Genomic DNA, 56,845 nt, shown 5'->3' on the forward strand with positions numbered 1-56,845 from the left:
CCCGTATGCCGCCGGCGAACAGGCGCTGCCGCGGGTGGACGACGACGGCAACACGCGGCTGGACGCGGTGTTCGCCGCGCTCGCCGATGCCCGCACGCGCCACGGCGCCGATGCGCTGGGCAGCTACATCATCTCGATGGCGCACAACCGCGCCGACGTGCTCACCGTGCTGGCGCTGGCGCGCCGCGGCGGGCTGGTCGACGACGCCGGTGCGGTGCCGCTGGACATCGTGCCGCTGTTCGAAACCGTGGACGATCTGCGTGGCGGTACCGGCACCGTGCAGGACCTGCTGGCCGACCCGGTGTATCGCCAGCATCTGGCCGCGCGCGGCGATACGCAGATGGTGATGCTGGGCTATTCGGACAGCGGCAAGGATGGTGGCATTGCCGCCTCGCGCTGGGGCCTGCAACGCGCCCAGGTGGAATTGCTGGAAGCCGCTGCCGATCTGGGCGTGCGGCTGACGTTTTTCCACGGCCGCGGCGGCTCGATCGCCCGCGGCGGCGGCAAGACCAGCCGCGCGCTGGATGCCGCCCCGCGCGGCAGCGTGGATGGCCGCCTGCGCGTCACCGAGCAGGGCGAGGTGATCCACCGCAAGTACGGCATCCGTGCGTTGGCGCTGCGCTCGCTGGAGCAGATGACCGGTGCGGTGCTGTTGTCCAGCCTGCGCCCGCGTGCGCCGGAACCGCGCGAGGATCGCTGGCGGCCGGTGATGGATCTGGTCGCCGAGCGCAGCACGGTGGCCTACCGCGCCTTTGTCGGCGCGCCGGATTTCATGCAGTACTTCCGCCTGGCCACGCCGATCGATGTGATCGAACGCATGACGCTGGGCTCGCGGCCCTCGCGCCGGCTGGGCCAGGATGCGGCGCTGTCGAACCTGCGTGCGATCCCGTGGGTGTTCGCGTGGAGCCAGGCGCGTGCGGTGATTCCGGGCTGGTATGGCGTGGGCAGCGGGCTGCAGGCCGCGGTGGATGCCGGGCACGAAGACAGCTTGCGCGAGATGGCGCAGGACTGGCCGTTCTTCCGCACGTTTCTGGACGACATCGCCATGGTGTTGTCCAAGGGCGATCTGAATATCGCCGAGTTGTTCTCGCGCTTGTCCGGCGACCTGCACACGCGGTTTTTCCCGCAGATCCGCGACGAACTGGCGCTGACCAAGGGCTGGGTCAAGGCGCTGCTGCAGCAACAGTCGCTGTTGCAGCACGACCCACGGCTGGCCTTGTCGATCCGCCTGCGCAACCCGTATATCGACCCGATCAGCGTGCTGCAGGTGGACCTGCTGCAGCGCTGGCGGGCCACCGATGGCGAAGACGAGGAACTGCTGCGCGCGCTGGTCGCCTGCGTCAACGGCGTCTCGCAAGGGGTGCAGAACACCGGCTGATCCGACCGTTGGTCGGCGCCGACGCAGAATCGGCAAGCGGGCTCTGGCATGAGCGGACAAATCTGTCCGATAATGCCGGCATGATGACCTCCCGCCCTGATGCCGCGCTGCGCCGCCGGCAGATTCTCGATGCTGCCGACGAAGTGTTCAGCGAACACGGCGTCAATGCCCCATTGGAACTGGTGGTGGAGCGTGCCGGCCTGGGCCGCGCCACCTTGTACCGGAACTTCCCGGACCGGGTGGCGTTGATGACCGCGCTGATGGCGCGCGGGCTGGACGGCCTGGAGCGGCTGGCGGCCGACCTGGCCGACCGCCCGGACGGGCTGGCCGTGCTGCTGCACGACGTGGCCGAGCACATCGCCCAGTCGGCGCCGCTGGTTGACTTCTGGCGCTCGATCGAACGCGCGCACCCGGCGGTGGAAGCCGCCGACCGGCGCGTGGTGGCGATCTTCCTGCCGTTCGTGCACCGCGCCCGCGACGCCGGCCTGTGCCGGGCCGACGTCGACGACGAACAACTGCTGCTGGTGATCGACATGCTCGGCAGTTGCCTGCGCGGCAGCGATGAGTCCGAACGCAAGCGTCTTGCCCATCGCTCGGCCGATCTGCTGATGCATGCGCTGGGCATGCAGGTGCCCGAAGGCGGCACGCGATGACACCGGCCACCCGCGCGGTCATCGGCCGCTGGGCATTGCGCGTGGCGCTGCTGCTGGCCGCGACCTGGGGCGCATTGGCGATCTATTTCGCGCTCACCGGCAATGCGCTGGTGCGCATCGGCTGGGTGGCCTCGTGGTGCGCGATGGCGCTGGCCGCCGTGTGGGGCCTGCGCCGTGGCCGCGAGAACTGGGCCCTGGTGGGTATCTTCGGTGCGGCATTCGTGGCGTTGGCGGTGTCGTGGGGGCTGATGCAGCCCAGCCAGGACCGCGACTGGGCCGACGATGTCGCCCAGCGTCTGCGCCCGGAGGTGCACGGCAACAGCGTGACCCTGCACAACGTGCGCAACTTCGACTGGCAGAGCGAAACCAGGTACGTCCCGCGCTGGGAAACCCGCCAGTACGATCTGGATCGGCTGGTCAGCGCCGACCTGGCCTTGTCGTACTGGATGGGCCCGGCGATCGCGCACACGCTGGTGTCGTTCGGTTTCGACGACGGCTCGCACGTGGTGTTTTCGCTGGAAATCCGCAAGGAGCGCGGCGAGTCGTTCTCGGCGCTGGGCGGCTTCTTTCGCAGTTTCGAAGAAACCCTGGTGGCCGCCGACGAGCGCGACATCCTGCGCGTGCGCACCAACGTGCGCGGCGAGGACATGTACCTGTATCGCCTGGCGATTCCCAAGGCCGGGTTGCGCCGGATGTTCATGGGTTATATCGAGCTGGCCAACGATCTGGATCGCAAGCCGGCCTTCTACAACACGCTGACCAGCAACTGCACCACGATCGTGTTCGCCCTGGTCCGCCAGCTGCGGCCCACCCTGCCGCTGGATCACCGCCTGCTGCTGTCCGGCTATGCCGACGCATACGCCTACGATCACCAGGGCCTGATGCCCGGCTATGATTTCGCCACGCTGAAGCAGCGCGGCCATTTCACTGCGCGTGCGATCGCCGCCGATGACGCCGCGGATTTCTCCGAGCGCATCCGCGCCGGCATGCCCCAGGCACCCGCACCCGGCGCCGCGGCGAGCGCGGCCCAGTGATTGCGTACGCACGCCGGCGCGGCAGCGCTGTGCTGCTGGCGGCCGCGCTGCTGGGAGCGTGGCTGAGCGGCTGTGCCATGGTCACGGTGCAATCGCGCAACAGCGGCGACTACATCGCGCAGACGCGTGGCGATGTGCTCAGCACCGGTGCACTCAGTCAATCCGGCAGCGAGACCCTGCAGGTGGCCGGCCTGCAACCCAAGGCCTGCCGCAAGCAGCCGCTGCCCTGCGTGCAGCAATTGGCCACGGTGGCGGGCATCGGCGACGAGCGCCGCCTGGCTACGCAAGCCGAGCTGTGGACAGCGCATGCGATCGACCTGGGCGGCCGCAACCCGGCACAGATGCGCGACACGGCGGTGCAAGCCTGGCTGGAAGCCGCGCGGCATGCCTATGCCTACCTGTTTTTCACTGCGCGTGCGCCCGGTGCACGCGCCTTCGAAAACCGCCAGACCCAGGTGCGCGACTACTACAACTACGCCGTGCAGCAGGTGGTCGAACGCCTGTTCGCGCGCGCGCAACAGGCCGGCCAGATCACCCCGACACCCACCGCCGTCGGCGGCTGGCAGGTCGCCATCGACACGTCTGCGTATCGGTTGCCGGGCGGCGGCAACACACCGCGCGCGATCTTTGCGGCGTCGGCATTACGCTTTGACGGATTGCGCAGCACGTATCGACGCGACGGCTTCGGCGCCGAGCTGGTGGCCGAAGTGGACCCGCAGGTGGTCGGCGACCCGGCCGGCCTGGCCGTGCAGCAGGCTGCGGCCGCCAGCACCGCGCCCGGGCGTCCGCTGCCGACCTTCAGCGAAATGCCATATGCACCGGCAACGCTGCTGTTGCGCTTCAAGGGCGACAGCCTGGATGCGGTGCTGCGCACCGATCTGGTGACGGTGGTGCCGTACGACCCGTACCGCCAGAACGAGGTGGTGCTGCACGGCCAGCGTGTGCCGCTGGCGGCCAACTTCACTGCGGCCTACGGGCTGTGGCTGGCCAAGTCGGGCTTTGCCGCGCAGTCGTTGCGGTCCATGCTGGGCAGCGCACGCGGCATCGATCGCCCGCATCTGTATCTGATGCAGCCCTACGACCCCAACCGGCGTGTGCTGCTGATGCTGCACGGGCTGGCCAGCAGCCCGGAGGCCTGGGTCAATGTGGCCAACGAGGTGATGGGCGATGAAACCCTGCGCCAGCACTATCAGATCTGGCAGGTGTATTACCCGACCAACGCGCCGATTGCGGTCAATCGTGCGCAGATCCAGGCGCTGGTGGAACGCAGCCTGCAGCACTTCGACCCGGCCGGCGCCGCCCCCGCCTCGCACGGCATGGTGTTGATCGGCCACAGCATGGGCGGGGTGATCGGACGCCTGCTGGTGTCCGCGTCCGGTGAGCACCTCTGGAATGCGCTGCTGCAGGACTATCGGCTGGAAGGCGAACGCGGTGCGCGCGTGCGCGCCAAGCTGGCGCCCTTGCTGCACTTTTCGCCGATGCCGCAGATCGACCGCGCCATCTTCATCGCTGCGCCGCATCGCGGTACGCCGCTTGCCGAGGGCGGGTTGGGGCGCTTCGTCGGCCGCATGGTCCGCCTGCCGATCGCCTTGCTGGACCGGTTCAGCGATGTGCTGCAGGACCTCGCCAACAGCGAACGCGAAGGGCAGGGCGGGCCGCCGCGTCGCAAGGGCCGCCTGTTGCCGCCGACCAGCATCGACAACCTGCGCGATACCGACCCGTTCGTGCGCGCCACGATGGGCCTGCCGATCTCTTTGCAGGTGCGCTACCACACCATCGTGGGCCGCGAAAAACCGCAGGTACCGCTGGCCGACTCCGACGATGGCCTGGTGCCGTACCGCAGCGCACATCTGGACGGCGCCGCGTCCGAACTGGTGGTCACCTCCTGGCACAGCGTGCAGGAAACGCCACAGGCCATCCTGGAGATCCGTCGCATCCTGCATGCGCAGTTGCAGGCCGGAGCTGGTGAATTACCTGCACCGCTACCACCGCCGGAGCCCGCGTCCGCCAACTTGTGAGGTGGGCCGCTGGCCGACCTGCGGCAGGCTGCGGCGCTTGGCACCGACACCATGGGCAGCTACAGCTCGCCGGCCGGCGCTGAGCGATCAACCGGGCGCAGAGCGTGTGCCGGTCCCTTGCATCTTGTCCGCCGCCGATCGAGCACGGCGTGCGCAGTGGTCCTGCCGACTGTCATGGAGGCAGCGCGACCGCGACGGCGCTACATGTCGCCAGGCGCGCGATCGAGCAGCGGTCCGCACGCAGGTGTTCACCAGCAGCCACCTGCGCAGCACGGCCGGTATTTCGGCTGCGTCCTCCAGCGAGTGTGCCGACTTGCGCGTCTGGCGCGTGCCGATGTCGGTGGTCGTCCTGATGTCACCGGATTGCAACAAGCGCTCACCACCATGCGCGGCGCCTGCTTGCAGGTGTGATGCGGTGTCGCTGCATCGCTTTCTCGTTGCTCGCAGTGGTGCTGTCGCAGCCTGCGTGGGCAGCGCGCCGCATTTTGGATGACGCATGATCGATCGTTGTTGGCTGCTGCATCGCTTCCAGAGCTTTCCCGCACACCTGCAAGCGGGCTGTGATGCCGTCTTGCGTGTGTATCGCCTGGGCCGCGTAGGGGGGCGCAAGCGCGGTGATGTGGGGCAGGGCGCAGGGCGACAGGCGGCTTTTGCTGGCGAAGGGGAATCGCCGCGGACCGCGACTGCCCGACGCAGCGGGCGCGATGCGATGGGGGTCGCGTTGCGCCCGCTGCCCCGCAGGGACCGCAACGCGCAGCCCGCGAACAGGGTAGCGGCGCCGCAGTTCCGCGCGCCTGCGACGTTCGCCACCAGCGCGCTGTGCATGCTGATGTTGGCGGTCGCGTTGTTGGGTGGTTGCGCAGCACCGGCACGGAGTGCATCGCGCACGCCGTTGGAGGCGCATACGCATGCCGGCGCTGGTGCCGCACCGTTGCCCGCTGCACGGGCAGCGCAGCTGGAGCGGGTAGTGGTGGTCTTCCGGCATGGCGTGCGCGCACCGCTGCAAGGGGAGGCCGCCGCCGCGCACTATGCCGACCAAGCCTGGCCGCAATGGTCCACGCCCGCCAGCCTGCTCACCCCGCGCGGTCGCAAGGGCGTGCGCTTGAGCGGGCAGTACCTGCGCCAGTGGTTGGTGCAGCAGGCCTTGCTGCCGAACAGCGGTTGCCCGGCGACCGGCAGCGTGTCGGTGTGGGCCAATACCGACCAACGCACCATCGATAGCGGCGCGCTGTTGGCCGATGCGCTGGCGCCAGGCTGCGGCATCGTTGCCGGACACCGTGAGCCAGACAGTAACGATCCGCTGTTCCGGCCGATCGAAGCCGGCGCTGTGCCGTTCGATGCGGCCACAGCGGTCGCATCGATCCAGCAGCAGACCGGTGGCCCCGACGCGCTATTGCAAGGCCATGCCGCCGAGCTGCATGCCATGCAGCAGATCCTGGGTTGCACCCGGACGCCGTGCGACTTTGCGCGAATGAGGTCCACGCTGGCGTCGTCGGCCAACGGGCGTGGCCTGGCCTTGAGCGGGCCGATCGATCTGACCTCCGGCACCGGCGAAGTGTTGCTATTGCAGTACGCCGATGGCTTGCCGCTGTCGCAGGTCGGCTGGGGTCGCGCCACACCGGAGCGCCTGGCGCAGGTCTCGCGCCTGCACGCGCTGCTGTTCGATATCTACGCACGGCCGCACTACATGGCGCAGCGCTCGGGCGCACCGCTGGCGCGCCAGGTCATGCAGCGCTTCGGCGATGCGCAGGCGCCGAAGGTCTCGTTGTTTGTCGGCAGCGATACGCACATCGCTGCATTGAGCGGGCTGCTGGGCGTGCATTTCCACCTGCCCGGCTACGGTGCCGATGACCCGCCACCGGGTGGTGCATTGGTGCTCGGCCTGTGGCGGGAGAGCGACGGCCGCCAGGTCGTGCGTGCCCGCTACCTGGCGCAATCGCTGGATCAACTGCGGATGTTGTCACCGCTGGATCTGGCTCATCCGCCGCTGCAGCAGGAACTGTCGCTGGGGTTGTGTGCGCAGGAGCAACGCATGGCCTGCCCATTGGTGGATTTTGCTACGGCGCTCGAACGGCAGTTGCAGCTCGAGCGGTAGCATCGCGATCGCGACAGCTGTCCTGCTGTGGTCTGCATGGCAGGTGGCTTCGCCCGTACCCTCACCCCAACCCCTCTCCCGCAGGAGAGGGGCTTGAGCAGCGGTTGGCGTCGTTGTCCCTTCTCCCGCACAGCGGGAGAAGGTGCCCCGCAGGGGCGGATGAGGGGACGCGCGCAGCCAGGTGCGATTCGGCAGGTGCGTGGCTTGGTCCGTACCCTCACCCCAACCCCTCGCCCGCAGGAGAGGGGCTTGAGCAGTCGATTGGCGTCGTTGTCCCTTCTCCCGCACGGCGGGAGAAGGTGCCCCGCAGGGGCGGATGAGGGGACGCGCGCAGCCAGGAGCGATTCGGCAGGTGAGTGGCTTGGCCCGTACCCTCACCGCAACCCCTCGCCCGCAGGAGAGGGGCTTGAGCAGCGGTTGGCGTCGTTGTCCCTTCTCCCGCAGGGCGGGAGAAGGTGCCCCGTAGGGGCGGATGAGGGTAGGTGCGCAGCCAGGAGCGATTCGGCAGGTGCGTGGCTTGGCCCGTACCCTCACCGCAACCCCTCTCCCGCAGGAGGGCTTGAGCAGCGGTTGGCGTCGTTGTCCCTTCTCCCGCACGGCGGGAGAAGGTGCCCCGCAGGGGCGGATGAGGGGACGCGCGCAGCCAGGAGCGATTCGGCAGGTGCGTGGCTTGGTCCGTACCCTCACCGCAACCCCTCTCCCGCGGCGAGAGGGGCTCTATGTCGTCACGCCCATCCGTGTGCGGGTCCGCCGTCAGCCGGAGCCTTCGCAACCTGTCACTTCCTGGTGTTGGGCAACCCACCGACAGACCCCGAAACGAAACCGGGCCGCATCAGCGGCCCGGTCGGTGTGCATCGCGCTCGCTCCTGCAGGAGCGGCGTGCTTACTTCAGCTTTGCATCGGCGCGCAGGGCGTCGGCGCGGTCGGTCTTTTCCCACGAGAACGAGGTGGCGGAATGCTGCGCGCCGGCACCGTCGGTGTAGGTGAAGTCCTTCGGCTTGCGGCCGAAGTGACCGTAGGACGCGGTCTGCTGGTACATCGGGTGGATCAGGTCGAGCATCTGGATGATGCCGAACGGACGCAGGTCGAAGTGCTTGCGGATCAGCTTCTCGATCTGCTCGTCGGCGATCTTGCCGGTGCCGAAGGTGGTGACCGAAATCGAGGTCGGCTCGGCCACGCCGATGGCGTAGGAGACCTGCACTTCGCAACGGTCGGCCAGACCCGCAGCCACCACGTTCTTGGCAACGTAACGTGCAGCATAGGCTGCCGAACGGTCGACCTTGGACGGATCCTTGCCCGAGAACGCGCCGCCGCCATGACGGGCCCAGCCGCCGTAGGTGTCGACGATGATCTTGCGACCGGTCAGGCCGCAATCGCCCACCGGGCCGCCGATCACGAACTTGCCGGTCGGGTTGATGTGGAACTTGGTGCCCTTGTGCAGCCACTTGGCCGGCAGCACCGGCTTGAGGATTTCCTCGCGCACCGCTTCGATCAGGTCCTTCTGCTTGACGCCCGGATCGTGCTGGGTCGACAGCACCACTGCGTCGATCGCAGTCGCCACGCCGTCTTCATAGCGCAGGGTGACCTGCGACTTGGCATCCGGGCGCAGCCAGGACAGTGCCGAGTTCTTCTTCTTGCGGATCTTGGCCTGCTGCTCGACCAGGCGGTGCGACAGGTGGATCGCCGCCGGCATGTAGCTGTCGGTCTCGTTGGTGGCATAGCCGAACATCAGGCCCTGGTCGCCAGCGCCCTGTTCTTCGGGCTTCTTGCGGTCCACGCCCTGGTTGATGTCCGGCGACTGCTTGCCGATCAGGTTGAGCACGCCGCAGGTCTCGCCGTCGAAGCCGACGTCGGAGCTGTTGTAGCCGATGTCCAGGATCACCTTGCGGGTCAGCGCTTCCAGGTCGATCCAGGCGCTGGTGGTCACTTCGCCGGCCACGATCGCCACGCCGGTCTTGACCATCGTCTCGCACGCCACACGGGCGCGCTTGTCCTGGGCCAGGATGGCATCCAGGACGGCGTCGGAAATCTGGTCGGCAATCTTGTCCGGATGGCCTTCGGAGACCGATTCGGAGGTGAACAGGTAGCTGGACATCAGGCTTATATCCCTTGATTCGGATGAAAAGATGGGTGCGGATGATACACGCCCACGGTGACCGTTGCATTGTGCGCCTGAACGCGGCGGCGTGGGGGTCAAGACGCCATGGATGCAGGCAGCGCATACCGCCCTGGCATGCTGTGGGCCGGAGCCGGTGCATGGAGGGCTCCACACTGGCAGGTGGAACGACCGCGGCCGTCGCGCTGCGCTGTCGGCCGGCCGCTGCCTAGGGTCGCGCTGACGCCATCGCGCAGTCGCGCGCCTTTGCCGGTGTCCCTGGCAGCGCGCAGCTCGCAAGGACTCGGCATCCCTTGTACCCCGTCCATGCAGCACGCATGCATGCGCAGCTGTGTGCCAACTTGAAAGCGCACCACCTTGGTCCGATGGATGTGTGTCCAGCCTGCTAGCATCGGGCGATGGATTCCCTGACCCAGATCGTTCTTGGCGGCGCCATCGCTGCCGCCATCGCGCCGCCCGGACAGCGGCGTGCCGCCTTGCTCGCCGGCGCGGCACTGGGCACCTTGCCCGACCTCGATTCACTGGCCTTGCTGCCATTGACCGACGACCCGGTCACCCTGATGACGGTGCACCGCAGCGTCAGCCATTCGCTGTTCGTGTTGCCACTGCTGGGCTGGCTGATCTGGTGGCTGTTCCGCCGTTACGGCAATGGACGCGTGGCCAGCGCGCCCACGCGCTGGTTCTGGGCGATCCAGCTGGCGCTGATCACCCACCCGCTGCTGGACGCGTTCACCGTCTACGGCACCCAGCTGTGGTGGCCGCTGCAACCGCACCCGACCATGTGGTCCAGCGTCTTCATCATCGACCCGGCCTATACGCTGTGGCTGCTGCTGGCCTGCGCCATCGCCTGGTTCGCGCGCGCGCGCCCGCTGGCGCAGCGCGTGCTGGTGATCGGCCTGGTGGCCAGCTCCGCGTATCTGGGCTGGTCGCTGATCGCCAAGCATCTGGTCGATCGGCAGGCCGATCGCGCCCTGGCCGCCATGGGGCTGGCCCACGCGCCGCGTTTCTCGGTGCCGATGCCCTTCAATACGCTGCTCTGGCGCGTGGTGGCGATGACGCCCAGCGGCTATGTCATCGGCGAGCGCTCGCTGGTGGCCGATAGCGGCCCGATGCAGTTCCGCGGGTTTTCCAGCAACACCCAGGCGCTGGGCGAGGTGGCCGGGTTCGACTCGGTGCGCCGGCTGACCTGGTTCAATCGCGGCTTCATGCGCGCGCGGCTGGTGGACGACGACCTGATGCTCAGCGACCTGCGCATGGGCCTGGAGCCGGACTACAACTTCAACTTCGTGGTCGCCCACCGCGACGGCGGTGACTGGCAGCCGATCGTGCCGCGGCAGGTCCAGGCGGCCTACCGCGCCCCGGTGGCCCGCGACCAGATCTGGGCGGTGCTGGCGCAGATGTGGCACCGCATCTGGAACGCGCCCAGCGGCAAGGCGCTGACCGGCGATCTGGAACACGACAGCGCACCGGCAAGCGCACCAGCGTCGGCCTCGGCGCCTCGGTAGACGGTGGCGCGCGGCTGTACGAAGGAATGAGGAGACCACCGCATCCGGGTCGTGTCGTAGCTGCGCCAGTTCGCCGCGCATGCCGTCCCCCGGTGTCGGCGTTGACCGCCTGCGGCAACTGGCCGACGCGAAAAACTCAGGCGACGTTCGGCAGAGCTGGCGGCACGCCGGCGATCAAGGCGTCGAAGTAATCGCGGGTCAGTGCCAGCTGTGCCTCTGGCGTGTCGGCGCGGTTGACCACCGCGCGGAAGTCAGCGCTTTGCGGATGATCCTTGGCGTACCAGCCCAGGTGCTTGCGTGCGATGCGCACGCCCTGTGGCTGTCCGTAGAACGCATGCAGCGCTTCCAGGTGGCCGAGCAAGGTGTCGCGCACGAAGGCCAGCGACGGCGGCGGCAACGCCTCGCCGGTGGCCAGGTAATGCGCCACCTCGCCGAAGATCCATGGCCGCCCCTGCGCGGCACGGCCGATCATCACCGCATCCACGCCGGTGGCGCGCAGCACCTGCGCGGCCTTGTGCGGCGAATCGATATCGCCGTTGGCGATCACCGGAATCTGCAGCGCGGCCTTGATCTGCGCAATCGTCGTGTATTCGGCGGTGCCGGTGTAATGCTGGTCGCGGGTGCGCCCATGCACCGCCAGCGCGGCGATGCCGCAGTCCTGCGCAATGCGTGCAATCACCGGGCCATTGCGGTGGTCGCAATCCCAGCCGGTGCGGATCTTCAAGGTCACCGGGACTTCCACCGCCTGCACCACCGCACGCAGGATGCGCGCCACCAGCGCTTCATCACGCATCAGCGCCGAGCCGGCCCAGGCATTGCACACCTTCTTGGCCGGGCAGCCCATGTTGATGTCGATCAGTTGCGCGCCGTGGTCGACGTTGTAGCGTGCCGCCTCGGCCAGCTGCTGCGGCTCGGTGCCGGCGATCTGCACGCTGATCGGGTCCGGCTCGCCGGCGTGGTCCATGCGGTGCAGCGACTTGCGCGTGCCCCAGAAGCGCGGATCGGAAATGGTCATCTCCGACACCGCCAGCCCGGCGCCCAGCCGCTTGCACAGCAGCCGGAACGGCTTGTCGGTGACGCCCGCCATCGGGGCGAGGATCACCTTGGGGGCGATGCTGTAAGGGCCGATCTGCATGCGGGCATTGTAGCTGGGGTCGGGAATCGGGAATCGGGAATCGGGAATCGGGAGTCGGGAGTCGGGAATCGGGAATCGGGAATCGGGAATCGGGAATCGGGAATCGGGAGTCGGGAGTCGGGAATCGGGAGTCGGGAGTCGGGAGTCGGGAGTCGGGAGTCGGGAGTCGGGAATCGGGAATCGGGAGTCGGAAGAGCGTTTCCGGCCTTCGGTGCTGCGCGATGGCTGTGCGGGGCGCGCGACTGGATAGGGCGGGGGCGGCGGTGAATATGTTGGCTGACCGTACCCTCACTCACCCCAACCCCCGCTCTGCGCCCCGGCCCGCGCCAGCGGCGCGGGCGCTCCAAGGCATGCGCGCCAGTGGTGCGCAAGCTGCGCCTTCTCGCCCGTGCGGCGAGAGGCTGCTATTCCTCCTTCGCCGGGGGAGAGCAGCGTCTATTCCTTCTCCGCCTCGGGGTGGGAGAGCCGCGTCTATTCCTTCTCCCGTCGGGAGAAGGTGGCGCGTCAGCGCCGGATGAGGGTACGGGCGCCCGGCGCTGCATCACGCCTCGCTTCCTGCATCGCGCTTCGTTCCTGTACCCCAACGCGTTTCGATAAAGGAACACGAAGCTCCGGCGGCAGCAGAGCTCGCAACGTCCGTCGGCAGGCAGGTTCCACTATGCCGCCCGCGGCGCAAACAGGCTCCAACGTGCAGACCAAGGCCCTGAATGACAGAAAGCGACCGCATCGCTACGCTCGCCTTCGTTGGTCGCTCGACGCGTGCGACTTACACAGCCACGTCTGGCAGCAGCCGCGGCATGGAGTTGGCAGCGCCTTCCACTTCGGTGGAGCGCGCCGCGTAGCGGGTGGCAAAGCGTACGTGGGTGATGAAGCTTGCGCCGGGCGACTGCGCCAGCGAGGCCACCAGTGCGCCGTTGAAGGCATCGCCGGCGCCGGTGGTGTCCACCGTCTGCGCGCTTTCGGCGCCCACCCGGTAATGCGCCGCGGTGTCGCCGCGCAGTTGCTCGTCGGCATGCGAGATGAAGGCGCCCACCGCGCCCAGCGTCACCACCACGGTGCCGCCTGGCAGCAATTTGCGGCACAGCGAGTGCAGCGTGTTGCCGTCCAGCGCGGCCACATCGTCGGCATTGATGCGCTCGCCGACATGGCGTCCGAGCAGTGCGGCGAACTCGGTCTCGTTCGGGGTCAGCACGTCCGACAGCTTGAGCAGGCCGATGGAGGTCGGCGCGTTGGCGGGCGCAGCGTTGAGCACGGTCAGCACGCCGCATTCGTGCGCCAGCGCGAGCGCTGCTTCGACGGTCTCTGCCGGCGATTCCAGCTGTGCCAGCAGCACCTGTGCCGATGCCACCAGCGGGCGCTGGTTTTCAACGAAACCCGCACTCAGCACCGAATTGGCGCCGGCACCGATCACGATGGTGTTGCGCCCGTGGCCGTCGACGTAGATGCCGCCGGTGCCGGTGGGCTCGTTGCTCGGTTCGGCGATCAGCGCAAAGCCGTCATGGGCGGCCAGCGAACGCGCCAGCGCGCCGCCGGCATCGTCGCCCAGCGCGCACAGGAAATGCGTCCTGGCACCGGCACGCGCCACCGCCTGGTTGAAGCCCTTGCCACCCGGGCCGGTGCTGTAGCGGCCGGCGATGGTGGCACCCGGCGCCGGCAGCACGTCGCACCGCCACACGTGATCGACATTGAAAGACCCGACAACGACGACCGAACTCATAAATACCTGCTTGCTTGAATGACTTGAATGTAACGCGGTGCCTGGCGATTAGACCGTGACACCGATGAACCCGCGCCGCCTCAGCCGAAGTGCGACAGCACGCCGGCAATGGTAGCGGTCATGAAGGTGGCGATCGAACCGCCCAGCACCGCCCGCAGGCCGAACTTGGCCAGATCGTGACGACGTTCAGGTGCCAGCCCGCCGATGCCGCCGATCTGGATCGCAATCGAGCTGAAGTTGGCAAAGCCGCACAGGGCATAGGTGGCAATCAGGCGGCCTTCTTCGCTCAGGCTCACGCCGGCAACCTGGCCCTTCACGATCTGCGACAGTTCGGTGTAGGCGACGAATTCGTTGATCACCACCTTCTGACCGATCAGCGAGCCGACCGTGGTCGCGTCCGCCCACGGCGTGCCGATCACCCAGGCCACCGGGGCCAGCAGGTAGCCGAAGATCGTGGACAGGTTGGTCGGCCGGCCCAGCGCCGCCGCCGCACCGGTCACCTCGCCCAGCCAGGTCAGCGGTGCATTGATCAGCGCGATCAGCGCGATGAAGGCCAGCAGCATCGCGCCGATGTTCAGCGCCAGGCGCAGGCCGTCGCCGGCACCGGCCGCGGCTGCATCGATGATGTTGCTGGTGGTCTTTTCCACTTCCATCTTGACCGTGCCGCGGGTCAGCGGCGTGCCGGTTTCCGGCACCAGCAGCTTGGCGACCACCAGGGTGGCCGGCGCCGCCATGATGCTGGCGGCGAGCAGGTGCTTGGCGTAGAACGCCTGTTGCGCGGGGTCGCTGCCGCCGAGCATGCCGACGTAGGCGGCCAGCACGCCGCCGGCGATATGCGCCATGCCGCCGATCATCATCGTCAGCAATTCGGATTGGGTCATCTTGGGGATATACGGGCGCACCGTCAGTGGCGCCTCGGTCTGGCCGATGAACACGCTGGCGCAGACGCTGGTGGTTTCCGCCCCCGACACGCGCATCACCTTGGTGATCGCCCAGGCCATCGCACGCACCACCAGCTGCATCACCCCCAGGTGGTAGAGCACGCCCATCAGCGCCGAGAAGAAGATGATGGTGGGCAGCACCTGGAACGCGAAGATGAAGCCGTAGCTTTCGATGTTCATCAGGTTGCCGAAAATGAAGGTGGAGCCCTCATTGACGAAGCTCAGTACCTTCACGAAGCCCTTGCCCAGCGAGTCGAACACGTCGCGCCCGCCCGGCACCAGCAGCACCAGCGCGGCGAACGAGATCTGCAGCAACAGGCCGGTGCCGACCAGCTTCCAGTCGACTGCGCGGCGGTTGGTCGAAAACAGCCAGGTGATGCCGATGAGCACCGCCAGACCGAACAGGCCGAAACCGATCCTTCCCAAACCTTCGACCATTCCAATCCCCGAGGCTGCTGACGGCAAAACGAGAAGCCTAGAGCAGGGGGTGTCAGCGGGCAAGGCGAGCGGCATTCAGACCACCGCCACTGGCGCGCGCCAGCGCCCCGGCCGCTAAACTGCGCAATCCCCGGTCCGGGGCAGGTGTCCCGGAGGGTTGTAGGAGTTCGCCATGCGTTACCGTCGTCTGGGTTCCACCGGGCTGCAGCTGTCGGCCGTGTCGTTCGGGGCCTGGGTCACCTTTGGCAAGCAGATCGGCCGCAGCGAGGCGCGCAACCTGATCGCCGCGGCCTGGGACAACGGCATCAACTTCTTCGACAACGCCGAGGTCTATGCGCGCGGCCGGGCCGAGGAGGTCATGGGCGATGTGATCGCCGACCTGCGCCTGCCGCGCGACGGCTACTGCGTGTCCAGCAAGGTGTTCTTCGGTGCGGTGGACAGCCCGCGCCCGACCCAGCGCGGGCTCTCGCGCAAGCATGTCACCGATGCCTGCCATGCCGCGCTCAGGCGGCTGCGCGTGGAGTATCTGGATCTGTATTTCTGCCACCGGCCCGACCCTGATACGCCGATCCAGGAAACCGTGCGCGCCATGGACGCGCTGATCCGGCAGGGCAAGGTGCTGTACTGGGGCACGTCGGAATGGAGCGCCGACCAAGTGCGCACGGCGATCGCCATCGCCGGACAGGAGCATCTGCATGCGCCGTCGATGGAGCAGCCGCAATACAACCTGCTGCACCGCCAGCGGCTGGAACACGAGTATGCGCCGCTGTGCGAGGCCGGGCTGGGCACCACCATCTGGTCGCCGCTGGCCTCTGGGCTGTTGACCGGCAAGTACAACGCAGGGGTGGCCGCCGACAGCCGGCTGGGCCAGCCCGACAACGCCTGGCTGCAGGACGACGTGCTGGGCACGCCGGAATCCCGCCGTCTTGAACGCGCCCGCGCGTTCTGTGCAGTGGCCGCCGAGCTGGGCCACGCGCCGGCGCCGCTGGCGATCGCCTGGTGCCTGCGCAATCCGCACGTGTCCTCGGTGATCCTGGGCGCAAGCCGGGTGGCGCAGCTGGAACAAAACCTGGCCGCGCTCGCGGTGCTGGACCAGGTGGATGCAGCCGGCTGGGCGCAGGTGGAAGCGGCGACACGCTGAGCGGGCAGGGGCCGTCAGGGATCGGCGTCGGCGTACCAGTCCTGCGCACGGCGGCTGGATAGGAGGGCTGCCGGTTGGTGCTAGCGGAGTGAGTCGGCCGCCGCGATCGACGTTCCGGCACATCGCGTATCGATCGATGGGATCGATCAAAGAGCGCCAGGTGATCCAAAAATTCCGCCGCGCAAATGAGAATGGCTCTTGATCATTAAATGAGAATGGTTATTATTTGTCTGGCCAACCGACTGGAGATCCAGATCATGACCGCTCATCCCGTGCTGCTTCGCTCCGAACCGGTCAACCTGCGCGACCGCGCCGTACCCCGCGTGGTACCTGCCGAAGACCTCATCACCAGCGAGGCCTTGCTCAAGGGGCGTCGCGAAGTGCTGATCCAGCATGGCGATCGCGTCTATCGCCTGCGCCACACCAGCAACGACAAGCTCATCCTGACCAAGTAAGTCGCGTCCCCCACGTCATCCCAGCGAAGGGAACCGCTGCGCCCCGCTCAATCGGGCGCAGACGCCGCCACGGCAAGCCGCCGGCATCGCCTTGATGCGATGTCGGCGTGCGATGCCCGCTGCCGGCAGGGTTCCGCAGCCATTGCACTTGCACCATCGGCGCCGCTCTGCAGGGGCGCCGGCTGTTCGCCGCGGGCGTTGCCGCCGCCGTCCGCCACCCACCTCTCCACCCTCGGTTGCCGTGCGCGGCCGGTTGGCTGTGCGCGCTGCCGGGGGTCTTCCACAAAGGTTGCTTGATGATTCGCCTGCATCCGCTGGTGGTCGCGCTGTCGCTCGCGCTACCCGCCGCCCCGTTGTGCGCCCACGCCGCAGAATCCGATGCCGACGGCGACGCCGCGCGGGAAGTGCACGACTTCGACCGTCTGCAGGTCACCGCCACGCGGACCCAGCGCGCGCTGGTGGATGTGCCGGCCACGGTGGATGTGATCGACCGCGAACAACTGGACAACCAGCTGGTGCGCGAGCTCAAGGACCTGTTCCGCTACACGCCGGGGGTGTCGGTGACCAGCACCAGCGGACGCTTCACCGGCACCAACGGCATCCGCATCCGCGGCCTGGATGGCAATCGCGTGGCAATCCTGGTGGACAACGTGCCGGTGTCGGACACCTTCGCGTTCGGCAGCTACCTCAATGCCAATCGCAACTTCGTCGACCTGGAAACGCTCAAGCGCGTGGAAGTGGTGCGCGGGCCGGCCAGTTCCTTGTACGGCTCCGATGCCCTGGGCGGTGTGGTGGCCTTCGTCACCAAGGATCCGGCCGATTATCTGCGCGAGGACAAGCGCAGCTACGTCGGCCTGAAGTTCGGCTACGAAGGAGACTGGAATGGCCTGTTCGCCGGCGCCACCGGCGCGTTTGGCGGCGAGCGCTGGAGCGGCATGGTGGCGGTGGCGCATCGCCAGGGCCAGGAAACGCAGAACCAGGGCGACAACCGCAGCCGCGATGCCACCCGCACCGCCGCCAACCCGCAGACCGTGGACGGCCGCAGCGTGCTGACCAAACTGGTCTATGCGCCGAGCGCGCAGCAGCGCTTCAAGCTCACCGTGGAAGGCAACGAGGACTACGGCAGCATCGAGGCCTTGAGCAGTATCGATACGCGCTCGCCGACACCGTCGCTGCGGGTGTTGTCGCAGCAGGGGCGCGATCATCAGACCCGTGCGCGGGTCTCGTTGCGGCACGAGCTGGATGCGCTGGACGCCGCGCTTGCCGACGACCTGCAATGGCTGCTGTATCGCCAGGACAGCGAAAGCCTGCAGCGCACCAACGAGCTGCGCGGCAACGCGACCCGCCGCCACAACGAACACAGCTTCGACCAGCGCGTGTACGGGCTGCTGGTCAATGCGCACAAGGTCATCGCCACCGATGCGCTGCAGCACGACATCACCTATGGGCTGGACGCTACCTGGACCGACACCCGCGCCAAGCGCGACGGCTATTCGCTGACGCTTGCCAACGGCGCGATCAGCAACCGGGTCGGCCAGGATGTGTTTCCCGTGCGCGATTTCCCCAAGAGCGAAACCACCAAGCTCGGCCTGTACGCGCAGGACGAGATCGGCCTGCTGGATGGAAGGCTGTCGCTGACGCCGGGCGTGCGCGTGGATTATTTCCGCCTGTCGCCGCAGATGGACGATATCTTCCGCGAAGACAATCCGGGCGTGGCGGTGGCAACCATCGACCAGACCCAGGTCTCGCCCAAGTTCGGTGCGGTGTGGCGCTTTTCCGATACCTGGTCGGCCTACGCCAATTACGCGCATGGCTTCCGCGCCCCGCCTTACAACGACGTCAATATCGGCTTCACCAATCTGCAGTCGCGCTACACCGCCATCGCCAACCCCGATCTGAAAGCGGAAACCAGCCGCGGTGGCGAAGTGGGGCTGCGCTTCAACGATGCGGTGGGGTATCTCGGCCTGGCCGTGTACTACACCGATTACCGCAACTTCATCGAGTCGAACGCGCCGGCCGGTACCAACGCCGATGGCTTCCTGGTGTTCCAGTCGCGCAATGTCGACGATGTGGTGATCAAGGGCGCCGAAGCGCGCGGCGGGCTCGATCTGGGCGTGCTGGCCGGCTGGCAGGGCTGGTCGTTGAACAGCGCGGTGGCGTATTCGGAAGGCGACAACCGCACCGACAACACGCCGCTCAACTCGGTGGATCCGCTGCGCGGCACGCTGGGCCTGGCCTTCGACGGCACGCAGTGGGGCGCCGAACTGATCGGCACCTTCGTCGCGCGCAAGCGTCGCCCGCAGCTGGACAGTTATTACACGCCGGCCGGCTACGCCACGCTGGACCTGATGGGGCATTGGGAGTTCGCGCCCGGCGCCAAGCTCACCGCCGGCATCTTCAACCTGGCCGACCGGCGTTATGTGGACTGGAATACGTTGCCCAACGGCACGCTTGCCAGCAGCACCGTGGTCGATCGCTTCACCGCAGCCGGGCGCACCGCCTCGGTCAGCCTGGCCGTGAGCTGGTAGCGGCCATGCCCATCGTCCGCCCGCTGCCATCGTCGTCGACCGCGCGTGCCACCGGCCGCACGCTGCCACGCCCGTCGCAGCTGGCGGCCTTGGGCACGGTGCTCTGCATGTATCGCCCCGCACTCGGTCACGAACTCGATGGATGGCAGCATGCGGTCGAGGCAGCAGCCTGCCGCCAGCTCGATAGCGACGGTGTGCGCGAGGGCATCTGGTTCTTCGATGCCGAAGGACATTGCTGCTGGCGGCTCTACCTGTTGCCCGACAGCGATTTTCTGGACTGGGATCGGCTGGTGTCGCGGTTGCCGCCGTTGTCGATGGACGCCCAGGCAACCGGTCCGGGCATGGGCCTGGGTGAGCGCCTGTGGCGTCGCCTGGCCGGACGCATGCGTGGCGAAACCTGGCGACTGAGCGCGCTGCGCCTGAGCGCCGGTAGTTATCGCGCGCCGCCGCTGGCGGCCAGCCTGACCACCGTCTCAGCGCTGGGTGCGGTGGTGGCCGCGCGAGTGGCGCACGATGAAGGCATCGAGGCGCAGGTGGCGGTGGATGATTGCTGCTGCGCGCGTGCCGCGGCGCTGCGATCCGGCCCGATCACCGCCGGCAGCGACCCGACCGCCATGACCTCTGCCTTGTTGCGGCTACGCCGCTGATGTTCCCGATACCACAAACGAGAGTTCCAATGAGCCGATTGTTGCCACGCTGTATCGCCATCACCCTGGGCCTGTTGCCCCTGGCCGACGCCGCCGCCGATCCCGAACGGGATCGCCAGAGCATCCTGGCGATGCAGGGCGAATACGCGGTGGACTTCGCCTTCGACGAAACCGTGCTGCTCAAGCCCGGCTACGAGCGCGCCTCGGCGATGCGCAGTGGCGCCAACGAGGTGGTCATCGTGGTGGAGGATTCGCCACGCAAGCTGGTGTTGCAGCATCTGCTGGTCGACGAAAAGACCAGGCATGTGACCAAGCACTGGCGGCAGGACTGGGTGTACGAAGCACCGCAGCGTTTCGAATTCACCGCCGACCAGACCTGGCAGGTGCGTGCGCTGCCGGCATCGGCCACGCAGGGCGCATGGACGCAATGCGTCTTCGAGGTCAGCGATGCGCCGCGCTATTGCGGCACCGGCCGCTGGGACTACGCCGATGGCCATCCCACCTGGAGCAGCGATCCGAGCTGGCGCCCCCTGCCGCGCCGTGAGTACACCAAGCGCAGCGACTACAACGCGCTATCGGTGATCAACCGGCACACGCTCACGCCCAGCGGCTGGACGCACGAGCAGTTCAATACCAAGGTGCTGCGCAAGCCCGACGGCAGCCAGGAGCCCATCGCGCGCGAATTCGGGTTCAATGATTACCGCAAGACCACCGAGCTGGACTTTGCCCCCGCCTATGCGTACTGGAAGGGCACGCAGGGGTATTGGGCCAAGGTACGCGCACGCTGGGCCAGATTCCTGGACACCCCGCCTGGCCTGCATCTGAAGACCAAGCCCGACGGCATGGCGATGATCATGCCGATGTTCCAACAGGCCGAACGCGTGCAGCAGGGCAAGCGGGTCAAGGACGCGCAGATCGATGCGGTGTTTGCGCAGTGGGTGGAACCAGCGAACTAGCCAGCCACCTGCCGCAGCAGCGCACCCGGGCGCGAACGGCCTTGCCGGTGACGCCCGATCGAGCCCGGGTGCGCTGCTGCACGCAAGGCGGTCGTTATTCCTTGAACATCAAAAACGCCGCCACCAGGATCAGCCCGAACGCGGCCCAATGATTCCACTTCAGCGACTGGCCCAGGTAGAAGGTCGAGAAGCCCGCGAACACCAGCAGCGTGATCACTTCCTGCATGCCCTTGAGCTGCGGCGCGGAATACACCGCGCTGCCCAGGCGGTTGCCCGGCACCTGCAGGCAGTATTCGAAGAAGGCGATGCCCCAGCTGACCAGGATGGCGATCATCAGCGGCGTGCTCTTGTGCTTCAGGTGGCCGTACCAGGCGAAGGTCATGAACACATTGCTGGCGATCAGCAGCAGGACCGGATACAGGTAGGCGGTGAAGGGGGCAGTGGGCATGACGGCGGCGGCGGGAAAGGGGCCGGAAGCATAAGCCAGCCCCGTTAAGCGCACGCGACCGCGTCGATGAGCCCGGCAGACGCGGTCAGGGCGCTCGAAGCCATAGCGAATGGTTGACCGCAGTACGGCCAGGCAACTGCCTGGCCGCCCATGGCCGCCCGCTAGCGCTGCATGCCCCAGCGGCGCACGGTCAGCCGCTCGATGGCCTGGAACACCACGCCTTCCACCAGCAGGCCCAGCACGATCACCATGGCCAGGCCGGCGAACACGCGGTCGGTGTACAGTTCATTGCGATTCTGGAAGATGTACCAGCCCAGACCGCCCTGGCCGGAGGTGGCGCCGAACACCAGCTCGGCGGCGATCAGGGTGCGCCAGGCGAATGCCCAGCCGATCTTCAGGCCGGACAGGATCGCCGGCAGCGCGGCCGGGATCAGCAGCTGCGCCACATAGCGCGGCCCACGCAATCCGTAATTGCGCCCGGCCATGCGCAAGGTCTCCGGCACCGCCTGGAAGCCGGCATGGGTGGTCAGCGCCAGCGGCCACAGCACCGAGTGCACCAGCACGAACACCAGGCTGCCGATGCCCAGGCCGAACCACAGCAAGGCCAGTGGCAGCAGTGCAATCGCCGGCAACGGATTGAACATGGCGGTCAGCGTGCCCAGCACATCGCGGCCCCAGCGGGTGGACGCGGCCACGGCGGTCAGCCCGAACGCCGACACCACGCCCAGCAGATAGCCCTGCGCCAGTACCCGCAGCGACGCAGCCACCCGACGCAGCAATTCGCCCGACAACAGGCCATCGTAGAACGCGCGTGCGGTCTGCGCCGCGCTGGGCAGCATCAGGTCGTCGCCGACCACACGCGCAGCGATCTCCCACACCGCCGCCAGCACCACCAGCACCACGGCCTTGCGCAGCCATGCCGGCGCCTGCCAGCGGATCGGCGCGGCGGCGGTCAGCAGGGCCGGATCCAGTGGCTGCAACGCCAGTTCGTATTCCGGCCGCACCGGCGGAACCGGCGGCCGCGCGGCAGCGGGCGAGCGGCTCATGGCAGCGCCTCGCGTTGCAGCTGGGCTGGGCGACGCAGCGGCGCCACCTTGTCGTCGGCCAGCGTGTCGTCAGGCAGCTCGAACAACAGGCGATGGATGCGCTGCGCAGTCTGCTGGAAGGCCACGCTGCCGGCGCTGTGCGGGCCGAAGGCATGCGCATTGAGTTCGGCACGCACCTGACCCGGATGCGGCGACAGCAGCAGCACGCGGTTGCCGACCACCAATGCTTCCTCGATGGAATGGGTGACGAACAACAGGGTGAAGCGCGCCTGCTCCCACAGCTCCAGCACCTGCTCCTGCATGCGCGAGCGGGTCAAGGCATCCAGTGCGGCGAACGGCTCGTCCATCAGCAACACGCGCGGACGCATCGCCAGCGCACGCGCGATCGCCACGCGTTGTTTCATGCCGCCGGACAAGGTGTGCGGGTAAGCATCGGCAAACCCGCTCAGCCCGACCTGGGCCAGGCTCTCGTCTGCCCGCTCCCGGGCTTCGGCGCGGCCGAGCTTGCGCGCTGCGCGCAGCCCGAACACCACGTTCTCGCGCACGGTTTTCCAGGGCGCGAGTTGATCGAATTCCTGGAACACCACCACCCGGTCCGGCCCCGGCCCGGTCACCACCTGCCCATCCAGGCGGATCTGCCCCTCGCGCGGCGGCACGAAGCCGGCCACCGCCTTGAGCAGGGTGGACTTGCCGCAGCCGGACGGCCCCAGCAGCACGAAGCGGTCGGCCGCATGCACATCGAAGCGCACCCGATGGGTGGCCCGCACTGCCCGCTGTGCGTTGACGTATTCCAGGCTGACGTGATCGACCTGCAGCAAGGGTGTCGCCATGCTCAGCTCCCGCCCGCAATCAGCGGGTCGTCGAAGAAGTAATCGCCCACCTTGGCCGGCGCCTGCTTGATCGCGCCGCTGCGCTGCATGAACTGGCCAAGCTTCAATGTGTTCTGCGGCGCCACGGTGAATTGCACCTTGGGGTCCTTGAGGATCTGCAGGACCAGCGCACGGTCGATGCTCGATCCGTTCCGGCGCAGGAAGATATCCGCCGCCTGCTCCGGGTGCGCGGCGACGAACGTCGCGGCCTGGTCCAGTGCGGCCACGAACGCGCGATAGGTCTTGGGGTTGTCGCTGCGGAATTTTTCGGTGGCGTACAGCACCGTGGCCGACGACGGCCCACCCTCGATGTCATACGAGCTGGTGACGATATGCGCGGCCGGGTTGCGCGCCAGCTCCTGCTCCTGGAATGGCGGGCTGGCGAAATGCGCGGTGATCTCGGTGCGGCCACGGATGATCGCCGCCGCCGCATCCGGGTGCGGCAGGGCCACCTGCAGCGGATCCAGCTGATGGGTGCCCTTGTCGCCCCAGCGCTGTTGCGAGGCATGCTGCAGAAACCGCGACTGCACCGAAACGCCGGTGGCCGGAACCGCGATGCGGTCCTTCGGGGTGAAGTCGCCGATGCTCTTGATGCGCGGGTTGTTGCTGATCAGGTAGTACGGAAAATTGCCCAACGACGCCACCCCGCGCACATTCTGCCGGCCACGGGTGCGGTCCCAGATGGTGAACAACGGACCGACACCGGCCCCGGCGATATCGATCGAACCGGTGAGCAAGGCATCGTTGACCGCCGCGCCGCCGGACAGCTGCAGGAACTGCACGTCGATGTCCACGCCGGCTTTCCTGCCTTGCTGCTCGATCAGCTTCTGATCCTGCGCCACGTCCAGCAGCAGGTAGACGATGCCGAACTGCTTGGCGATGCGCAGCTTGCCCTCGGCCTGCGCCGCGCTGCTCAACAGCGGCAGTGCCGCCAGCAGCAGGACCGCCACGCGCCGGGAAAAACGGCGGCGCAGCAACGGTGCGTGGGAAGTCACGGTCAGACGCATGCAGCGCTCCGGTAGCCAGGGGGAAGGGGCAGCGGTGCGGTCAGAACGGCGCATCGCCTTCGATAGTGGTGCGGTTGAGCCGGCGCCGCAGGTGGTCGGGCGTCCCGGCGGCCAGATGCATCACCGAGCGGTTGTCCCAGAACACCATGTCGTGCGGCTGCCAGCGGTGCCGGTACACCAGCGCCGCGCGCGTGCTGTGCGCGAACAAGGTCTGCAGCAGCGCGTGGCTCTCGTCCTCGGGCAGCCCGACGATGCGGGTGGTGAAATGTTCGCTGACGAACAAGGCCTTCTGCCCGGTTTCCGGGTGTGTGCGCACCACCGGATGCTGCACCGGCGTGACCTCGGCAATCTGCTCCGGCGTCAACGCCGGGCGCCACGGGTTGCGCGCGCGCAACGCCTCGTATTTGGCCAGATAGCTGTGCTCGGCGCGCAGGTCCTGCACGGTGCGCTTGAGTGCATCAGGCAAGGTCTGCCAGGCCAGGTGCTGGTTGGCGAACAAGGTATCGCCGCCCTCGGCAGGCAGCTCCTGTGCATGCAGCAGCGAGCCCAGGCTGGGGGTCTGCTTGTAGGACAGGTCCGAGTGCCAGTAATGCCCGGCATCGCCCAGGCCGATCGGCTGGCCGTGTTCCTTGATGTTGGAAACCACCAGCACTTCCGGATGTCCACGCAGCTGGAAATTGCGCAGCACGTGGATCTGCAGCGGGCCGAAGCGCCGGCTGAAGGCGACCTGCTGCGCCGGGGTGATGCGCTGATCGCGAAACACCAGCACGTGGTACTCCAGGTGCGCGCGGTGGATGCGCGCGAAGGTCTCCGCATCCAGCGGCTGCGACAGCTCCAGACCGATGACTTCCGCGCCCAGCGGCGCATCGAAGGGCACGATCCGCACGCCTGAAGCATCCGCGGTGGTGGCACCGGCGCGCAGCGGTTGCGCGCGCGTGGCAGAACTTACACTGACCATGACCCATGCACCTCCACAACAGCAAACGCCGCCCAACGGCGACCGGACTGGTCACTGTAGGCAGTCGTGTTCCTGCTGCGAACATACGATTGGCAAGGTGCTTATGCGCTGGCGATATATGCCATGCCCCGGCCGCCGCATCGCGCTTTGCGCGCCGCAGATGCCGCTGTACTGATCGACAGCGCCATCATGCGAGGCGGCACATGCCGTCGTCAGCATGCGTCGCATTTCAATCGCGCTTATTCGCTACGCAACGCCAATGCGGGCGGCGTGGACAAGATGCGCCGGGTGCCGGACCAGCCGGCAAGCAGGCTCAGCGCCAGGCCGAAGGCGCCGCCCAGCAGCAGGCGCGGCCAGTCCGGTGCCAGTGCGATCTCGAAGGCGTGCTGGCCCACCACCGCGCCGATCACCGCCGCCGCGGTCACCGCAAGGCCGGCCGCCAGCAGCCCCAGCGCGCCGAATTCCACCAGCACCGCGCCACGCAACTGCCCGCGGCGTGCACCCAGCGTGCGCAGCACGGCGCTGTCGTAACGGCGCTCGCCGGCAGTGGCCTGCAAGGCGGCCAGCAGCACCAGCACCCCGGCCAGCAGGCTGAAGCCCATCACCAGCTGTACGGCCTGTGCCACCTGGTCGATCACCTCGCGCACCCGGCCCAGGATGGCATCGATATCCAGCACCGAGATGTTGGGGTAGTCGCGGCTCAGCGAGGCCAGCTTGGGCGCATTGCCGGGCGGCAGGTGGAACGCGGAAATCAGGTTGTACGGCGCATCGCCCACCGCGCCTTCGTTGAGCAGCAGGAAGAAGTTGACCCGGAACGAATCCCAATCGGCCTTGCGGATGCTGGTGACGGTGAAGCTGCGTTGTTGCTCGCCCAGCAGCAGGGTGATGCGGTCGCCGAGCTTGAGCTGATAGCGCTGCGCCCAGCCTTCTTCCACCGAGGCTTCCGCCGCGGTGCTGTCGGCCGCCCAGAACTTGCCCTGCAGCAGCGTATTTGCCGGCGGAAACGCGTGGCGCCAGGAGAAATTCACCGGACGGTTGTCGCCATCGCCATCGTCGGCCGGATCGCGGTCGCCGCGCACCGGCGGTTTGTCGTTGATGGCGACCAGGCGGCCGGTGGAGAACGGCTCCACCGCAGCGCCGTCGGCACCCAATTCGCGCAGCGTCTGCAGCACCGGCTTGGTCTGCTCGGGCTGGATATTCATCAGGAAATAGTTCGGGGTATCTGCCGGCAGGCGATCGCGCCATTGGCCGAGCAGGCCGGGGCCGACCACTGCCAGCAGCAACAGCGCGCACAGCGACAGCGACAGGCCGACCAGCTGCACCACGCTCAGGCCGCGCCGGCGGGTCAGCGAGGCCAGGCCCAGTTTCCAGGCGCCGCGCAGGCGGTGCTGGATCGGCCGCAGCAGGGCCAGCAGGCCCAGCCCCAGCAGCATCGCCACCAGCGCCAGCGCGGCCAGGCCACCCAGCACCCAGCCCGCCAGCACCAGGTTGCCGGTGGCGTAGACGGTGAGCGCCAGCGTTGAGGCAAGCGCAGCGCCGTAGACCAGCAACGAACTCGGCGGCACCGCCGCAAAGCTGCGGTTGAGTACCCGCATCGGCGGCACGTTGCGCAGCCGCAGCAGCGGCGGCAGGCCGAAGCCCAGCAACAGCACCAGGCCGATCCCTGCACCCGCCAGGGCCGGGGTGGCCTGTGGCAACGGCAGCCGGTTCGGAATCAAACTGCCCAGCGCCTGCACCAGGCCTTCCTGCGCCAGCATGCCCAGGCCGATGCCGACCAGACAGGCCGGAATCGCGGTGAACAGCAATTGCAGCGACAGCATCGCCAAAATGTCGCGCTGTTTCGCGCCCAGGCAGCGCAGCACCGCCACGGTGTCGATGCGGCGCATCGCAAAGCGGTTGGCCGCCAGCGCGGTTGCCACACCCGACAGCAGCACGGCCAGCAATGCCGACAAGGCCAGGAAGCGCCCGGCCCGGTCGAACGCCGCGCGCATGCCGCGTTGGGTGTCTTCGATACCGACCAAGCGGTACTCGCTGGCGCGCGGCTTGAGCCAGGCGCGCAGGTCGGCGATGGCATCCGGCGCACCGGCGAACATCAACCGATAGGAGGCGCGGCTGCCGGGACCAAGCAGGCCGGCACCTTCGATATCGGCGCGATTGACCAGCAGCGGCGGCGACAACTGCATCAGCTCGCCGGACGCATCCGGTTCGGCGCGCAGCACGCCGGTGATGGTGAGATGGCCGGCGCCGAACGCGAGCTGTTCGCCTACCCGCAGGCCTAGCGCTTCGAGCAGGCGCGGGTCGGCATAGGCCTGTCCGGGGGGCGGCGCGGTGGCTGGCGAGCCTTCGCTCCCGCGGCCGTCCCTGGACACCAGCAACTGCCCGCGCAGCGGATAGCCGGCACCCACACCACGGATATTGGCCATCTGGCTGGCCTCGCCATGGAACAACACGCTGGGGAAGCTGACCATGCGCGTGCTCTGCAGCCCGCGGCGCTGCGCTTCGGCGGCGAAGTCGGCCGGAATCTCCTGGCGTCCGGTCACGCCCAGGTCGCCGCCGAGCACCTCGGCCGCACTGGAGGTCAGAGCCAGCGTCACCCGGTCCACTAGTGTGCCGACGGCAGTCATCACTGCCACGCCCAATACCAGTGCGGCGAACACGGTCAGCAGGTCGCCGGCCAGGAATTCGCGGCGTACCGCGCGCGCCGCCTGCGTGACGACGTTCATGCCGCCGCGCCGGAGGCTTGCGCGTGCAGGCGGCCGCCGTCGATGCGGTAGATGTGCCGGCAGCGCTGCGCCAGGGTCATGTCGTGGGTGACCAGCACCAGGGTGGTGTCGCTGGTGGCATTGAGCGCGAACAGCAGGTCGCTGACCTGCGCGCCGGTGGCCTGGTCCAGGCTGCCGGTGGGTTCGTCCGCAAACAGGATGCGCGGGCGCGCCACGAAGGCACGCGCCAGCGCCACGCGCTGCTGCTCGCCGCCGGATAACTGGCGCGGGTAGTGCCGCGCACGCTCGCTCAGGCCCACGGCCTCCAGCACCTCGCGCACCCGCGCCGGGTCTTCGCGCCCGGCCAGTTCCAGCGGCAGTGCGATGTTCTCTTCGGCGGTCAGCGCAGGCAGCAGGTGGAAGCTCTGGAACACGAAGCCCACTTCGCGCGCGCGCAACGCAGCGCGCGCTTCTTCGTCCAGCTGGCCCAGGTCCTGGCCGGCCAGTGCGATGCTGCCGCGGCTGGGCAGGTCCAGTCCGGCCAGCAGGCCAAGCAGGGTGGTCTTGCCGGAACCGGAGGCACCGACGATCGCGATACTGTCGCCTTCACTGACCGTCAAGCTGATGTTGTCGAGGATGTGGAGCGTTCCCTCCGGGCCACTGACGGATTTACCGACCTCGCGAACGTCGATGGCGGTGCGGGTGCCGGAGCGGGGGGCCAGACTGTCGATGAGGAATCTCCGAATGCGTGAAAGAACACTGCGATATGGCGCGCTGGTCCTGTGGCTGCTGACACTCTGCCTGCTTGGGCCGGGGATTGCCTCTGCCAAACGTCCGGCCACTGCTGCACCGATCCTGGTGGTGGGCGACAGCCTGAGCGCTGCGCACAACATCCCGGTGCAGTCCGGTTGGGTGACCCTGCTGGACCAGCGCCTGAAGCGTGACATGGCGACGCCACCGGCGCTCGTCAATGCCAGCATCAGCGGCGAGACCACATCCGGCGCGCTGACCCGGCTGCCCGGCCTGCTGCAGAAGCATGCACCAGGCGTGGTGGTGATCGAGCTGGGCGGCAATGACGCGCTGCGCGGGCTGACCCCGGCCCAGCTGAAAGGCAATCTGGAGAAGATGATCAAGCTCAGCCAGGCGTCCGGTGCCAAGGTGCTGCTGCTTGGCATCGATGTGCCACCCAATTACGGCCCGGCCTACCGCGAGCGTCTGAAGGCGACCTATGCGGACCTGGCCAGGCAGTACGACACGGCCCTGGTGCCGTTCTTCCTGGAAAAAGTGGCCATGCAGCCGGGCCTGATGCAGGCCGATGGCCTGCATCCGACCGCGGCCGCCCAGCCCAAGGTGCTGGAGACGGTATGGCCGGCACTGCGCCCGTTGCTGGGGCGTTGATCGGATGAGATGAAACGTTATTCGGCCTTCACGTTGCTTGCACCCGCAATCCGGCATGTTTCACAAAGCTGAAGACCGAGGAAAGTCCATGCGTCAGACCAAGGAAACGTCCGGCCTCGTGCTGGTCGTCGAAGACAACCGCAATATCTCCGAAATGATCGGCGAATACCTGGAAGGCCGTGGCTTCGAGGTCGACTACGCGCAGGACGGTCTGGACGGCTACCGTCTGGCCGCCGAGAACAGTTACGACGTGGTCGTGCTGGACCTCATGCTGCCACGTCTGGACGGCATCGAAGTGTGTCGCCGCCTGCGTAACGACGCACGCAAGTCCACGCCGGTGCTGATGCTGACCGCCCGCGACACGCTGGACGACAAGCTCACCGGCCTGGGCTTCGGCGCCGACGACTACCTGACCAAGCCGTTCGCGATCCAGGAACTGGAAGCGCGCCTGCGTGCCCTGATCCGCCGCGAGCGTCGCCAGGTGGGCTCGGAAGTGCTCAAGGTCGCCGACCTGGTGCTGGATCCGGTGAGCATGCGCGCCACCCGTGCCGGCACCGAGCTGCAGCTCTCGCCGATCGGCCTGCGCCTGCTGACCATCCTGATGCGCGAATCGCCGCGCGTGGTGACACGCCAGGAAATCGAGCGCGAGATCTGGGGCAATGGCCTGCCGGATTCGGACACCCTGCGCAGCCATCTGTACAACCTGCGCAAGATCATCGACAAGCCGTTCGACCGTCCGCTGCTGCACACCGTGCAGAGTGCCGGCTACCGGATTGCCGACATCGCCCAGCCGATGACCTGATCATCCGATGACCTGATGTTCCGGCCGGCTACCGTCAGGTGGCCGGCCGCTCCTGCAGGCGCCCCCGCGCCGCCCGCTCTCCCGTGCTGCTGACCGGTTGCACGACGGAATCACGGAAGCGTTGCCTATACTCCGGCGCTCTCCCCTGGATGCAGCAATGCCACACGGGCTCCCGAGAAAAATACGTCTTGCCTTCCTGCTGCAGGTCGCGCTGGCAAGCCTGGCGATCGTGCTGGGCGGGTACCTGATCTCTTTTGTCATCAAGTACAGCCTGGTGCGCACCGTGCTCGTCGACGAGGCCGTGCATTTCTGGCGGATGCACAAGAGCGCGCCGGACAACCGGCCGCCCAACACGCGCAATATCCAGGGCTATTTCTCGCCGGCCGGAACCGCGGCCGATACGGCGCCGGCAGCACTGCGGCGCCTGTCGCCGGGCTTCAGCGAAGTTGCCGCCGCCGACGCGCTGGTCTATGTGGACCAGCGCCCGGAAGGCCGCCTGTATCTGGTGTTCCCGCGCTCGCGCGCGGCGCATCTCACGCTGTGGTTCGGCGTGGTGCCGGCCATCATCGTGCTGCTGGGAATCTACGGCGTGTCGTGGTTCACCTACCGGGTCTCCAAACGCCTGGTGTCGCCGATCAGCTGGCTGGCGCGGCGCGTATCGCAGTGGGATCCGCGCAACCCGGATGTGGACGAACTGGCGCCGGAGCGCCTGCCGGCGGAGTTGCAGGGCGAAACCCGGCAGTTGGCGCTTGCGCTGCACGCGCTGGGGCAACGGGTCAGCGAGCATGTGGCACGCGAACGCAACTTCACCCGCGATGCCAGCCATGAGCTGCGCACGCCGCTGACGGTGATCCGTGTGGCCAGCGACATGGCCCTGGCCGATGACGATCTGTCGCAACGTACCCAGCGCAGCCTGCGCCGGATCCAGCGCGCCGGCCGCGATATGGAGGCGGTGATCGACGCGTTCCTGATCCTGGCCCGTGAAGCGGAGATCGACCCGCAAAGCGAAACCTTCGATGTGGCCGAACTGGCCAGCGAGGAGGTCGAGAGCGCGCGCGAATTGCTGGGCGACAAGCCGGTGTCGCTGCTCATGGTCGGCGACCGCCGCCTGCAGATGTTCGCGCCGCCGCGGGTGATGCGGGTGGTGCTGAGCAACCTGCTGCGCAACGCTTGTGCCTACACCGACACCGGCAGCATCGAGGTGGAGGTCACCCAGGACCGGATCGTGGTGCGCGATACCGGCATCGGCATGAGCGAGGAAGCCCGTGCGCGTGCCTTCGAGCCGTTCTTCCGCGCCGACCCCACACGCCCGCAGGGCACCGGGCTTGGGCTGTCGATCGTGCGCCGGCTGTGCGACCGCTTCGGCTGGCGCATCGAGTTGGAGAGCGAGGCGGGCGTGGGCACGTCGGTGGCGGTGGTAGTGGCCTGAGAGCAGCTGACAACGCGACTGCGCTGCCGCCAGGCGCGCGCGGCCGGTGCCCGGGATCGGCATGTACGAGGCGTAGACTGCGGTCCCCGCGCGCCGTCCGCATCCAGCTGACGACTGTTCGCTACGTTTTGTCAGCCGCTCTGAGGCTGCGCTTATTCCAGTACCGGTGCCACCGCCTTGCGCCACAGCGCATAACCGTCGGCGGTCATGTGCAGCATGTCCTCGCGGAACAGCTGCGGGCGCGGCTTGCCGCTGGCATCGAGCATCGGCGTGTAGACATCCACGTAATCGGTTCGCGGAACCGCCGCCAGGGCATCCTTGATCAGGCGATTGGCGGCAATGACCGACGGCAGCAGTTGCGCGCGCGAGGGGCTGGGTTTGATCGACAGATAGCTGATGCGTGTCTCCGGCAAGTCGCGGCGGATGCGCGCGACGAAGGTCACCACGTCGTCGCGCACCTGCTCGGGCGTGCGCCCGCTGTTGAGATCGTTGTCGCCGGCATACAGCACCACCTGGCGCGGCGCGTACGGAATCACGATGCGGTCGGCGTACCAGGTGCTGTCGCGCACCTCCGAGCCGCCGAAGCCGCGGTTGATCACCGGCTTGCCGGGAAAGTCCTTGGCCAGCGTGTCCCAGAAGCGGATCGAGGAACTGCCGACGAACACGATGCCGTGTTTGGGGGGCGGCTGGCGCGCATCGCTGGCGGCGAAGCGCTGCATGTCCTGCTCCCAGGCGGCGTTGGACACCTGCGCCGGAATGGCGGGTGCGGCGCGCAGGGCGTCGGCGTGGGCCTGGCTGGAGGACAGCAGGAGCGCGCACACCACCGTGCGCAGAAGATGTCGGGTCATGCGGGAGCCTGTTCGATCGGGCGGACCCGCATGGTGCAGCAGTCTGCGCGCTGACGGCAAACCGTGGCCGGCTGGCGATGCGTCGCAGCACCGTGCAAGATTCGCACTTTCCCCACCAGTGACCCTGCCATGCGTTCTGTCTGTCTCCCGATCCGCGTCTGCGCCCGGACGCACTGACGCATGGCCGATCAACTGGGACACCTGCCGCGCGGCCCGCGCCGCATGCTGAAGGCGGCGATCTGGTCATGGCAAGGCCTGCGCGCGGCGTGGTTGCACGAATCGTCCTTTCGGCTCGAAGTCTGCCTGGCGGTGGTGATGGCGCCACTGGGCGCGTGGCTGGGGCAGACGCCGCTGGAGCGCATCGCGTTGATCGCCCCGTTGTTGATCGTGCTGGCGGCCGAATTGCTGAATTCCGCCATCGAGGCGGTGATCGAACGCTATGGCCCCGAGCATCACGTGCTGGCCGGCCGCGCCAAGGACATGGGTTCTGCGGCGGTGTTCCTGCTGTTGCTCAATGTGCTGCTGTGCTGGGGGCTGATCCTGCTGCCGCGGGTTGTCTGAGTGAAATGGCTGCGCTGCAGTGGTGAGCGTGCGCCGTGGCGTGGTGTCGCTGCGCAGTAGCGATCTCTTCCTTGCCAGCCACATCCGGCCGCTGCCAGCGCTGTCGCGTGCATGCGGGCTTGACCTGGCGCATGGCATGCTGCGGGCCTCTTTCAACGGAATCGCCTGCATGTCTGTGCTGATGCGCGCCCTGGTGTTGCTGATCCTGACCGTCGGCCTGTCCGGCTGCGGCTACAACACGATCCAGCAGAAAGAGGAAGGAGTGAAGGCAGGTTGGTCGGAAGTGCTCAACCAGTATCAGCGCCGCGCCGATCTGATTCCCAACCTGGTGCGCACCGTGCAGGGCTATGCGCAGCAGGAACGTCAGGTGCTGACCGAAGTGACCAACGCGCGTGCACGCGTGGGACAGATCCAGGTCAATGCCGACGATGAAGCATCGCTCAAGCAGTTCCAGCAGGCGCAGGGGGAACTGGGCAGTGCGTTGTCGCGCCTGCTGGTGGTCAGCGAAAACTATCCGCAGCTCAAGTCCGACCAATCCTTCCGCGACCTGCAAGTGCAGCTGGAAGGCACCGAGAACCGCATCACCGTGGCGCGCGGTCGTTACATCCAGACCGTGCAGGACTACAACACCTATATCCGCTCGTTTCCGCAGGTGATCACCGCCAAGATCTTCGGTTACCAGCCCAAGCCGAATTTCAGCGTGGAGAACGAAGCGCAGATCTCGCGCGCGCCGCAGGTGGACTTCGGCAACCAGCAGGCACCGCAGCAACAGCCTGCGCAGTAATCACAAGCCCCTCTCCCCTCGGGAGAGGGGTTGGGGTGAGGGTACGGCGCGAAATTTATGTGTTTCCAACGGCACGTGGCGTCGCTCGCACCCGCATCCGCCCCTTCGCGGCACCTTCTCCCCCATGAAGGAGGACAATGTCGCGGTGGGAGAAGGGAACGACTGAGTCCCGTACGCATCAGGTAGGAGTCGGCAATGCGGCGAACGTTGTTGGGAATGGTGTGGATGATGGCGTTGCTGCTGCCGGCGCCGCTGCTGGCGCAGGAGCTGGCGGCCATTCCGCCACTGCGTTCGCCGGTGGTCGACGTCACCGGCACCCTGGATGCGGCGCAGATCCAGCAGCTGGAGCAACAGGCGCTGGCGCTGCAGCAGCGCAAGGGCGCGCAGTTGCAGATCCTGATCGTGCCGAGCACGCTGCCGGAGACGATCGAGCAATACACCCAGCGCGTTTTCGATACCTGGAAGATCGGGCGCAAGGGCGTCGACGATGGCGTGCTGCTGCTGGTGGCCAAGGATGACCGCCGCGTGCGCATCCAGCCCGGTTACGGCCTGGAAGGGGCCATCCCCGATATCGTGGCCAATCGCGTGATCCAGGAATACCTGGCGCCGCGCTTTCGCGAAGGCGACTACGGCGGCGGCATCCGCGACGCCACTGCAACGCTGGCCGGCTTGATCGAGGGCGAGGCGCTGCCACCGCCGGTCAGCGGCCATGAGGGCGGAGCCGACCAGGGCGCCGGTGGCGGTGGCTGGATCATGGCGCTGTTCATCGGTTTCGTGGTCGCCATGGTGGCGCGCGGCATCCTGGGCGCCCTGCCACGCCCGGTGCGCGCGGTATTGACCGCCATTGCGGCCGGTGGCGCGGCGTTGCTGTTCACGTCCCTGCTGCTGGCCAGCGCCGGCGCCGCAGTCATCGGGTTGCTGGCCGGGCTGGCCTCGGGATCGCCGGGGCGCTTTGTCGGTGGCGGTGGCTGGGGCGGCGGTGGCTTTGGAGGATTCGGTGGCGGTGGCCGTGGTGGTTTTGGTGGTGGCGGCTGGGGCGGCGGCGGTGGATCATCGGGAGGCGGTGGCGCCTCGGGGAGCTGGTAATGCGGTGGCTCAGGCATGTCTTCGCGCCCTCGGCGCAACGCAGATCACCAGCGTCCTGCATGGACACGATCGCCGCGGCCGTGGCCGACAGCGAGCGCAGCCACACCGGGCAGATCATGGTGGCGGTCGAGGCGGACCTGCCACTTGCCGCGCTGTGGCGCCGACACAGCGCACGGCACAGCGCCGAACAGGCCTTCGCACACCTGCGCACCTGGGATACGGAGGCCAACAACGGGGTGCTGATCTATCTGCTGCTGGCCGACCACGCCATCGAAGTGGTGGCCGACCGCGGCCTGCGTCGCCGGGTGCCGGATGCCCAATGGGCCGAGGTGTGCCGGCGCATGCAGCAGTTCCTGCGTGAGGGGCAGTACGAGGTGGCGGTGCTGGCGGGCATCGAGGCGGTGACCGAACTGCTGGTTGCCCACTTCCCGCGCGGCGCGGACGCCCCGCATGAAGACGAGCTGCCCAACCGGCCACAGCGTTTAGGCTGAGGGCGCCCGAGGTGTCAGAATAGCGGTCTCGCTCTATGTGATCCGCGCTCGGCATGATCTATCTGCACGCCATCGACCCCATCGCCTTCTCGCTTGGCCCGGTGCAGGTGCACTGGTATGGCTTGATGTACCTGGCGGCCTTCTTCTCGGCCTGGGCGCTGGGGCGCTCGCGCATCCTGCGCGGCCGCTTGCCTGGCGTGGACATGGACGGTTTTTCCGATCTGCTGTTCTACGGCATGCTCGGTGTGGTGCTGGGCGGGCGTATCGGCTACATGCTGTTCTATGCGTTCGACACCTTCCTGGCCAACCCGCTGATCCTGTTCAAGGTGTGGGAGGGCGGCATGAGCTTCCATGGCGGCCTGCTCGGCGTGCTGCTGGCCTGCTGGCTGTGGGCACGCAAGCACCGGCTGCATTTCTTCGATGTCATGGATTTCGTCGCGCCGCTGGTTCCGCTGGGCCTTGGGTTCGGGAGGCTCGGCAATTTCGTCGGCGGCGAGCTGTGGGGCAAGTTCACCCAGGCCGGCTGGGGCGTGATCTTTCCGCATGCACCGGAACTGGCCGCTATCGCGCCGGCACAGATCCAGGCGCAATACGCCGCCGGGGCGCTGGATCGGTTCGCGCGTCATCCATCGCAGCTGTATGAAGCGGCGTTGGAAGGCGTGGTGATGTTTGTGGTGCTATGGGCATTCTCGATGAAGCCGCGCGCCCGCTATGCGGTGTCGGGCGTGTTTGCGTTGCTGTACGGCGTGTTCCGCTTCATCGTGGAATTCGTGCGGGTGCCGGATGCGCCGATCGGCTATCTGGCCTTCAACTGGCTGACGATGGGGCAGATCCTGAGCCTGCCGCTGATCGCAGTGGGGCTGGTGCTGCTGGCGATGTCACGCCGCGCCCCGGTGCTGCAACCGGTGTTGCCGGCTGCCGTCACCGTGGAGGCGGCCAAGTGAAGCCGTATCTGGATCTGCTGCGGCATGTGCTGGAACACGGGGCCGAGAAGTCCGACCGCACCGGCACCGGCACGCGTAGCGTGTTTGGCTGGCAGATGCGCTTCGACCTCAATGCCGGGTTCCCGCTGGTCACCACCAAGAAACTGCACCTGCGCTCGATCATCCACGAGCTGCTGTGGTTCCTGCAGGGCGACACCAATATCGGCTATCTCAAGGACAACCAGGTCCGCATCTGGGACGAATGGGCCGACGACAACGGCGACCTCGGCCCGGTGTACGGCAAGCAGTGGCGCCGCTGGACTGGCCCGGACGGTGCCGAGATCGACCAGATGCAGTGGCTGGTGGACGAAATCAAGCGCAATCCGGATTCGCGGCGGCTGGTGATCAGTGCCTGGAACGTGGGTGAATTGCCGCAAATGGCGCTGATGCCGTGCCATAGCCTGTTCCAGTTCTATGTGGTCGACGGCAAGCTCAGCTGCCAGCTGTACCAACGCAGCGGCGACATCTTTCTGGGTGTGCCGTTCAACATCGCAAGCTATGCGTTGCTCACGCACATGGTGGCGCAGGCCACCGGGCTGGGCGTGGGCGATTTCGTGCATACGCTGGGCGATGCGCATCTGTATGCGAACCACTTCGACCAGGCCCGCGAACAGCTGGCCCGCACCCCACGCGCGTTGCCGACACTGCGCCTGAATCCGGAAGTGACCGACCTGTTCGGGTTCCGTTTCGAAGACATCGCCATCGAAGGCTACGACCCGCATCCGGCGATCAAGGCGCCGGTGGCGGTATGAGTGGACGGGACCCGGGACCCGGGACCGGGGACCCGGAAACAGCAACTGCAGCACCAACAACAACGGCAACGGCAACGTCGGAGATTTGCGTGGATCTGCTTCCCCGGTCCCCGGTCCCCGGTCTGCGGTCCCGGCTCTCCATCACCCTGATCGTCGCCTTCGACCGCAACCACGCCATCGGGCGCGACAACGATCTGCCGTGGAAGCTGCCCGACGATCTCAAGCGTTTCAAGGCGCTGACGCTGGGCAAGCCGATCCTGATGGGCCGCAAGACGGCGCAATCGCTGGGGCGTGCACTGCCGGGGCGTTTGAACCTGGTGCTGACGCGGTCGGGGCAGGTGCCTTTTGCCGGCATGCAGGCGGTGGCGTCGGTGGAGCAGGCGCTGCAGTGTGCCGAACAGGCTGGTGCGCAGGAGCTGTGCGTGATCGGTGGTGGCGAGGTCTATCGGCTAACGATGGAACGCGCCGATCTATTGGCTGTCACCGAGGTGGACACTGCGGTCGAACATGCCGATACGCACTTTCCGCCGATCGATCCGGCGGTGTGGGTGCCGGTGCAGCGCGAAGAACATGCAGCCGATGCGCGCCACGCGTTTGCATTTTCTTACGTGGATTATCGGCGCCGCTGAGGGGCCGGACCCTGGCTGGCAAACTTGCGAGGCCACAGGGCAAGGCAGCGCGGCAACCGCGGATTGCCCTGCGTCTCACTCGGCACGCTTGTGAACCACCAGCTCGCCCAGTTCGATCAGGCGCGCACGCACGATGTTGCGGCTCAGTCCGAGCAATGCAGCGGTCCTGACCTGGTTATGGTGGCAATGCCGGTAGGCAGCGCGTAACAGCTGCGCTTCGACGGTGGCATGCAGCGCGCCGTCGTTGCTTTCGAACAAGCTGTCGAAGGCGCGTGCGAGCAGGGCCGCAGCATCGGGTTGCGTCTCGTTGGTGGGCTGGGTGGGCAAGCGCAGCTGCGACAGCCGGATATCGTCGGCGCGCACCACACCGTCGCGGTGGATCAGCAGGGTGTGGTGGATGACATTTTCCAGTTCGCGGATATTGCCCGGCCACGGGTGTTGCACCAGGCGCTGCTCGGCCTCCGGGCTGATCGTCACTTGGCCATGGCCCAGGCGCTGGCTGTAGATCTGCACGAAATGGCGGATCAACGGCGGAATGTCGCCGGGCCGTTCGCGTAGCGGCTTGAGTTCCACGCCCACCACATTGAGCCGGTAGAACAGGTCCTGGCGAAACTGCCCCTGGCCGATGGCCTGATCCAGCGGCACGTTGGTTGCAGCCAGCACCCTGACGTCGATCGGAACACTGCGGCGCGAGCCCAGGCGCACCACTTCGCGCTCCTGCAATACGCGTAACAGCTTGACCTGGATCGGCATCGGCAGATCGCCGATCTCGTCGAGAAACAGCGTGCCGCCATTGGCCTCCTCGAACCAGCCGGCCTTGGCGCTGAGCGCGCCGGTGAAGGCACCTTTCTCGTGCCCGAACAATTCCGCGTCCACCAGCGATTCGCTAAAGGCCCCGCAATTGACGGCCACGAACGGATGCTGCGCACGCGCGCTGAGGGTATGGAGATGGCGTGCCACCAACTCCTTGCCGGTGCCGGACTCGCCAATGATCAGCACGCTGGCTTCGCTGGGCGCCACGCGTTCCAGGTGCGCCAGCAACGCCTGCGATGCCGGGTCTTCGAAGACGTGCGCAGCGGCGGTTCTGCCGTTGCCGACAGCGACGCGTTGTGGCACCGAAGGCAGGGTCAATAGGCGAAAATCGGACATGGGCCGGATGCGAAGTGGGAGAAAAGGGAGCTAGGCAGCACCGAGATGCGCAGGCGAACTCGCTGTGGTGACAACGCCGCCACGGCGATTCATGAGTAGAAGCTGGGCGTGGGAGGCTGTCGCCGTAGCGCCCATTCGCCGAGTTCGCGCACCTTGTAGTCGACCGGATCGTGCAGGGTGTGGGTACGCAAATTGCGCCAGTAACGGTCCAGACGCAGCGCTGCATGGGTGGCGCGCGCGCCGGTGACCTCGAACAGTTTGCTGCTGACATCCAGTCCCACACGCGTGGTGGCGACCTTGGCGGCGGCGATTGCCAGGGCCACCTGCGCGCGTTCGTCGCCGGTGAGCGCATGTTCCTTGCGCCAGGCGGCGTCGAACAGATCGGCGGCGCGCCCGGCCAGCAGGCGTGCGCTTTCCAACCCCAGCCAGAACTCGCCGTAATGGGCCAGGATGTAGGGATCGTCGCTGGCCCGCTCGACTCCGGAACGATGCCAGGGCCGCGTTTCGGTCGAGGTGTAGCTGCGTGCCTCTTCGAATGCGCCTTCGGCAATGCCGAGGAAGACATGCGCAAACAGAAGTTGCGCAAGCAGCGGACGCAGGCACGCGAACGGCGTGCTCAGCGGGCCTGGATCCAGCAGCAGCTCGTTTTCTTCCACCCTTACGCGCTCGAAGGTGGTGCTGCCGCTGTCGGTCTGGCGTTGGCCGATGTTGTCCCAATCTTGGCCGAGCGTGATGCCGCTGCGTGCGGTGGGAACTGCACCGATCAACAGCTTGCCGCTGCGTTCGTCCAGTGCGGAGGCGATCAGCATCTGCGAGTCGAGAGCGCCGGAGCAAAAACTCTTCTTGCCGGAAAATTCGCGCCAGCCCTCGTAGTGCACGGCGATGGTGCGCGTATCCAGGGGATTGAGCGCATTGCCCCAGAACCACTGCTTGCGCGCGGTCTGCTCCAGCCAGGGCTGCCATTGCGCCGGCTGGCCGAACAGCCGCACCGTGGCCAGCATCAGGTGATGGAAGCCGAAGACGTGCGCGATGGAACTGTCGGCCCTGGCGAATTCGCGCACGATGGTCAGTACCTCGCTCCAGCTGGCGCCAAGACCGCCGTACTGCACCGGGATGCTCAAGCCCAGCAGGCCGCTGGTGCGCAATGCATCGCGTTCTACCTTGGGAGTGCCGCCACGCGCATCGCGTTCGATCGCCGTGGCAGCGAAGTCGGTGGCCAGACGCCGGGCCGTGTGCAGCGGGTTCAGCACGGTGGGTTGCAGTTGCTGGCTGGTCATGCGCGATAGCCTCGTTCGGGTGGCAGGGAGATGATCGATGCACGGTGGTGCAGGTGCCGCAGATGCATGTCCGTTGGCAGTGGGTGTGCCTCGGCAGGTCACTGCCACGCGCCTACACCGCATGGATGTCGTGCAGCGCAGCCAGCAGCTCCTGGCGCGCCTCACGGAGCTCCGCCTCATGCGCGTTGCGATCGCGTGGCCGCGGCGTGTCCAGCGCCTGCGCATGCACGACGGAACCGGGCTGGCCGCCGATCACGAGGACGCGGTCGCTCAGGTACACCGCTTCCTCGATATCGTGCGTCACCAGCAGCACGGTGAAGCCGTGCTCGCCGGCCAGGCGCAGCAGCAGCTCCTGCAGCCGGATGCGGGTGAAGGCATCCACGGCGCTGAAGGGTTCGTCCAGCAACAGCACCTGCGGTTGCCGGTACAACCCCCGCGCCAGGGCCACCCGCTGCGCCTGGCCGCCGGAGAGTTGCTTGGGCAACGCCTGCGCGTGGTCGAGCAGGCCGACCTCGGCCAGCAACTGCTGCACGCGCGGCGATTGCTGCGCTGCCGCCGGCGAAACGCCAGTGTCGTCGGCGAAGGCGACATTGGCCGCCACGTCCAGCCAGGGCAGCAGGCGCGGCTCCTGGAAGATGAAGCCGATACGGCGGTCGATCCCCTGCACGCGGCTGCCATCCAGCCGTACTTCGCCGCCGTAGTCGCGCTCCAGGCCGGCGACGATGCGTAACAAGGTGCTTTTGCCGCAACCGCTGGGTCCGATCAGGCTCAGGATTTCGCCCCGTGCCACGCGCAGCTCGATGTCCTGCAGCACGCTGCGCGCACCGAAGCGTTTGTTCGCCACCCGGATCTGCAGGTCGGCACTCATGCTGCGTGCGCCGCGTGCGGGTGGGCGCGACGGTTCTGCAGGTTGTCGCGCCAGTGCAGCGTGTGGGTTTCCAGTGTCTTGAGCACGCTGTCGCTGAGCTTGCCGAGCAGGGCCAGCATTACGATGGCGGCAATGACGATGTCCGGCCGCGAGGTCTCGCGCCCGTCGCTCAGCAGATAGCCCAGCCCGCGCGTAGCCGCGATCAGTTCGGCGGCCACCAGAAACATCCAGGCCAGGCTCAGGCTGGTACGCAGCCCGGTGAAGATCGATGGCAATGCGGCCGGCAGCAGGATCCGCCGCACCATGCGCCCCCAGGGCAGGCCATAGGTCTCGCCCAGTTCGATCAGCGTGCGATCGACCTGGCGCAGGCCATTGGCCACGCCCAGATACATCGGGAAGAACGCACCGATCGCGATCAAGGTGATCTTCGGCGCTTCATCGATGCCCATCCACAGCAACAACAACGGCACCCAGGCCAGGCTGGGAACCGCGCGCAGCGCCTGGAAGCTGGGATCCAGCAAGCGCTCCAGCCAGCGATTCAAGCCGACGCCGATGCCGATCAGCAGTCCCAGACCGGCACCCAGCGCAAAGCCCACCAGCACCCGCAGCACGCTGGCGCCCAGATGGCCGGCCAGTCCCCGGCCGGCTTCGTCTGCAAGCGTGGTCAGGATCTGGCTGGGAGGCGGCAGCAGATAGCGTGGCGTCCATCCCAGCGCCGAGCACACTTCCAGTGCCGCAAAAAAGCTGACCGGCAGCACTAGGCCCAGGCTGCCGGCAGGCAGGCGCCAGTGTCGCCGCAGGCGGCGGGACGATGGCTGGGTACGCGACAGGCGGAGCGAGGTGTGATGCATGCTGGCGGTCATCCCTGCGCCACGCGTGCGCGCGTGGCATAGCGTGGATCGATCAATGCGCCCAGTACCTGGGTCAGGTCGGTTCCCGGTCGCACCAGGCCTTCCTCGAGCAGGACCGGCGCGGCGCTGCGCAAGGCCGCCAGTTGCTCGGCGCCGATCAATGGCCGGCTGAGATCGGTGCGCTGCAACTGCAGTTGCGCCACCGGCACCGAGAGACGTGCCTGCTCGGCGATCAGGCTGGCCAAGGCGTCCGGATGTGCGATCGCCCAACGACGCGCCTTTTCATAGGCCTGCAGCACCAGTGGAATCTGCTCGGGGTAGGTGGCGGCAAATTTTTCGCTGGTATTCAAGAAGCCGTACGAATTGAAGGCGACGTTGCGATACAGCAGCCGTGAGCCGGCCTCGAGCTGGCTGGCGGCCATATGCGGGTCCAGTCCGGCCCAGGCATCGACATTGCCGCGCTCCAGTGCAATACGTCCATCCGCATGCTGCAGATGAACGATGTCGACATCGTCGCGGTGCAAGCCGACTTCGCGCAGCGCACGCAGCAGGAACAGATACGCATCGGTGCCCTTGGTGGCGGCCACCCGTCTGCCCTTGAGTTCAGCCACGCGCTGGATCTTCGATTGCTTGCCGACGACCAGGGCGACCCATTCCGGGCGCGAGTACACATAGACCGCCTTGACCGGATTGCCATTGGCGCGCCCCAGCAGCGCGGCCAGACCGGCGGTGCTGCCGAAATCGATGCTGTTGCCGGCCAGATACTCCAGTGCGCGATTGCTACCGGCCGAGAGCACCCAGGTGACCTCGGTGCCCTGCGACTTGAGCGCTGCTTCTAGCCAGCCGAAGTGCTTGAGCACCAGCGAGGTGGGCGAGTAGTAGGCGTAATCCATGCGCAGGCGTTCGGGAACGGCAATCCTGCGCGGTGCATCCGCCGCGCTGGACAACAGCGGCCGGGCACCGAGCGCGACTCCGGCCAGCGTTCCGAGTTTGAGCAGGTTGCGTCGTTTCATGGGGGCTCCGGTCAGCGCGCCGACGCGCGTGGCACGATGGTGTTGGCGATGACTTCGCCGAAGGGGCCGCTCAGCGGTTGCCCGGGCAATTGCTGCCGGCGCGCACGTGGCAGCAGCGGGAAGACCAGTTCGGCAAAGCGATAGGCCTCTTCCAGATGCGGATAGCCGGAGAAGATGAAGGTGTCGATGCCGAGCGCGGCGTATTCCTCGATCCGCTGCACCACTGTCTGCGGACTGCCGACCAGGGCAGTACCGGCTCCGCCGCGGACCAGGCCGACCCCGGCCCACAGGTTCGGGCTGACCTCCAGATCGGCGCGCGTGCGGCCCTGGCCACGCCCATGCAAGGCGGTCATGCGCCGCTGGCCGACCGAGTCCATGCGTGCAAAGGCGCGCTGTGCGCGCTCCACGGTGTCGTCGTCGAGATGACGGATCAACGCATCGGCCGCGGCCCAGGCCTGCGCGTCGGTTTCGCGTACGATGACATGCAGGCGGATGCCGAAGCGCAAGCTGCGCCCGAGCGCCGCAGCCTTGCTGCGGACGGTGGCGATCTTCTGCGCCACTGCGGCCGGCGGCTCGCCCCAGGTGAGGTAGGTGTCCACCTGTTCGGCGGCCAGATCGTGCGCCGCATCGGACGAGCCGCCAAACCACACCGGTGGATACGGCCGTTGCACGGTGGGATACAGCAGTTGCGCCGCCTTTACCTGCAGATGCCTGCCATCGAAGTCGTAGCTCTGGCTGTCATGGCTGTGGCGGATGATCTCGCGCCAGATCCGGATGAATTCGGCCGAGGCCTCGTAACGGTCGGCGTGATCGAGAAACACGCCATCGCCTTCCAGCTCGCCGCGGTCGCCGCCGGTGACCAGATTGACCAGCAGGCGCCCGCCGGAGAGCCGGTCGAAGCTGGCCGCCATGCGCGCTGCCAGTGCGGGCGCCATCAGCCCGGGGCGCAGCGCCACCAGAAACTTCAGTTGGCGCGTGGCGTTGATCAGGCTGGACGCGATCACCCACGGGTCTTCGCAGGAGCGCCCGGTGGGAATCAGCACTCCCTCATAGCCCAGCGTGTCCGCCGCCACGGCCACCTGGGTCACGTAGTCGGCACTGACCTGGCGCGCGCCCTCGCTGGTACCCAGATAGCGGCTGTCGCCGTGGGTGGGAATGAACCAGAACATCTCCATCGCGATCTCCTTGAGGTGGACTGCCGGGCTCGCGCCGGCGAACCGGATCAGGCAATACGCAGACGCGCATCGGGGCGCACGCCCAACACACCGGCAGCGCGTTCGGCAGCCAGCGCGATGCGCTGGCGCAGCGCCGGAGCGGCCACCTGGTAATCGTGGAAATCGCTTTCGCTGGCATAGATCCCGATCGGCAATGTCAGTGCCTGGAAAAATGCGAACAACGGCCGCAGCTGGTGATCGATCACCAGCGCGTGCCGTTCGCTGCCGCCGGTGGCGGCCAGCAACACCGGCGTATCGATCAATGCGTGCATGTCGATCAGGTCGAACAGGTGCTTGAGCAAGCCTGGATACGAACCGCGATACACCGGTGCGACGACCAGTAGCAGGTCTGCCGTTTCGATCTGGCGCAAGGCCTGTTCTGTGGTTGCGTCGACGTCGCTGCGCCATTGCGCTGCGCCCAGCGGTCGCGCGATCTCGCCGAGCTGGAGGATGCTGGGCTTGATGGCCAGGTGCTGTGCCAGCTCGGCCAGGGTGGCCTCGGCCAGGGCCAGGCTGCGCGAAGGGCGCGAGGTGCTGCCGGAGACGGCAACGACATTCAACGGAGTGCGCATGCGAGATTCCTGTAGGGGGCGTGTCGAGCTGTCACGCAAACTCCGTGCCATCCAGACATGCTTGCTGTTGCTGCAGCGACGTAAAACGCGGAAGCAACACGTGTCGACGAGTCAATCACGAGCAATTGCATCTGACTGCATGGCGCGATGCAGTGCAATGGCAAAGCACCATCGGGAATGACATGCGCTTAGCAGATTTGAGAATGAGCTAATGAAAATGCAGAAAACAGCCGGTTTTGAGCGGTTTTCTTCGCGATCCTCATGGTGTGGCGGGCATGAGGATAGAGCGCGCAGAGATAAGCGCGGCAGAACTGTTTACAGGGAAGCAATGGATCAACAGATTGTGCGTTTTCCTGGAGCAGTATGTTCAGTTGGAGCCGTGCGCATGGCGAATCAGGTGAGCGCAGTTGTTCGTTTCAATACATATTGGTGGTTGTGGGTGGCCGTGCGCGGCCTTGATGGTGAGACTTTCAAGATTGGATGCCCGTTCGAGTCAATACGCACGGCCGTGCGCAGATCGCCGATCCCAGCGCGGTATCGCGCAGATGCGCTGCGTTTGCGTAGCGCCATAGGTTGCATCGCTACGCTGCGTCGGATCAGTCGCGGCGGAATCAAGGTTCTTCCAAGGCACGCAATCGTCGCCAGCGAAGTGCGGACCGCAGAGTGGGAATCTGGATATATCGCGCAGGGATAAGCATGGCACGCGATGTGCGTTGTCTGCGATGCGGTGACGTGCATGCGTGCGCTGCAATCGCACTGCGCGATATGCGCGCGACAGCCGTGAAGGAGATCGGTCGCACGCGGCTCGCCGAGCAGCACCGTCTTCCCAGAGGTCCATCCCTGATCCTTGCAGGAGTTTCCAATGAGCCATTTATCCAATGCCGCGCCGCTGACCTTCGCCTACTGGGTTCCCAACGTCAGCGCGGGCTGGTTGTCAGCACGATCGAACAGCGGACCGACTGGAGCCTGGAGTACAACGTGCGGCTTGCGCAGGCCGCCGAGCACGCCGGCTTCGATTACGCGCTGACCCAGATCCGCTTTACCGCCGGCTATGGCGCCGAGCATCAGCATGAGTCGGTGTCCTTCAGTCAGGCCTTGCTGCATGCCACCTCACGCCTGAAGGTGTTGGCGGCCATCCTGCCCGGTCCCTGGACACCGGCGGTGGTGGCCAAGCAGATCGCCACCATCGACCACATCAGCAGCGGACGCATCGCAATCAATGTGGTCAGCGGCTGGTTCAAGGGCGAGTTTGTTGCCATCGGCGAGCCGTGGCTGGAACACGACGAGCGCTATCGGCGCTCCCGGGAATTCATCCAGGTACTGAAGGGGATCTGGACCTGAGGTATCCCCACATTTCTTCCTGTGAGATCAAGCACTTGGTGCGCCAGGATGTGGAAGAAGGTGCGCGCATGGGGCACGCTTCAAGGTGACTAAGCCAGAGAAGAGTGCCAACCATGCGCGCCAGCGAAGTATTGCAGAAGTGCCTGTCCAACTCACTCTCCGGGATGCATGCATTACGCCAGCGCGCCTTGCTGCGCGCGGTTGAAGCGCTGGTGCACGGAGGCCGGCTGACACTGATCGACATCGCACGCGCGTGGCCTGGGGCGACGCGCGTACGTGCGCCCCTCAAGGCATGCGACCGCCTGCTGTGCAATCGCACGTTGTACGCCGAGCGGTCCGTGATCGAGCGAGACATGGCGCATTGGCTGCTGCGCGGAGCGCAGGCGGTGATCGTGATCGATTGGCGCGATCTGAAGCCGGACAAGTCGTGGTGCCCGCTGCGCGCCGCCGTGCCGGTCGGCGGGCGCACGCTCACCTTGCTGGACATGGTTGTCCCGGGAAAAGAGCAAGGCTCGCCCGGGGCAGAGAAGCGTTTTTTGCAACAACTGCGCGCACTGATTCCAGACGATGTGTGTCCGATCCTGGTCACGGACGCCGGATTCCGCACGCCATGGTTTCGCGCGGTGTCGGCGATGGGCTGGGATTGGGTCGGGCGCCTGCGCGGACATACGCAGGTCAAGCCGCAAGACGTGCCCGGTGATGCAACGCAATGGACCGATAGCCGACGCCTGCATGCGCTGGCGTCCAACCAAGCACACGAATTACCACCGATGCAGGCCAATCGCAGCGATCCGCTCGATTGCCGCCTGGTGCTCTACGCCAAGACACCGCAGGGACGGCAGCAACGCAATCGACGCTCACCGGCCAAGGTTTCGCGCGCCTCATCGAGTTTGAAAGCAGCAGCGCGTGAGCGCGAGCCATGGCTGATTGTTGCCTCCCCGCAGTTACACGCACCCAGCGCGAAGCAATTGGTCAACCTGTATGCACGACGGATGCAGATCGAGCTGGCATTTCGGGATCTGAAGTCGCATCGCTACGGCCACGCGATGGAAGACAGCCTGACCCGTCGAGGCAAGCGGCTGCAGATCCTGTTGTTGCTCAACACGCTGGCCACCTTTGCCAGCTGGCTGACAGGACTGGGCTGCGAAGCCACGGGCATCGCCCAATGGCTATCGCCACGCAACAGCACACGCAAGCTCTACTCGACACTGCGCGTCGGCCGCGAGGCGTTGGTCAGGCGCTGGCCGATGGAACCGGTCTCACGCTGGCTGGAACGCTTGCGCACATTGCCTGACGCAGTGCGCGAGCAGATGACGCTGGTGCTTTAAAAACGTGGGGATACCTAAGGATCTGGACCCAGGACGCCTTCAGCTTCCATGGCGATTTCTATCGTTTCAACAACTACACCCTCAGCCCCAAGCCGCTGCAGAAGCCGCATCCGGAGATCTTTCAAGCAGGCAGTTCGCGCGCGGCGCGCGACAACGCGGCAAGCGTGTCGGACTGGTATTTCACCAATGGCAACACGCCCGAGCAGTTACGCGTGCAGATTCAGGATCTGCAGACCAAGGCGGCCGCCAATGGACATACCGTTCGCGTAGGCGTCAACGCCTTCGTGATCGCGTGCGAGACCGAGCAGGAGGCCCAGGCGGTGCTGCAGGAAATCATCGCGCATGCGCACGTCGACGCGGTCGAGACGTGCGCCGATGCTGCGCGGCAGGCAGGCCAGGCGTCGCCGGAGGGCGAGGGCAATTGGGCCACTTCCACCTTCGAGGATCTGGTGCAATACAACGACGGTTTCCGCACCAACCTGATCGGCACGCCGCAGCAGATCGCCGAACGCATCCTCGCCCTGCAGGAAGTGGGCGTGGATCTGGTGCTGTGCGGCTTCCTGCACTTTATCGAAGAGGTGGAATATTTCGGACGCGAAGTGCTGCCGCGCGTGCGTGCGCTGGAGGCGCAGCGCGCGGAGTCGGCGCTGGCCTGATCCGCGCTGCCATGCCGCCGGCTTGAAGCGGCTGACGGCACGTAACGGGCAGTGGTCAGTTGGATGTGGACGGCGTGATCGGAACCGGAACGCAAGAGTGGCCCCTGCCGCTTCCGAGCGCCGTGCGTGCCTGCCTGGCGGCGGCGCAGTCGCTTGTGAGTGGCGCTTACTCGGCTGCCGGGCCGGTTGGGCCTGCCGCAGCGGCGCCGGGCTCGCCGTCAGTGGGCGCGGCGGCGCCCTTGCCATTGGCACTGCCGCCGCCACCTGCACCACCACCGCCGTTTCCGCCACGTTCTCGGCCACGTCCGCGTGGGCGGCCCTGGCCTTCGCGCGGACGCCGGGGGGCGTGCACGGCCGGTGTCGCCGGGGCGGTCACTTCACGTCCCGGGACCTGCACCACGCGCAGTGCGTCGGTGTCCAGCTGCAGCGCGGTGAGCTTGCCGCCCCAGACCGCGCCGGTGTCGATGGCGTGCACACCCTGGGTAATCGTCAGCCCCAGTGCCGACCAGTGTCCGCAGACGATCTTCAGATCGCGCTCGACCCGGCCCGGAACTTCGAACCACGGGTACAGCCCCTGTGCCTGCGTGCCCGGCGTGCCCTTGTCTTCGGTGGCGATCCGCCCGCGCGGTGTGCAATAACGCATGCGCGTGAACAGGTTGATGATGGCGCGACTGCGTTCGTAGCCGCTCAGGCCCGGCGACCAGCCGGGCTGGTCGCCGTACATGTTGCGCAGCAGCTTGCGGTAGCCGCCGCCCTGCAATTGCTGCTCGACCTCGCGCGCATGCTTCTCGGCCATCTGCGTGGTCCATTTCGGTGCCAGCCCGGCATGGATCATCATCCAGCCCAGCGTGCGGTCCACGTGTGCCAGCTTCTGCATGCGCAGCCAGTCCAGCAGCACGTCGCGGTCCTCGGCCAGCACGATGCGCTGCAGGTCCGGATTGACCTTGCGCTGCTCCTCTTCCGAGCGCGCCCCGATCGCCAGCAGCGACAGGTCATGATTGCCCAACACCACCACGCTGTGCGCGCGCAGCGAATGCACCAGCCGCAGCGTTTCCAGCGATTGCCCGCCGCGGTTGACCAGGTCCCCGCAGAACCACAGCGTGTCCTGTGCCGGGTCGAAGTTGATCTTCTCCAGCAATCGCTGGGTAATGTCGTAGCACCCTTGCAGGTCGCCAATTGCCCAGACGCTCATCGCGTGCGCTCCATCAGTCCAGCAGTCATCAGTGCAGCGTCCTGGGTACGCTCAGCACGAAGGCGGCGATCGGGGCGGTGAATTCGGTGCCATCGTCGGCCACCATGTCGTAGTGGCCTTGCATCTGGCCCTGCTCGGTCTCCAGCAGCACGCCGGAGGTGTAATGAAACGCTTCGCCGGGGCGTAGCCAGGGCTGCTCGCCGACCACGCCTTCGCCATCGACCTGCTCGGTGCGGCCGTTGGCGTCGGTGATGGTCCAGTGGCGGGCGATCAGGCGCGCAGGCACGGCACCCGCGTTGTGGATGCGGATGCTGTAGGCGAAGGCATAGCGGCCTTCTTCCGGTGTCGATTGCTGGGCAAGGAAGCGTGGCGACACCTCGACCTCGACCCGATAGCGTGGATCATCGTGCATGCGAAAATTCTAGATAAACCGGTGTGGGAGCGGCGCTCACGCCAGCTGGACATTGGCCAGCCGGATGAAATCGGCCACCTCGAGTTGTTCGGCGCGGGCGTCCGGACGCACGCCTGCGGCCTCGAAATGCGCGGGTTCGCAGACGGTGGACAAGGCATTGCGCAGGGTCTTGCGACGCTGCCCGAAGCCGGCGCGCACCACATCGGCAAAGCGGCGGCGGTCGTTGATCATCACCGTGGCCGCATCGCGCGGCACCAGCCGCACCACGGCCGAGTCCACCTTTGGCGGCGGCCGGAACGCGCCCGGCGGCACCACGAACAGCGCGCTGACCTCGCAGTAGGCCTGCAACATCACGCTGAGCCGGCCGTAGACCTTGCTGCCCGGGCCGGCGGCCATGCGGTCGACCACTTCCTTCTGCAGCATGAAGTGCATGTCGGCCACGGCGCTGGCGTGGTCCAGCGCATGGAACAGGATCGGCGAGGAAATGTTGTAGGGCAGGTTGCCGACCAGGCGGATCGGGCTGCCATTGGCCAGCGCGGTGAAGTCCACGCTCAGCACGTCGCGGTGGATGATGCTCAGTTCGCCGATCGGTGCGGCGGCTTCGGTCAGCGGGGCGATCAGATCGCGATCGAACTCGATCACGGTCAACGCACCATGCTTGCGCAGCAGCGGGAAGGTGATGGCGCCCTGGCCGGGGCCGATTTCGACCAGATGCTGGCCGGTGCGCGGGTCCACCGCCTGGACGATCCGGTCGATGTAATACCGGTCGGCAAGAAAGTGCTGGCCGAGCGACTTCTTGGCCGGTGCGCTGAAGGAAGAATTCATCCGCGCAGTTTAACGGAGCCGGCGGCTGCACGCGGTGTCGGTGCCCGCGGTGCGGCGTGCGGCAAGGGCGAGTCAGGCCGTGCGCCACCGCTGTGGCGTGCCGCCGCGCGGCTCGCTCAGCGGCGCGCCGCCAGTCGTGCGCACAGCGCGGTTGCCGCCATCAGGCTGGACGGGTCGGCAATGCCGCGCCCGGCCAGTTCCAGCGCGGTGCCATGGTCCACTGCCACGCGGGGGTAGGGCAGGCCCAGCGTGATGTTGACCGCCTGTTCGAAGCCGCTGTACTTGAGCACCGGCAGGCCCTGGTCGTGGTACATCGCCACCACCGCATCGACGCCGCTCAGTTTCTGCGGCAGGAAGGCGGTATCTGCCGGCAACGGGCCAATCAGGTGCAGGCCTTCGCCGCGTAACTGCTCCAGCAGCGGAATGATGACGTCCAGTTCCTCGCGCCCCAGGTGGCCGTCCTCGCCCGCATGCGGGTTGAGCCCGAGCACGGCGAGTCGTGGCGCCGGCAGGCCGAAGTCGCGCTGGAGCGCAGCGTGGGTGATGCGCAGGCACTGCGCCAGCGCCTGGGCGGTGATCGCATCGGCCACCGCGCGCAACGGCAGGTGGGTGGTGACCAGGGCGACGCGCACGATGTGGTTGGCCAGCATCATCACCACCGGGCAGCCGGCCTGCTCGGCCAGCAACTCGGTGGTGCCGGTATAGGCGATGCCGCCGGCGTTGATGACCGCCTTGTGCACCGGTCCGGTCACGATGCCCTGCAGGCGGCCGGCCAGGCAGTCGCCAGCAGCGGTGCGCAGGCCGGCGATCACCGCCGCGGCATTGGCCGGGTCCGGGGTGCCGAAGCGGGTCGGGGCGGCCTGGCGAATCGGGAACAGCGGCAGGTCGCCGGGTGCCCGTGCGGGCTGGTCGGGATCGAGCAGCCGCACAGACAACGACAGCGCCTGTGCGGCGCTGTGCAAGGTATCCGGATCGGCATAGGCGATCAGGTGGGCATCCGAGCGCGGCCGTTGGGCCAGCCGGACGCACAGCTCCGGCCCGATCCCGGCCGGCTCGCCTGGCACCAGCGCGAGCGACGGGACCTGCATGACCTCAGCGCGCCGGCTGTGCCGGCGGCGGGGTCGGTGCAGCCGGTTCTGCAGGCTTGGTCGGTTCGGCGGTGGCATTGCCGTCGGCGCGATCGCCGGTGCGGTAGCTCACATAGGCTTCGCCGCGCAGTTCCTGCAGGTAGCGGTTGTATTCCTCTTCCAGCTTGCGACGGCCGATCGTTTCGCGGATCTGGGCGCGCTGGTTCTCGGCACTGACGTCGGTCTGGCGGCTGCCGACGCGCTGCACGATATGCCAGCCAGCCTGGGTGCGGAACGGCTCGGACACCCCGCCGTCGGCCAGGCTTTCGACCTGCTTGCCGAAGTCCGGGCCGAAGGCATCGGCCGGGAACCAGCCCAGGTCGCCACCCTGCCCGCGGCTATTGGTATCTTCGGACGCTTCCTTGGCGGTTGCCTGGAAATCGGCGCCGCCGACGATGCGCGCGCGCAGCGTGTCGATCTTGGCCTTGGCCTGCGCTTCGGTCTGGTTGTCGCCGACGCGGATCAGGATGTGCCGGGCGTTGTACTCGGTGACCATCTTCTTTTCGCCGCCGGCATTGGCGTCACGCATTTCCACCAGCTTGAGCAACTGGAAACCGCTGGGGCCACGCAACGGGCCGGCGACCTGGCCGGGCTGCATGTCGCGGATCAGCTGGGCGAAGGCATTGGGAATTTCGTCCAGGCTGCGCCAGCCCAGGTCGCCGCCTTCCAACGCGTTCGGGCTGTCCGAATAACGCACCGCTGCGGCCGAGAAATCCAGCTCGCCCTTGTCGATCAAGGCCTTGACGCCGTCGACCTTCTTCTGGCCGGTGGCGATCTGGTCGGCGGTCGCGCCTTCTGGCAGGCCTATCAGAATGTGCGCCAGGTGATATTGGCTGCCGGTGGTGGCCTGCTGGGCCAGGGCGCTGTCCACTTCGCCTTCGCTCACGCTGATGCGGCTCTGCGCGAAGCTCTGACGCAGGCGCTGCACGATGATTTCATCGCGTACCGAAGCGCGGAAATCGCCGAAGGCCATGCCGTCGGCGGCCAGCTTCTGGCGCAGGCCATCCACGCTGGTGCCGTTCTGCTGGGCGATGCTGGCGATGGCGCGGTTGAGTTCCTCGTCGCTGACGCGGATGCCACTGCCCTCGGCACGGCCGACCTGCAACTTGACCAGGACCAGGCGCTCGAGCACCTGCCGCTGCAGGACATCGTCCGGCGGCAGCTGGTTCTCGCGGCCGGCGTACTGCGACTTGACGTTGCGCACAGCGCGATCGAGCTCGCTCTGCAGCACCACGTCTTCGTCCACGATGGCGGCGATCCGATCCAGCGGCTGGGATTGCTGCGCCGATGCCAGCGGCGAGATCGTGCTGGTGATCACCAGCAGCGAGGCAAGAACAACGGAGAAAGGCTTGGTCATGGAATCAGGTTCGGATCGTAATCGTCCGGATTGGTCGTAGTGTTGCTGGGCGGGACCAGGTACAGGTCGTCGCGGTAATAGCCGAGAATAGCACGGCGCAAAGTGCGGTCCGTGTTCTGGCCAAACGAGCTCAAGCCCTTGAGGACGAACTCGAACTGGATGGAGTTGTCCATCTCGCCATCGCGGTTGCGCACGAACCGGCGCACCAGCGCACGTACCGCCAGGCAGCAGCTATCCCACTGCACGCCGCCGATGATCTCCAACGGCTTGCGATCCAGCAGCGAGTAGTAGTAGCGGCCCACCGCGCTCCAGGTCGGGTTGATCGGGTACAGGAAGGAGAAGTCGGCCTGCTTGAGCTGGTCGCTGTCGTCGATCAGGTTACGGCGGTAGCGATAGGCCAGATTGACGATGCCGTCGTTGCCCAGCAGGTAACGCGTGCGCAGGCTGGCCAGATCCTCCTTGCGCGAGTTCGGGTTCCACTGGTAGGTGGCGCCCATCGACCAGCGGTCATTGATGGAGTAGTTGGCATCGGCCACCCAGGCGGACTTGCCCTGCTCGATCGGCCGCTCGCTGTTGGCGGCGGAGTTGTTGATCGTGACCAGCGAGTCGTTGAAATACAGGATCTGGCCAGCGCTCAGCGACAGCTTCTCCCGTCCATTGTCCTGGCGCAGCCAGCGCGAGGTCACCGCCAGGGTCAGCTGGTTGGCATCGTTCTGGCGGTCGGCGCCGGTATAGCGGCTGTCGCGGAACAACTGGCCATAGCTGAAGGTGAACGGACGCGTATCGAACACCGGCAGATCGTCCTGGTCGCGGTACGGCACGTACAGGTAGTACAGACGCGGTTCCAGGGTGTTCAGATAGTTGGTGCCGAATACCGTGGTTTCGCGATCGAAATACACGCCGGCATCCAGCGAGGTGATCGGCAGGCTGCGCGTGGGCGTGCGGTTGCCGGTGAGCGGCGCGGTATTGGCGGTCGTGGAATCCAGCTGATACGCCGTGTATCGCCAAGCCACGGTGGGCGTCAGGAACCAGGACGCACCGGATAATGGCATCGAGACATACGGCTTCAGATCCAGGCGCGAGCCGCTTCCATAGTCCCGGTTGCGGATGTTGGTGCGCACATAATCGTCGCCTCTGTTGTCGTCGTTGCCAGCGTTCGGAATGAAGTCCACCCGGTAGGAATCGTCGTGCGTGAACCGCACTGCCTCGGCATACACCCCGGCTTCGAAGATGCCGAAGGGTTTCTCCCAGGTGAAATACGCGCGCGGCTGGCGATTATAGGGAAGCGCCGTTTCATCCAACGTGTAGTCGCTGAGCTGCCAGCGGTCGGCCATCAGGCCGGCAGTCCACGTCTCGCCGGTGCCGTAGATGCCCACGGTGCTCTGCAGGCTGGACGCCGAGCCCATGCCGTTCACGCGGCTGGTGAAGTCTTCCACATAGCGCGTGTCGCTGACCCAGGAGATGCTGCTGCGCGCCTGCCAGTGGCTGTCGATGTTGTGGTAGCCGCTGTAGAAGACACTGCCACGGTCCTTGTCGCGCAACTTGTCGCTGGGCAGGTAGTTGCCGGTGATCTCGCCGCGGCCGCCTTCGTACAGATAGCGGAACTCGGTGCCGAACATGAAACCGCGCTTGCTCATGTAGCGCGGCAACAAGGTGGCATCGTAGTTAGGCGCCAGGTTGAGATAGATCGGCTGCAGGTAGTCGAAGCCATTACGGCCCGACAGGCCGAACTGCGGAAACAGCAGGCCGGTCTGGCGGCGGTCGTCGATCGGGAACTTGAACCACGGAAAGTACAGCACCGGCACCTTGCCGACCTGCAGCACCGCGTTGCGCGCGGTGCCGAAGCCTTCCTCGTTGTCCACATCGATTTCCGGCGCACGCACGCGCCAGATCGGCTGCGAGGGATCGCAGGTGGTGTAGGTCGAGCGATGCATCTGGCCGACCTGGCCCTGCAGGTCCACCGATTCGGCGCCACCGTTGCCGCGTCGGTCCACCAGCTGGTACTGGATGTTGGTGACCTTGTGGCTGTCGGTATCCTGGTTGCCCTCGGCGCGATCGGCGACCATGCGGAAGGAGGTGTCCTGGTAACGGACATTGCCCTCGGCGATGTAGTCGCCGGTTTCGGTGTCCATGCGCAGGCTGTCCGCGCCCAGGAACTGGTCGCCACGCTTGAGCGCGACGTTGCCCTGGTACTGCGGGGTGGTGTTGGTGCCGGACAGCTGGTCGCCTTCGATGTCGGTCGGCAGCTGCTGGCGCATCTCGGCCGCCTTGGGGTCGGCAGCGGGAGCGCCGTCGAAGCCTGGTAGCGGGTCCACGGCCGGGCACAATCCCCAGTTCAACGGCTTGTCGGCAGCCATGGCCGGGAGGCAGATGGCGATGCTCAAGGGCAGGGGCAGCAGGCGGAGAGCTCGGCGCACGCGTGGTTCAACCAATAAAATGGCGACTAGCTTGCCGTATACCCCGCATAGGGGCAATGAAGAGCGTCGGTGAGGGGCGGGCGAGGTTCATCGCCAGCATGCAGACGGCCGGTGCCAACCGGCGGTCAGCGCAGTGCGGCCACGTGGGCCACGCTGCTCTCGCGCAGTGCCTGCAGGTCGTAGCCGCCTTCCAGCATGGAGACCACGCGGCCGCGTGCATGGCGGTCGGCCAGGGTGCGCAGGGCGGCGGTCAGCCAGGCGAAATCGTCGTCGTCCAGCATCAGGTCGGCCAGCGGGTCGCGCAGATGGGCGTCGAAGCCGGCCGAGATCAGGATCAGTTGCGGACGAAACGCATCGATCAGCGGCAGCATGTCGTCCTCCCAGACATTGCGGAAGCGCAGCCCGTCGCTGCCCGGCGGCAACAGCAGATTGTGGACATTGCCGACGCCGCGCTCGTGGACGCTGCCCGAATGCGGGTACAGCCCGGACTGGTGGGTGCTGAGGTACTGCACGGCGGGGTCGCGTTCGAAGATCGCCTGGGTGCCGTTGCCGTGGTGCACGTCGAAATCGACGATGGTGATGCGTTCCAGGCCATGCCGGTCGCGGGCATGGGCGGCGGCCACGGCGATGTTGTTGAACAGGCAAAAGCCCATCGACACCTGCGCGGTGGCGTGGTGGCCAGGCGGGCGGACCGCGCAGAAGGCAGTGCGGGTCTGGTCCTGCATCACCGCATCCACTGCCGCGATGCCGGCACCGGCCGCGCGCAGGGCGGCTGCGCGCGAGGCCGGCACCATGCGGGTGTCCACGTCCAGCTGGCGGTAGCCGGTGAAGGGGGTTTCCAGCACGGCGTCGACCTGTTCGCGCTCGTGCACGCGGCACAGGTCGCCGAGCTTGGCCAGCGGCGCCTCGCGCCAGTCCAGGTCGGGGAAGGCGGCGCGCAACGCATCGACCACCGCTTCCAGGCGGGCAGGACTCTCGGGGTGCTCAGGGCCGGCGTCGTGGCCGAGGCAGGCGGGGTGGGTAAAGACCAGCATGGGGCAACTCTAGCCTCTCCGCGGCGCCGGGCACATGCTCACGCGCGACGGCGGTCGTGCCGCCACAGCACTTCCTGCTGGCCATCGACACGGGCCAGTACCCGCGCCAGCACGAACAGCAGGTCGGACAAGCGATTGAGGTAGCCGATCGCCTCGCTGCGCACCGGTTCCTGGCGCGACAGGGCGACGGTTTCGCGCTCGGCCCGGCGCACGATGGTGCGGGCCAGGTGGCAGCGTGCGGCCGCCTCGCCACCGGCCGGCAGGATGAATTCCTGCAGCGGCGGCAAGCTGTCGTTGAAGTGATCCAGCTGCTGCTCCAGGGCCTGGATGTCGGACGCCGTCATGACCGCATGCCCGGGGATGCAGAGTTCACCGCCCAGATCGAACAGCTGGTGCTGCACGGTGGTCAGCAGCTCGGCGATCGGGGTCGGGACACCGGGGGCCGCCAGCAGCACCCCAATGGCCGAATTGGCTTCGTCCACGGTGCCGTAGGCGTTGACGCGCAAGGCATCCTTGCCGGTACGGCTGCCATCGCCCAGCCCGGTGCTGCCATCGTCGCCGGTGCGCGTATAGATACGAGAAAGACGGTTGCCCATGATCTCAGCCGGCGTGGGTCTGGCGCGGTGGAGCAATCACGCGCTCGGCCACGACCTGGACAAGTG

The 56,845-nt window shown here is 67.0% G+C and carries 52 protein-coding genes and 1 other RNA gene (2 of these 53 cut by a window edge); 25 read left to right on the top strand and 28 right to left on the bottom strand.

What is annotated here, in order from left to right; genetic code table 11:
• The 5 genes from ppc to HG421_RS02575 all read left to right on the top strand — a co-directional run.
• Positions 1-1,378, top strand: partial view of a phosphoenolpyruvate carboxylase gene (ppc, locus tag HG421_RS02555; RefSeq protein WP_169704935.1) — the 3' portion only. Its footprint begins 1,337 nt before the window's first position; the window shows 1,378 of its 2,715 coding nt (coding positions 1,338-2,715); its start codon lies beyond the left edge, outside the window; its stop codon occupies positions 1,376-1,378.
• An 80-nt stretch (positions 1,379-1,458) separates the two neighbouring features.
• Positions 1,459-2,031 carry a TetR/AcrR family transcriptional regulator gene (locus HG421_RS02560; protein ID WP_064508530.1) on the top strand — a complete coding sequence of 191 codons (573 nt, stop codon included), beginning with the start codon at positions 1,459-1,461 and terminating at the stop codon, positions 2,029-2,031.
• Positions 2,028-3,065, top strand: coding sequence for a DUF4105 domain-containing protein (locus HG421_RS02565; RefSeq protein WP_169704937.1), 1,038 nt, complete (start codon positions 2,028-2,030; stop codon positions 3,063-3,065). Before HG421_RS02560 ends, HG421_RS02565 begins: the two co-directional genes overlap by 4 nt.
• A 77-nt stretch (positions 3,066-3,142) precedes the next feature.
• Entirely contained in the window at positions 3,143-5,083 is a 1,941-nt protein-coding gene (locus HG421_RS02570; protein WP_228330346.1) for an esterase/lipase family protein, read from the top strand.
• A gap of 709 nt (positions 5,084-5,792) precedes the next feature.
• On the top strand, positions 5,793-7,178 hold the full coding sequence (locus HG421_RS02575) for a histidine-type phosphatase (protein ID WP_429001907.1): 1,386 nt from the start codon (positions 5,793-5,795) through the stop codon (positions 7,176-7,178).
• Between the two features lie 883 nt (positions 7,179-8,061).
• Here HG421_RS02575 and metK read toward each other — a convergent pair.
• A complete protein-coding gene (gene metK, locus HG421_RS02580; RefSeq protein ID WP_169704942.1) occupies positions 8,062-9,273 on the bottom strand; it encodes a methionine adenosyltransferase in 1,212 nt (403 codons plus the stop codon).
• A gap of 419 nt (positions 9,274-9,692) precedes the next feature.
• Here metK and HG421_RS02585 point away from each other — a divergent pair, with 419 nt between their 5' ends.
• Positions 9,693-10,799: a metal-dependent hydrolase gene (locus HG421_RS02585; RefSeq protein WP_169704944.1), complete on the top strand. Its 1,107-nt coding sequence runs from the start codon at positions 9,693-9,695 to the stop codon at positions 10,797-10,799.
• A 136-nt stretch (positions 10,800-10,935) separates the two neighbouring features.
• Here HG421_RS02585 and dusB read toward each other — a convergent pair whose 3' ends face one another.
• From dusB to HG421_RS02600, 3 genes are all read right to left on the bottom strand, one after another.
• Positions 10,936-11,934 (bottom strand): tRNA dihydrouridine synthase DusB, encoded by a 999-nt coding sequence (gene dusB, locus HG421_RS02590; protein WP_169704946.1) that lies wholly within the window; start codon positions 11,932-11,934, stop codon positions 10,936-10,938.
• A 766-nt stretch (positions 11,935-12,700) separates the two neighbouring features.
• A complete protein-coding gene (locus HG421_RS02595) occupies positions 12,701-13,651 on the bottom strand; it encodes a ribokinase (protein ID WP_169704948.1) in 951 nt (316 codons plus the stop codon).
• An 80-nt stretch (positions 13,652-13,731) separates the two neighbouring features.
• On the bottom strand, positions 13,732-15,030 hold the full coding sequence (locus HG421_RS02600; protein ID WP_169708069.1) for a NupC/NupG family nucleoside CNT transporter: 1,299 nt from the start codon (positions 15,028-15,030) through the stop codon (positions 13,732-13,734).
• Positions 15,031-15,202: 172 nt separating this feature from the next.
• On the opposite strand from HG421_RS02600, the gene HG421_RS02605 reads away from it, so the two are divergent.
• From HG421_RS02605 to HG421_RS02625, 5 genes are all read left to right on the top strand, one after another.
• Positions 15,203-16,171 (top strand): potassium channel beta subunit family protein, encoded by a 969-nt coding sequence (locus HG421_RS02605; RefSeq protein WP_169704950.1) that lies wholly within the window; start codon positions 15,203-15,205, stop codon positions 16,169-16,171.
• A 215-nt stretch (positions 16,172-16,386) separates the two neighbouring features.
• On the top strand, positions 16,387-16,626 hold the full coding sequence (gene hemP / locus HG421_RS02610) for a hemin uptake protein HemP (protein WP_211161815.1): 240 nt from the start codon (positions 16,387-16,389) through the stop codon (positions 16,624-16,626).
• A gap of 296 nt (positions 16,627-16,922) precedes the next feature.
• Complete coding sequence (locus HG421_RS02615) at positions 16,923-19,154, top strand: TonB-dependent hemoglobin/transferrin/lactoferrin family receptor (RefSeq protein ID WP_169704954.1); 2,232 nt, start codon at positions 16,923-16,925, stop codon at positions 19,152-19,154.
• Positions 19,155-19,159: 5 nt separating this feature from the next.
• Positions 19,160-19,801, top strand: coding sequence for a Hemin transport protein (locus tag HG421_RS02620; protein ID WP_169704956.1), 642 nt, complete (start codon positions 19,160-19,162; stop codon positions 19,799-19,801).
• Positions 19,802-19,830: 29 nt separating this feature from the next.
• A complete protein-coding gene (locus HG421_RS02625) occupies positions 19,831-20,757 on the top strand; it encodes a DUF6607 family protein (RefSeq protein ID WP_169704958.1) in 927 nt (308 codons plus the stop codon).
• Positions 20,758-20,851: 94 nt separating this feature from the next.
• Here the strand turns inward: HG421_RS02625 and HG421_RS02630 are convergent, their stop codons facing one another.
• From HG421_RS02630 to HG421_RS02660, 7 genes are all read right to left on the bottom strand, one after another.
• On the bottom strand, positions 20,852-21,205 hold the full coding sequence (locus tag HG421_RS02630; protein WP_169704960.1) for a DMT family protein: 354 nt from the start codon (positions 21,203-21,205) through the stop codon (positions 20,852-20,854).
• 161 nt (positions 21,206-21,366) lie between these two features.
• A complete protein-coding gene (locus tag HG421_RS02635; protein ID WP_169704962.1) occupies positions 21,367-22,251 on the bottom strand; it encodes an ABC transporter permease in 885 nt (294 codons plus the stop codon).
• Positions 22,248-23,081 carry an ABC transporter ATP-binding protein gene (locus HG421_RS02640; RefSeq protein ID WP_169704964.1) on the bottom strand — a complete coding sequence of 278 codons (834 nt, stop codon included), beginning with the start codon at positions 23,079-23,081 and terminating at the stop codon, positions 22,248-22,250. Before HG421_RS02640 ends, HG421_RS02635 begins: the two co-directional genes overlap by 4 nt.
• Positions 23,082-23,083: 2 nt before the next feature.
• A complete protein-coding gene (locus HG421_RS02645) occupies positions 23,084-24,127 on the bottom strand; it encodes an ABC transporter substrate-binding protein (protein ID WP_169704966.1) in 1,044 nt (347 codons plus the stop codon).
• Between the two features lie 40 nt (positions 24,128-24,167).
• Complete coding sequence (locus HG421_RS02650) at positions 24,168-25,085, bottom strand: TauD/TfdA dioxygenase family protein (RefSeq protein WP_169704968.1); 918 nt, start codon at positions 25,083-25,085, stop codon at positions 24,168-24,170.
• A 239-nt stretch (positions 25,086-25,324) separates the two neighbouring features.
• Positions 25,325-27,808: an ABC transporter permease gene (locus tag HG421_RS02655; RefSeq protein WP_169704970.1), complete on the bottom strand. Its 2,484-nt coding sequence runs from the start codon at positions 27,806-27,808 to the stop codon at positions 25,325-25,327.
• Entirely contained in the window at positions 27,805-28,413 is a 609-nt protein-coding gene (locus HG421_RS02660) for an ABC transporter ATP-binding protein (protein ID WP_282434634.1), read from the bottom strand. The genes HG421_RS02655 and HG421_RS02660 overlap by 4 nt, the downstream gene beginning before the upstream one ends.
• Before the next feature lie 103 nt (positions 28,414-28,516).
• Here HG421_RS02660 and HG421_RS02665 point away from each other — a divergent pair, with 103 nt between their 5' ends.
• The 4 genes from HG421_RS02665 (at position 28,517) to HG421_RS02680 (ending at position 31,553) form a co-directional block, all read left to right on the top strand.
• On the top strand, positions 28,517-29,185 hold the full coding sequence (locus HG421_RS02665) for an arylesterase (RefSeq protein ID WP_211161772.1): 669 nt from the start codon (positions 28,517-28,519) through the stop codon (positions 29,183-29,185).
• A gap of 88 nt (positions 29,186-29,273) precedes the next feature.
• A complete protein-coding gene (locus HG421_RS02670; protein WP_005408123.1) occupies positions 29,274-29,987 on the top strand; it encodes a response regulator transcription factor in 714 nt (237 codons plus the stop codon).
• Between the two features lie 157 nt (positions 29,988-30,144).
• Positions 30,145-31,416: a sensor histidine kinase gene (locus tag HG421_RS02675; protein ID WP_169704976.1), complete on the top strand. Its 1,272-nt coding sequence runs from the start codon at positions 30,145-30,147 to the stop codon at positions 31,414-31,416.
• Between the two features lie 61 nt (positions 31,417-31,477).
• Positions 31,478-31,553, top strand: a non-coding RNA gene (locus tag HG421_RS02680) — sX9 sRNA.
• A gap of 15 nt (positions 31,554-31,568) precedes the next feature.
• Here the strand turns inward: HG421_RS02680 and HG421_RS02685 are convergent.
• Complete coding sequence (locus HG421_RS02685; protein ID WP_169704978.1) at positions 31,569-32,264, bottom strand: SGNH/GDSL hydrolase family protein; 696 nt, start codon at positions 32,262-32,264, stop codon at positions 31,569-31,571.
• Positions 32,265-32,444: 180 nt separating this feature from the next.
• On the opposite strand from HG421_RS02685, the gene HG421_RS02690 reads away from it, so the two are divergent.
• From HG421_RS02690 to HG421_RS02720, 7 genes are all read left to right on the top strand, one after another.
• The gene (locus HG421_RS02690) at positions 32,445-32,825 is read left to right on the top strand and encodes a diacylglycerol kinase (protein ID WP_169704980.1); all 381 of its coding nucleotides are present in this window, start codon (positions 32,445-32,447) and stop codon (positions 32,823-32,825) included.
• A gap of 169 nt (positions 32,826-32,994) precedes the next feature.
• Positions 32,995-33,609 carry a LemA family protein gene (locus tag HG421_RS02695; protein WP_169704982.1) on the top strand — a complete coding sequence of 205 codons (615 nt, stop codon included), beginning with the start codon at positions 32,995-32,997 and terminating at the stop codon, positions 33,607-33,609.
• A gap of 195 nt (positions 33,610-33,804) precedes the next feature.
• Positions 33,805-34,695, top strand: a complete 891-nt coding sequence (locus tag HG421_RS02700; protein ID WP_169704984.1) for a TPM domain-containing protein — start codon at positions 33,805-33,807, stop codon at positions 34,693-34,695.
• Entirely contained in the window at positions 34,695-35,186 is a 492-nt protein-coding gene (locus tag HG421_RS02705) for a TPM domain-containing protein (RefSeq protein WP_169704986.1), read from the top strand. The genes HG421_RS02700 and HG421_RS02705 overlap by 1 nt, the downstream gene beginning before the upstream one ends.
• Before the next feature lie 53 nt (positions 35,187-35,239).
• Positions 35,240-36,130: a prolipoprotein diacylglyceryl transferase gene (gene lgt, locus HG421_RS02710; protein ID WP_169704988.1), complete on the top strand. Its 891-nt coding sequence runs from the start codon at positions 35,240-35,242 to the stop codon at positions 36,128-36,130.
• Complete coding sequence (locus HG421_RS02715) at positions 36,127-36,921, top strand: thymidylate synthase (protein ID WP_169704989.1); 795 nt, start codon at positions 36,127-36,129, stop codon at positions 36,919-36,921. The genes lgt and HG421_RS02715 overlap by 4 nt, the downstream gene beginning before the upstream one ends.
• Before the next feature lie 122 nt (positions 36,922-37,043).
• Complete coding sequence (locus HG421_RS02720) at positions 37,044-37,550, top strand: dihydrofolate reductase (RefSeq protein WP_228330216.1); 507 nt, start codon at positions 37,044-37,046, stop codon at positions 37,548-37,550.
• Positions 37,551-37,625: 75 nt separating this feature from the next.
• Here the strand turns inward: HG421_RS02720 and HG421_RS02725 are convergent, their stop codons facing one another.
• The 7 genes from HG421_RS02725 to msuE all read right to left on the bottom strand — a co-directional run bounded on the left by HG421_RS02725 (position 37,626) and on the right by msuE (position 44,494).
• On the bottom strand, positions 37,626-38,699 hold the full coding sequence (locus HG421_RS02725; protein ID WP_169704994.1) for a sigma-54 interaction domain-containing protein: 1,074 nt from the start codon (positions 38,697-38,699) through the stop codon (positions 37,626-37,628).
• 89 nt (positions 38,700-38,788) lie between these two features.
• Positions 38,789-39,976, bottom strand: coding sequence for an acyl-CoA dehydrogenase family protein (locus HG421_RS02730; RefSeq protein WP_169704996.1), 1,188 nt, complete (start codon positions 39,974-39,976; stop codon positions 38,789-38,791).
• A 112-nt stretch (positions 39,977-40,088) separates the two neighbouring features.
• A complete protein-coding gene (locus HG421_RS02735) occupies positions 40,089-40,844 on the bottom strand; it encodes an ABC transporter ATP-binding protein (protein ID WP_169704997.1) in 756 nt (251 codons plus the stop codon).
• Entirely contained in the window at positions 40,841-41,695 is an 855-nt protein-coding gene (locus HG421_RS02740; RefSeq protein WP_169708070.1) for an ABC transporter permease, read from the bottom strand. The genes HG421_RS02735 and HG421_RS02740 overlap by 4 nt, the downstream gene beginning before the upstream one ends.
• A gap of 8 nt (positions 41,696-41,703) precedes the next feature.
• Complete coding sequence (locus tag HG421_RS02745) at positions 41,704-42,708, bottom strand: aliphatic sulfonate ABC transporter substrate-binding protein (protein WP_169704999.1); 1,005 nt, start codon at positions 42,706-42,708, stop codon at positions 41,704-41,706.
• A gap of 11 nt (positions 42,709-42,719) precedes the next feature.
• Entirely contained in the window at positions 42,720-43,883 is a 1,164-nt protein-coding gene (gene ssuD / locus HG421_RS02750) for an FMNH2-dependent alkanesulfonate monooxygenase (protein ID WP_169705001.1), read from the bottom strand.
• 47 nt (positions 43,884-43,930) lie between these two features.
• Entirely contained in the window at positions 43,931-44,494 is a 564-nt protein-coding gene (msuE, locus tag HG421_RS02755) for an FMN reductase (RefSeq protein ID WP_169705003.1), read from the bottom strand.
• Between the two features lie 696 nt (positions 44,495-45,190).
• Here msuE and HG421_RS02760 point away from each other — a divergent pair.
• From HG421_RS02760 to HG421_RS02770, 3 genes are all read left to right on the top strand, one after another.
• Positions 45,191-45,835, top strand: coding sequence for an LLM class flavin-dependent oxidoreductase (locus HG421_RS02760; RefSeq protein ID WP_211161773.1), 645 nt, complete (start codon positions 45,191-45,193; stop codon positions 45,833-45,835).
• A 113-nt stretch (positions 45,836-45,948) separates the two neighbouring features.
• Positions 45,949-47,163: an IS4 family transposase gene (locus tag HG421_RS02765; RefSeq protein WP_169705005.1), complete on the top strand. Its 1,215-nt coding sequence runs from the start codon at positions 45,949-45,951 to the stop codon at positions 47,161-47,163.
• Between the two features lie 20 nt (positions 47,164-47,183).
• On the top strand, positions 47,184-47,819 hold the full coding sequence (locus HG421_RS02770; RefSeq protein ID WP_211161816.1) for an LLM class flavin-dependent oxidoreductase: 636 nt from the start codon (positions 47,184-47,186) through the stop codon (positions 47,817-47,819).
• Positions 47,820-47,985: 166 nt separating this feature from the next.
• Here HG421_RS02770 and HG421_RS02775 read toward each other — a convergent pair whose 3' ends face one another.
• From HG421_RS02775 to HG421_RS02815, 9 genes are all read right to left on the bottom strand, one after another.
• Positions 47,986-49,011, bottom strand: a complete 1,026-nt coding sequence (locus HG421_RS02775) for a symmetrical bis(5'-nucleosyl)-tetraphosphatase (RefSeq protein WP_169705007.1) — start codon at positions 49,009-49,011, stop codon at positions 47,986-47,988.
• Between the two features lie 28 nt (positions 49,012-49,039).
• Positions 49,040-49,423, bottom strand: coding sequence for a Co2+/Mg2+ efflux protein ApaG (gene apaG / locus HG421_RS02780; protein WP_169705009.1), 384 nt, complete (start codon positions 49,421-49,423; stop codon positions 49,040-49,042).
• 36 nt (positions 49,424-49,459) lie between these two features.
• Positions 49,460-50,248: a 16S rRNA (adenine(1518)-N(6)/adenine(1519)-N(6))-dimethyltransferase RsmA gene (gene rsmA / locus HG421_RS02785; RefSeq protein WP_169705011.1), complete on the bottom strand. Its 789-nt coding sequence runs from the start codon at positions 50,246-50,248 to the stop codon at positions 49,460-49,462.
• A 116-nt stretch (positions 50,249-50,364) separates the two neighbouring features.
• Entirely contained in the window at positions 50,365-51,336 is a 972-nt protein-coding gene (gene pdxA, locus HG421_RS02790) for a 4-hydroxythreonine-4-phosphate dehydrogenase PdxA (protein ID WP_169705013.1), read from the bottom strand.
• Positions 51,337-51,340: 4 nt separating this feature from the next.
• Positions 51,341-52,732: a peptidylprolyl isomerase gene (locus HG421_RS02795; RefSeq protein WP_169705015.1), complete on the bottom strand. Its 1,392-nt coding sequence runs from the start codon at positions 52,730-52,732 to the stop codon at positions 51,341-51,343.
• Positions 52,729-55,149 carry an LPS-assembly protein LptD gene (lptD, locus tag HG421_RS02800; RefSeq protein WP_169705017.1) on the bottom strand — a complete coding sequence of 807 codons (2,421 nt, stop codon included), beginning with the start codon at positions 55,147-55,149 and terminating at the stop codon, positions 52,729-52,731. The genes HG421_RS02795 and lptD overlap by 4 nt, the downstream gene beginning before the upstream one ends.
• 125 nt (positions 55,150-55,274) lie before the next feature.
• A complete protein-coding gene (locus HG421_RS02805; RefSeq protein ID WP_169705019.1) occupies positions 55,275-56,183 on the bottom strand; it encodes a histone deacetylase family protein in 909 nt (302 codons plus the stop codon).
• A 38-nt stretch (positions 56,184-56,221) separates the two neighbouring features.
• Positions 56,222-56,779, bottom strand: coding sequence for a cob(I)yrinic acid a,c-diamide adenosyltransferase (locus tag HG421_RS02810; protein ID WP_169705021.1), 558 nt, complete (start codon positions 56,777-56,779; stop codon positions 56,222-56,224).
• 4 nt (positions 56,780-56,783) lie between these two features.
• Positions 56,784-56,845, bottom strand: partial view of a hypothetical protein gene (locus HG421_RS02815; protein WP_169705023.1) — the final stretch only. Its footprint extends 517 nt past the window's final position; 62 of the gene's 579 nt are visible here — the last part of the coding sequence; the start codon falls outside the window, past its right edge; it ends in the stop codon at positions 56,784-56,786.

Origin of the sequence: Xanthomonas campestris pv. badrii (assembly GCF_012848175.1) — a bacterium.
GTDB lineage: Bacteria > Pseudomonadota > Gammaproteobacteria > Xanthomonadales > Xanthomonadaceae > Xanthomonas > Xanthomonas campestris_C.

Bases quoted from the DNA above. Each gene is read 5' to 3' on its own strand.
- hemP (WP_211161815.1), top strand. From the start codon at position 16,387: ATGGTTATTATTTGTCTGGCCAACCGACTGGAGATCCAGATCATGACC.
- rsmA (WP_169705011.1), bottom strand. From the start codon at position 50,248: ATGAATTCTTCCTTCAGCGCACCGGCCAAGAAGTCGCTCGGCCAGCAC.
- HG421_RS02620 (WP_169704956.1), top strand. From the start codon at position 19,160: ATGCCCATCGTCCGCCCGCTGCCATCGTCGTCGACCGCGCGTGCCACC.
- HG421_RS02635 (WP_169704962.1), bottom strand. From the start codon at position 22,251: ATGAGCCGCTCGCCCGCTGCCGCGCGGCCGCCGGTTCCGCCGGTGCGG.
- HG421_RS02775 (WP_169705007.1), bottom strand. From the start codon at position 49,011: ATGAGCGTCTGGGCAATTGGCGACCTGCAAGGGTGCTACGACATTACC.
- HG421_RS02585 (WP_169704944.1), top strand. From the start codon at position 9,693: ATGGATTCCCTGACCCAGATCGTTCTTGGCGGCGCCATCGCTGCCGCC.
- HG421_RS02810 (WP_169705021.1), bottom strand. From the start codon at position 56,779: ATGGGCAACCGTCTTTCTCGTATCTATACGCGCACCGGCGACGATGGC.
- pdxA (WP_169705013.1), bottom strand. From the start codon at position 51,336: ATGCAGGTCCCGTCGCTCGCGCTGGTGCCAGGCGAGCCGGCCGGGATC.
- HG421_RS02765 (WP_169705005.1), top strand. From the start codon at position 45,949: ATGCGCGCCAGCGAAGTATTGCAGAAGTGCCTGTCCAACTCACTCTCC.
- HG421_RS02560 (WP_064508530.1), top strand. From the start codon at position 1,459: ATGATGACCTCCCGCCCTGATGCCGCGCTGCGCCGCCGGCAGATTCTC.
- HG421_RS02725 (WP_169704994.1), bottom strand. From the start codon at position 38,699: ATGTCCGATTTTCGCCTATTGACCCTGCCTTCGGTGCCACAACGCGTC.
- HG421_RS02700 (WP_169704984.1), top strand. From the start codon at position 33,805: ATGCGGCGAACGTTGTTGGGAATGGTGTGGATGATGGCGTTGCTGCTG.
- HG421_RS02655 (WP_169704970.1), bottom strand. From the start codon at position 27,808: ATGAACGTCGTCACGCAGGCGGCGCGCGCGGTACGCCGCGAATTCCTG.
- ssuD (WP_169705001.1), bottom strand. From the start codon at position 43,883: ATGGAGATGTTCTGGTTCATTCCCACCCACGGCGACAGCCGCTATCTG.
- dusB (WP_169704946.1), bottom strand. From the start codon at position 11,934: ATGCAGATCGGCCCTTACAGCATCGCCCCCAAGGTGATCCTCGCCCCG.
- HG421_RS02665 (WP_211161772.1), top strand. From the start codon at position 28,517: ATGAGGAATCTCCGAATGCGTGAAAGAACACTGCGATATGGCGCGCTG.
- HG421_RS02575 (WP_429001907.1), top strand. From the start codon at position 5,793: ATGGGGGTCGCGTTGCGCCCGCTGCCCCGCAGGGACCGCAACGCGCAG.
- HG421_RS02805 (WP_169705019.1), bottom strand. From the start codon at position 56,183: ATGCTGGTCTTTACCCACCCCGCCTGCCTCGGCCACGACGCCGGCCCT.
- HG421_RS02630 (WP_169704960.1), bottom strand. From the start codon at position 21,205: ATGCCCACTGCCCCCTTCACCGCCTACCTGTATCCGGTCCTGCTGCTG.
- HG421_RS02650 (WP_169704968.1), bottom strand. From the start codon at position 25,085: ATGGTCAGTGTAAGTTCTGCCACGCGCGCGCAACCGCTGCGCGCCGGT.
- HG421_RS02595 (WP_169704948.1), bottom strand. From the start codon at position 13,651: ATGAGTTCGGTCGTCGTTGTCGGGTCTTTCAATGTCGATCACGTGTGG.
- HG421_RS02760 (WP_211161773.1), top strand. From the start codon at position 45,191: ATGGCACGCGATGTGCGTTGTCTGCGATGCGGTGACGTGCATGCGTGC.
- HG421_RS02645 (WP_169704966.1), bottom strand. From the start codon at position 24,127: ATGCGTCTGACCGTGACTTCCCACGCACCGTTGCTGCGCCGCCGTTTT.
- HG421_RS02675 (WP_169704976.1), top strand. From the start codon at position 30,145: ATGCCACACGGGCTCCCGAGAAAAATACGTCTTGCCTTCCTGCTGCAG.
- HG421_RS02705 (WP_169704986.1), top strand. From the start codon at position 34,695: ATGCGGTGGCTCAGGCATGTCTTCGCGCCCTCGGCGCAACGCAGATCA.
- HG421_RS02690 (WP_169704980.1), top strand. From the start codon at position 32,445: ATGGCCGATCAACTGGGACACCTGCCGCGCGGCCCGCGCCGCATGCTG.
- HG421_RS02745 (WP_169704999.1), bottom strand. From the start codon at position 42,708: ATGAAACGACGCAACCTGCTCAAACTCGGAACGCTGGCCGGAGTCGCG.
- HG421_RS02740 (WP_169708070.1), bottom strand. From the start codon at position 41,695: ATGCATCACACCTCGCTCCGCCTGTCGCGTACCCAGCCATCGTCCCGC.
- HG421_RS02735 (WP_169704997.1), bottom strand. From the start codon at position 40,844: ATGAGTGCCGACCTGCAGATCCGGGTGGCGAACAAACGCTTCGGTGCG.
- HG421_RS02795 (WP_169705015.1), bottom strand. From the start codon at position 52,732: ATGACCAAGCCTTTCTCCGTTGTTCTTGCCTCGCTGCTGGTGATCACC.
- HG421_RS02695 (WP_169704982.1), top strand. From the start codon at position 32,995: ATGTCTGTGCTGATGCGCGCCCTGGTGTTGCTGATCCTGACCGTCGGC.
- HG421_RS02605 (WP_169704950.1), top strand. From the start codon at position 15,203: ATGCGTTACCGTCGTCTGGGTTCCACCGGGCTGCAGCTGTCGGCCGTG.
- lgt (WP_169704988.1), top strand. From the start codon at position 35,240: ATGATCTATCTGCACGCCATCGACCCCATCGCCTTCTCGCTTGGCCCG.
- HG421_RS02625 (WP_169704958.1), top strand. From the start codon at position 19,831: ATGAGCCGATTGTTGCCACGCTGTATCGCCATCACCCTGGGCCTGTTG.
- HG421_RS02730 (WP_169704996.1), bottom strand. From the start codon at position 39,976: ATGACCAGCCAGCAACTGCAACCCACCGTGCTGAACCCGCTGCACACG.
- HG421_RS02640 (WP_169704964.1), bottom strand. From the start codon at position 23,081: ATGGCGACACCCTTGCTGCAGGTCGATCACGTCAGCCTGGAATACGTC.
- metK (WP_169704942.1), bottom strand. From the start codon at position 9,273: ATGTCCAGCTACCTGTTCACCTCCGAATCGGTCTCCGAAGGCCATCCG.
- HG421_RS02600 (WP_169708069.1), bottom strand. From the start codon at position 15,030: ATGGTCGAAGGTTTGGGAAGGATCGGTTTCGGCCTGTTCGGTCTGGCG.
- HG421_RS02685 (WP_169704978.1), bottom strand. From the start codon at position 32,264: ATGACCCGACATCTTCTGCGCACGGTGGTGTGCGCGCTCCTGCTGTCC.
- apaG (WP_169705009.1), bottom strand. From the start codon at position 49,423: ATGCACGATGATCCACGCTATCGGGTCGAGGTCGAGGTGTCGCCACGC.
- HG421_RS02565 (WP_169704937.1), top strand. From the start codon at position 2,028: ATGACACCGGCCACCCGCGCGGTCATCGGCCGCTGGGCATTGCGCGTG.
- HG421_RS02570 (WP_228330346.1), top strand. From the start codon at position 3,143: ATGGTCACGGTGCAATCGCGCAACAGCGGCGACTACATCGCGCAGACG.
- HG421_RS02615 (WP_169704954.1), top strand. From the start codon at position 16,923: ATGATTCGCCTGCATCCGCTGGTGGTCGCGCTGTCGCTCGCGCTACCC.
- msuE (WP_169705003.1), bottom strand. From the start codon at position 44,494: ATGCGCACTCCGTTGAATGTCGTTGCCGTCTCCGGCAGCACCTCGCGC.
- HG421_RS02670 (WP_005408123.1), top strand. From the start codon at position 29,274: ATGCGTCAGACCAAGGAAACGTCCGGCCTCGTGCTGGTCGTCGAAGAC.